The following is a 57,671-nucleotide window of genomic DNA, read 5'->3' on the forward strand; positions in this document are numbered from 1 at the left end:
GCTCTGGGCGGCACGGCGGTGGTGTTCTTCTGCTGTTCAGCCTATGTCTTAACGACACGTAAGGATATGTCCTTCCTGTCTGGCATGATGATGGCAGGATTCGTTGTTCTGGTTGTTGCCGTTATCGCCAATCTGTTCTTGCAGATTCCGGCCCTGCATCTGGCAATCAGTGCCCTGTTTATTCTGTTCTCTGCGGGTGCCATCCTGTGGGAAACCAGCAACATCATCCACGGTGGCGAAACCAACTACATCCGGGCGACAGTTAGCCTGTATGTCGCGATATACAATATCTTCGTTAGCCTGTTGAGCATTCTGGGCATCATGCGTAACGACTAAGTTCCGTCTATCGCCACACTGAGAAAGCTCCATCTGGGGCTTTTTTTTTATTCCGGTGCAAACAGCAAAATTTGTTAAACTGCGGGCTGAGATATCGCAGTCGGAGAGAAGATGTTGGAGTTTGAAGGGCGAACAATCGCAACTGACGCGCAGGGTTACCTGATGGACAGCACCGTATGGAGCGAAGCATTGGCTCCCGTGTTAGCGGAACAGGAAGGCATCGTGTTGACTGAACCGCATTGGGAAGTCGTCCGGTTTGTGCGGAATTTTTATCAGGAGTTCAATACGTCACCCGCGATACGCATGTTGGTTAAGGCGATGGCGCAAAAGTATGGTGAGGAGAAAGGAAATAGCCGCTACCTGTATAAACTGTTCCCGAAAGGGCCAGCCAAGCAGGCAACCAAAATCGCTGGCTTACCCAAACCGGTAAAATGCATCTAGCACGCCCCCGTTTCAGTAGCGGATCGTAAAACCGGCATAGTCCGTCTTACCATGTGGCTCAATAAGCACCTTATCCACTCTGGCGCTTCGTGGGCCTCCTTGCTTCAGCCACTCAATCAACGCGTCTACCGCATGAGGTTCGCCGCTTGCTACCACCTCCACGCTGCCATCATCACAATTGCGTGCATAGCCATTGAGCCCAAGCTGCATAGCCTGATGCTGTGTGCTGCAACGAAATCCAACGCCCTGAACCACGCCATAGACATAGGCGGCCATCGCTATCTTTTCCATCTTCTTCCCCCTTTCCAGCCCTGCGACCACACAACATTTCATTAGCAGACCTGTATCTTCTAAAAATTTACACCATACTGTTAATAATGTGTTCAGCCTGCGATTCATCAACGAACTCATTATTTGAAAAAACGCTATACGCTAAAAGGTGTTATCGGATGCGGTTGCTTTTCCTCCACGCCATCCGCAACGAGTAGAAAGTGTAATCTATTTCCAGGGGGTTATATGATCATCTGTAAATTCGGTCTTGGACAACAGATTCGTCATAGACAACTGGGATTTCCAGGGGTCGTTATTGATATCGATCCCGAATACTCATTAGACACGCCCACCTGGGAAGAAATTAGCGGCAATGACACGCCGCGCGCCGAACCGTGGTACCACGTTGTGATGGAAGATGACGAAGGCCAACCGATTCATACTTATCTGGCAGAAGCGCAGTTGATGAAAGAAGAGCTTTCTGAGGATGAACACCCTTCGCTAAACGAATTAGCCGAGGTCATTCAACGCCGTGCGCCACAGCTGCGCCATTAGTTGTTCACTAAAAGCTGATCCTGACGACCAAAGGTAAGTATTGGCGATGTTGTGATATTCAGCATCGCCGACTATCTGCAACTTATTTCTCTAACCCCAGCCGCGGGATTTCAATTTTCGGACAGCGATCCATGACGACTTTCAGCCCGGCATCGTGAGCCAAAATGGCGGCTTGCTCATTAATGACGCCAATCTGTAGCCATAGAACGGTCGCGCCGATGGCGATGGCCTCTTTGGCAATCTCATAGGCCGCTTCCGGCTGGCGAAAAACATCGACCATATCAACCGGTTTAGGAATGTCCTCTAAGCTGGCATACGCTTTTTGACCTAACAGCGTCTGGCCGGCCAGTTTGGGGCTAACGGGGATAACCTCGTAGCCCTGCTTAAGCAAATACGCCATCACACCATAACTCGGGCGTGACGGATTATCGCTGGCCCCCACTACCGCAATGGTTTTTACCGTTGTCAGTACAGACTCAATCTCTCTGTCATTCATACTATTCAACCTCTCTTGCGTGATTGATTACAGTGTATCTCACATTCTACGAATAGCAGGAAATGGCTTAAAATCGCCTCCATCTGTGCCTTATAGCGCGAAAGATGCCATAACAGCCTGTTTCAAATTGAAACCTTTGACACATTCAGACAATTCCTCAACAATACTCGGATTACGTTCCATCTGGGAAAATTATGAAATTCGGCTTCATCACTGTCTGCCTTTTTATTGCAGGTTTAAGTACCTCTGCAATGGCGGCAACAACGTTGAAATTAGATCAGAAAATCGATCTCCTTATGGTTGACGGGCAAAAGATGTCAGGCTCGTTGCTGAAAGGTGCCGATAGCCTCGAACTTGGCAGTGGGCAACACCAGATTCTGTTCAAAGTTGTCGATACCGTCGATGCCCAGACTGGTGCGCCAGTGACCTATTTCCCTTCAACCTTTATTGCGACCTTTAACACGGAAAAAGTGGCATCGGTGTCATTTAAGCTCCCCCCGCTGCAAACCCTTCAGGATCGCAAGAACTTTACCGACCAGCCTCAATATCAATTACTTGATGAAAAAAATCAGGCAATCCCCGTGCGTACCGATGCGTTTGTGATCGCAGACAATGAGCTACTCGATATAGAGCGAAAAATGTCAGAGTACAACGCGGCGGCAAAAGGGGCTTCGGTTGCGGGCTTTGCGACCGCACTGAATGAATCCGTAAGCTGGTGATTTTACGCGCAGTCACATCTGATTTTTGATACCCGTTCGCCTTTTCCTGCTTTTATCGCTTTGCACTGAAACTACGTTTCCGTAATCTGTCTGTACCCTAGCGTCAGCTTTACTACACCAGATTGAAGGACGTAACCATGGAGTTCACCACCCGTACCATCCCTGCGCAAAAACATATCGCGCTGGTCGCACACGACCACTGTAAACAATCTTTGCTGGATTGGGTTGGTACGAATAAACAACAGCTCACAGAGCACACGCTTTACGCTACCGGAACCACCGGTAACCTGATTCAGTTGAACACGGGTCTGCCTGTAAAAAGCATGCTAAGTGGACCGATGGGGGGTGACCAGCAGGTTGGCGCACTCATTTCCGAAGGGAAAATCGATTTGATGATCTTCTTTTGGGATCCGCTTAATGCCGTGCCACACGATCCCGATGTGAAGGCGCTGCTGAGACTGGCTACGGTTTGGAACATTCCTGTTGCTACTAACCGGGCAACGGCGGATTTCCTGATTAACTCAGCGCTATTTAACGAGCAGGTTCAAATCGCCATTCCTGATTATCAGCGCTACCTGCAAGATCGACTGAAATAATATCAGTACATCATAATGGACCAGCGGCGTACTCACCGTCGACGCTGGTCTCTTCTGTTCTACTTCTCTCTTTTCGTTATCCCGGCTTACGCTGCGTCGGTACACCTAAACGATGAAGATGTTCAATAAACACCGATGGATTCGCCACATCCTGTAGCAACCAGACGCGATGTTTCGCTCTCGTCAACGCCACATAGAGCAAACGCCGCTCTTCCGCATCGGGGAAATCCTCCGGTTCAGGTAACAGCACCGCTTCAATCACGGACTCTCTTGCCGGGGCCGGGAAGCCATCTTTCCCTTCATGCATACCCACGATAATGACATATTCCGCCTGCTGCCCTTTACTGGCATGCACCGTCATGAAATCAATCTGCAAATTCGGCCATTTGGTTGCCGCCTTCTCCAAAATCGCCGGGCGTAAATGGTGATAACGCGCAAGCACAAGAATGCGCTCATCAGCTTTCACAAAGCCGCTCAATTTATCCAGAAGTGGCTCAAGCTGATCCTGAGGCAGAATCGTCACCGCTTTTTTATCCCCCTTGCTCAGGCTATTAAGCGGTTTCTTCAACTGATACGGATTTTGCTGTATGAACGTATTCGCAATTTCACCAATGCGTTCATTAAAGCGATAGGTGGTATCCAGCGCGCACTGCTCACCTACGCCGAAATGCTGTTCAAATGCTGTCGTCAACGCCAGCTCAGCACCGCTAAAACGGTAAATTGCCTGCCAGTCATCCCCGACGGCAAAAAGGCAGGTGCGGCTATTTTGTCGACGCAGTGCTGCAAGTAAGCTCGCACGCTGTGGCGAAATATCCTGAAATTCGTCCACCAGAATGTGCTTCCAAGGGCTGACAAAACGCCCTTTATCCAGCAAGTTCACGGCCTGATGGATGAGGCCGGAGAAGTCGACGGCGTTCTCATCCTTAAGCGCTTTTTTCCAGGCTTTCAACAACGGTGCCATCAGGCGAATACGTTGCTGAAACTCTGTCCGAATGGATTCTGGTGCCTGCTCAACCATTTCACTCTGGCTGCCGCCGTGCATACGCATCAATCCTAACCAGCGCTCAAGTCGCCCGGCCAACCGCCCCGCCAACTTCGGATCGTTCCAGAAATCGCCTTCTGGCACATCCCATTCCAGCTCTTCCGTTAACCAGCGTCGCCACCCGTTAGCCTGCGTTTTTTTCTCGGCACACTGCTGCTGCCAGTGAGAAATCAGCAGTTCGCGACGCTGTTTGGTATCACTTTCAAGTTGGCTTATCATCGGGGCCTTGCGGCTAGCCTGCTGAATAATGTGCAATGCCAGCGCATGGAACGTCTTAGCCTGAATCTCATCCGTATGGAGCCGCTCCCGGATGCGCTCGTTCATCTCTTCTGCCGCTTTACGGCCAAATGCCAGCAGTAAAATCTGATCGGGCGTGGCCTCTTGTCGATGCATTAACCACGCCGCTCGAGCCACCAGCACAGAGGTCTTTCCACTGCCGGCACCCGCCAGTACCAGTACACCTTCTTCGCCATTGATCACCGCTTTACTCTGCGACACATTTAATGGCGAACTCTCCACCGTTTCAAAGAAAGGCTGCTCTGCCGCCAGCGTGCGATCCATCCATGCCTGATTCGCCGCAGTGCGCATCTCATCGCCCTGATCAAGCCAGCGCAAGCAGTGCTGGTAGTTATCACGGCAGTTATCAAAGGTTTCAAGACGAGAAACAGGCAGAGGTAAAGCTCCCAGCGAATCGCGAATGGCATTCTGCAACGTGACCAGAGTCTGACGGCTAAACCATTTATCCTGCTGCGTCAGCGTTTGAATATTGTCCGTTTGGCGCTGCAAAACTTCAGCGCTGATCAGGCTCATCTCCTCGCTCCAGTCGAGCCAGGATTTAAGAAGATGGCGGTAAAAAGCCTGCGTTTCCTGCCACTCTGTTCCGTGCAGGCGCACCACTTTTCCGGCTGGCAATTCAAATTCCAGCTCTCCCCACACCAGCCCTCTTTTACAGTGGATACTCAGCAACTGATTAAAGGGGATCAGATATTGATGTTTATCGCCACTCACTTCGACACCGGCATTCAGTAACCGCACCCGGTTGTAAGGATGCTGGGCCAGATGTTTACCTAACGAGGTAGATTTCAGTTCCATGATGTTCGCGCCATGACTATGTGAGAGGATATTCGTCCATTTCTTGTCGTTTATCTGACTCTAGTTTACCCGTTATCGGACTTCACGCTCTAGCCTTAAAAACAGGTTAGGATATCCTGATGCTTAATGTGATAATTCTTTTACCATCAGCGAGTTTGGGACGTTATCTGGTTACCTTACAAGTGCAGGAGAAACTATGCGTACTGTGTTGAACATCCTTAATTTCGTATTAGGTGGTTTTTTCACCACGTTAGCCTGGCTTCTGGCGACAGTTGTCAGCGTGCTGCTGATTTTTACCTTACCGCTAACGCGTTCATGCTGGGAAATCACCAAGCTGTCGCTCTTACCTTATGGTAATGAAGCTATCCATGTTGATGAGCTACACCCAGATGACAAGAGCGCAATTCTCAGCGCTGGCGGATCGCTGCTGAATATCTTCTGGTTCATTTTCTTTGGCTGGTGGCTTTGCTTGTCGCACATCATTACAGGCATCGCACAGTGCATTACGATCATTGGCATTCCTGTTGGCATCGCCAATTTTAAAATTGCCGCCATCGCGCTGTGGCCAGTAGGACGTCGCGTGGTTTCCGTCGAACTGGCGCAGGCAGCGCGGGAAAACAATGCCCGCCGCCACTTTCGCTAACGGCATCTAAGGATATTACGTTGCTCACCTTCGCCCCGGGAATTCGCCGCTATGTGTATAACAGCAGTTGGCTGTATACCATTCGCATCCTCATTGCACTGAGTGGAGCGGCGGCAGTTCCCTGGTGGCTGGGTCAGCCAACATCGACAATCCCCGTTACGCTTGGCGTCGTCGCGGCCGCCCTCACCGACCTTGATGACCGCCTCACGGGGCGTCTGCGTAATTTGTTCATTACACTGACCTGTTTTTTTATCGCTTCCGTTTCGATCGAGCTGCTATTCCCCCACCCCTGGCTGTTTGGCCTCGGTCTGGCGGTGTCGACCTGCGGTTTTATTCTGCTCGGCGCGTTAGGGCAACGCTATGCAACCATCGCATTCGGCGCACTGCTGATCGCGATTTACACCATGCTGGGCATATCCCTTTACGACAACTGGTATCAGCAGCCCATCATGCTGTTGATCGGGGCTTCCTGGTACAATCTGCTGACGCTATTCGGCCATCTGATCTTCCCCATCCGCCCGTTGCAGGATAACCTCGCGCAGTGTTATCAACAGTTGGCCCGCTATCTAGATGCCAAAGCCAACCTCTTCGATCCTGATATTGAAGAAGAAACCGACAAGCCCTTGATTGACGTCGCGATGGCAAACAGCCAATTGGTTGCGACGCTCAATCAGACCAAGTCATCGCTGTTAACGCGTCTGCGTGGCGATCGCGGCCAGCGTGGAACGCGTCAAACACTGCACTACTATTTCGTCGCGCAGGATATTCACGAACGAGCCAGCTCATCGCATGTTTACTATCCGCAATTGCGTGAGAAACTGCGTTATAGCGACGTCCTATTTCGCTTTCAACGCCTGCTGAGTATGCAGGCCAAAGCCTGTCAGCACTTGTCGCAATCCATTCTGCTGCACCAAAAGTATCAGCATGACAGCCGTATTGAGCGGGCTTTCGTGCATCTCGAATCTGCTATTGCGCGTATCGCGGCTAACAACATGGCAGACGCGGCACAAATCAAAGCGCTCACCTATCTCTTAAATAACTTACGCGCCATTGATGCCCAGTTGGCGACTATCGAATCCGAACAGGCCATTGAGCAAGAAAACAACCCAGAAAACACGCTGGCAGATGACAAAATCACGGGCTGGAGCGACATCAGCTTGCGCATTAGCCGCCACCTGACACCGCAGTCAGCACTGTTTCGTCATGCCATCCGTATGTCCGTGCTGCTCTGTAGCGGCTACGCGTTGATTCAGGTCACGGGATTGCAACATGGTTATTGGATTTTGCTCACTAGCCTGTTTGTTTGTCAGCCCAACTATAACGCCACTCGGCGGCGGCTGACGTTGAGAATCATCGGGACATTGACCGGTATTTTACTCGGCTTGCCTATCCTGTACTTCGTTCCTTCGCTGGAAGGACAGCTAACGCTGATCGTTATTAGTGGCGTACTATTTTTCGCCTTTCGCAACGTGCAGTACGCCCACGCGACCATGTTTATTACGCTGCTTGTCCTGCTCTGTTTCAACCTGTTGGGTGAAGGCTTTGACGTTGCAGTGCCACGCATTATCGATACGCTACTCGGGTGTGCCATAGCATGGGCTGCTGTCAGTTTTATCTGGCCGGACTGGCGTTTTCGCGGTCTGCCAACCGTCATCAATAAGACATTGGACGCCAACTGCCGTTATCTTGATGCGATCATGGTTCAATATTATCAGGGGAAAGATAATAGCCTGCCTTATCGCATTGCCCGCCGCGATGCGCATAACTGCGATGCCGAACTAGCGTCCGTCGTGTCGAATATGTCCTCAGAGCCCCATGCGACCAGAAGTAAGCTGGACAGCGCATTCCGCTTCATGTGCCTGAATCATACGTTACTAAGCTATATTTCGACGCTCGGCGCACATCGCGGGAAAATTACCTCAACGGAAACACTGCAATTGCTGGATGATGCCGTTTGTCATGTTGATGATGCGCTACACTGCAGCGAAGAGGAAAGTTTACGTATCAATCAGGGATTGAAAACCATTACCGCCAGCCTTCAATCCCTTTCACCCGAGTCAGACAGTAAAGAATCATTAATTATTCAGCAAATCGGCCTGCTGATCGGTCTCTTACCTGAACTCGTACAGCTAAAAAATGACATGATGACACAGTAAAAATATGACGTGTCTCTTAGTGCTTTGGCCCTTTGGAGACGGCGTTGTTTTTATACCATTCCAACAGTTCATTGCGGATACCGCGAGGGAGTGCTGCCTGATGTGTGCCACAAATGGCACCAGCAAGCGCCAATAGCACATTCACACTCAGATTAGCCCGAACCTTCCGCAGCTTGAGATAGCTGTTTTTTGCACCGTAATGCTGTAACTCATCGACATTCTTGATTCCCGCTTTCCACAGCAGCCGTTCGATATCATGGTTAAGATTCGGGAGATCCTTTAACCGCCCGTTGGCACTTTTGACTGCTTGATCATACTGCGCACCTCCCAGCGCCAGATGAGCGAAATACAGTAGCTGCTCAGATTCTTGCCATAATGACTCATCGACAAGAAAGTAATTCAAAGGAACAGGCATGCCGCGTTTGGTATAAATCAGATGAGGCATATCACGCTGTTGAAAATATTTTTCATCCTTCTTACTGGCGCGAAGATAAAGCTCCCCTTCCGACACCAGTCCAAAAATCGTTTTATTTGCTGCGATGCTGTAGCCACCAAATTGGGAACGTGAAGTGATGTCCCCCAAAGATGAAAAAGACTGCTGAGATTGCAAAATCCTTTTTTTGCATAATTGCTTCATTGCCATAATCCTTAGTATTGAAATGATCTCTTCCTGAACAATTAAAAATATCTGTAGCAGGAACAAATAATTAACCACAGCCCCGATGCGGCTTCAAACAGTAAATGTGTTTACTGTCTCTTGCATAAGGAATATGCGAAGCGCTTTCAAAAAATCAGGTTGATTTTCACGCACACAGCATATACTGTATGTTCATACAGTAACACTATGGGTAGAACTCATTATGCGTACGCAATCAATCCGCTCTCACAACATCGAGCTATCATCGTTTTCTGCAAATCAACACGCTGCGGAGCCCTCGGTTGCCACAGGTGGAATTATCAGCGAAATCGTGTACAACGCCGATCAGCCCATAGTCACACACCTGTTATTACCGCTCTTACAGCAGCTAGGCACGCAGTCTCGGTGGCTGTTATGGCTTTCCCCTCAGCAAAAATTGAGCCGCCCTTGGGTACAGCAATCTGGGCTCCCGCTGGATAAAATGGTGCAACTCCATCACATCAATCCGCTGTTTACGGTTGATGCCATGGAAAGAGCCTTGCTGACAGGGAATTACAGCGCTGTTTTATGCTGGTTACCGCACGAATTGACGGAAGATGAGAAGGTTCGATTGCGGCACGCCGCACAGGCAGGAAATACGTATGGCTTTATTATGCGGCCAGAAAATGCTGGCGGTGACGCCTATAGACTGTTTCCTAGCCTTAAAATTCATTCGACATTGTATCATTAAGTAAATTAAGAATTTTCTCAGCCCCTTCAGGTTATATGTCTTGTCGATCGCCGCAGAGCGGTATTCTGCGGGCTTTTTGGGTGTATTTAATACAGCTAAAAGGCGTAAGATCTGTCAAAAGCATCTACTATTTGTTAGCAAGTATGTATGAATCGTGCGATTTTCTTATGACGTAAATCACATCATACTTGTAACTTTCTCATCACGTTGTAGACTTTAACTCGCTGGAGTTGCTCTTTTATAACGTCAGTTGACTGACAGTGAGTCATAAATAAGGGCAAAGTCTCCGACCAAAGGATTTTAACCAAAGGTTTATTAGCCCTCCGGGTTAATTGCCGATTTGGATGATAATGAGGCGTAAAATGAAAAAAACAGCTATCGCAGTTGCAGTGGCACTGGCTAGCTTCGCGACCGTCGCGCAAGCAGCTCCTAAAGACAATACCTGGTACACCGGTGGTAAACTGGGTGTGTCTCAATTCCACGATACTGGCTTCTACGGCAATGGTTACAACGGTATCGTTAACAACCCGATCAAAAGCAAGTTAGGTGCTGGTGCATTTGTTGGTTATCAAGCCAACCCGTACCTGGGTTTTGAACTGGGCTACGACTGGCTGGGCCGTATGAAGTATGCAGGTTCTACTTCTAACGCAGCAGACAGCGCGAGCTTCAAAGCACAGGGCATCCAACTGGCTGCTAAACTGAGCTACCCTGTTATGCCTGAGCTAGACGTTTATACTCGTCTGGGCGGTATGGTATGGCGCGCTGACAGCCACGCAGCTATCGGCGGCGGCGACATCAACAACGACGACACTGGCGTTTCCCCGCTGGCTGCAGTTGGTGTTGAATACGCTATCGACAAAAACTGGGCTGCACGTGTTGACTACCAATGGGTAAGCAACATTGGTGATGCTGGTACCGTTGGTGCCCGTCCAGACAACCTGCTGATGAGCGTTGGTCTATCTTACCGTTTCGGCCAGGATGACCGCGTAGCACCAGTTGTTGCTCCGGCTCCGACCCCAGCTCCAGCTCCAGTTGTTGAAACCAAGCGTTTCACACTGAAATCTGACGTCCTGTTCAACTTCAACAAAGCAACGCTGAAAGCAGAAGGCCAGCAATCACTGGATCAACTGTACACTCAGCTGAGCTCTCTGGATCCGAAAGACGGTTCCGTTGTTGTTCTGGGCTTCACTGACCGTTTAGGTTCAGAGCAATACAACCAAGGCCTGTCTGAAAAACGTGCACAGAGCGTAGTTGATTACCTGGTTTCTAAAGGTATCCCTGCGAACAAAGTCTCTGCTCGTGGCCTGGGTAAATCTCAACCAGTTACGGGTTCTACCTGTGACAACGTGAAACCTCGTGCTGCGCTGATCGACTGCCTGGCACCGGATCGTCGCGTAGAGATCGAAGTTAAAGGCATCAAAGACGTTGTAACTCAGCCTCAGGCTTAAGTTATTAACGAAAAAAAACCTCGCTCCGGCGAGGTTTTTTTATGCCGGACATCCTTGTCCGTCACCCTGTGGGCCGTTGCTTTGCAACGTTGAAAACGCTCCCTGCGTTTTTTTATGCGTGTTTGTCAGCGCGATAAATGACAAAAAACCGATCACGTCTCGTCTTTATTCAGAATAGCTTTAAGATCCTGCTTAAGCAGCGACATCTGGCTGGCATATTTTTCTTTGTGCTCAGCGTCTTCGATTAGCTGCACAATCGTTTCTGATAAGGTCACTCCGCGTCTCTGAGCGAGAGCCGCAAGGCGCTGCCAGACCAGATATTCCAGATCGATCGATTTCTTGCGTGTATGCTGGTGCTCTGCATTGAAATGACGTTTACGCCGTGCACGAATCGTTTGCTTCATCCGGTTTTCTAAGGTGGGATTCATGCATTGCGCAATCCACTCCAGCACTTTAACCGGCTGATTTTCCATTTTAAGCAATGCCTGTACCGCGTCATCCGCAGCGCTTTGCTCAAGAAAACGCGTAATTTCTTCTCCCTCCCGATGCTTCTTCACCAGGTATTTCCATTTCCACCCGCACTCAAGATTTTCTAGTTGTTGATATTTCATATTAAATTCTTCAGTGACCGCGTAACGTGACTTTCAGCATAACAGTTTTACCTGATTTTGACCGCTTTCTGGCGGCTTTCTGACAGCTTTTAAGACGATTAACCAAACGCAGTCTAAGCCTCAATATATGAAAGATGACGGAGAGATGACTCTCCTTATGCGAAGTGCGCATTATTCTTGTATAATCACGCTTTTCCTTCAGACGATTACATTGATACTTTGACCAGTAACCGACTCTCATGGCAGCATTTACTGCCTAATAATACGCCTTATCAAACGCTATTCACTCAGGCAGCTCAACTTGCTCCTGCTGAATTCTCCGCTATTCAGTCGCGTCTGGCAGACAGCTTGACGCTCTTTTGCCACCCTCGATCTCCTTCGCGCTTTATGCTGTTGAAAGCGCAAGAGAATGATGAATATATGGCATTGATCGCCCGTGCGCTGAGCGCCATCAGGCCAGACTCCGGGGCGATACATGGCAGTAAATATATCATTGAGGGTCGTCATATTCGGGTCGAACCCGCCACACAGCCTGCGGACAACTTTGCCGCACAGCAGCTCTGTGGCTATCAGGAATGGATTGAATCTGAACAGCTCTTCGGTTGCGTACGCAGTTTTCACGATGAAATCACGCTGCATCCAGGGCTGATTCATCAGGTTAATGGCGGTACGTTGATCCTGTCAGCCAGAGCACTGCTGGCTCAGCCCTTGATGTGGCTGCGTCTGAAGCAGATTATGGCTGAAGGCATCTATCGTTGGCAGTCACCAGACGAGCGCAAGCCGCTTCCTGTTGATGTGCCACCGATGCCGCTTGATATTCGCCTGATTATTCTCGGTGACCGCGAAAGCCTGGCTGATATTCATGATATGGAACCGGAATTAGGCGAACACGCTATTTACGGCGAGTTCGAAGCGCAATTGCAGCTGATTGAAACGGATGATATGGCGCGCTGGTGTACCTACATCAATGCACTGTGCAGCGAAAATCAACTGCCGCTGCTGGACGCAGATGCCTGGCCGGCATTGGTCAACATTGCAGTGCGCTACAGCGGCGATCAAGGCAATTTGCCATTATGTCCGCGCTGGCTAATCGGCCAGTTAAAATATGCGTCGCTGTACGCCAGAGATGGTCAGATCACGGAGCAGGCGCTGGTTGACGCCGTTGCTGCCCGCCAATGGCGTGAAGGCTACCTCCGCGAGCGCATGCAGGATGAAATAGAATTAGGCCAGATCCTGATCGAAACGGAAGGCGAAGTCGTCGGCCAGATTAATGGACTTTCCGTATTGGAATTCCCAGGCTACCCCGTTGCCTTTGGCGAGCCGACGCGTATCAGCTGCGTAGTTCACGCTGGCGACGGTGAATTCACCGACGTTGAGCGCAAAGCCGAACTGGCTGGCAATTTGCACGCCAAGGGTATGATGATCATGCAGGCGTTCCTGATTACGGAATTGGAACTTGATCAACAGCTTCCCTTCTCAGCGTCCATGGTCTTCGAACAATCATACAGCGAAGTTGACGGTGACAGTGCCTCACTGGCAGAGCTATGTGCACTGATTAGCGCCCTCTCCTTGCGGCCGATCAATCAGCAGTTCGCCGTGACCGGTTCCGTCGATCAATTTGGTCATGTGCAGCCGATTGGCGGCGTGAATGAGAAAATCGAAGGTTTCTTTGAGGTCTGCCAGCGTCGTGGATTGACGGGAACGCAGGGCGTGATTTTACCTGCGGCTAATTTACGCCATCTCTGTTTACAGGAAGATGTCGTTGAAGCGGTACGCGAAGGGAAATTCCATTTGTTCCCGGTAGAAACTGCGCCGGAAGCGGTATCATTATTGACCAACTTCGCTTATGACGATGAACAGCAGCCAAACCTGTTGTCCGCCATTCGTGAGCGAATTGGACAGATTTCACCGCAAGAGCGTAGACGTTTCCCTTGGTTTTTCCGTTAAACCAACTGGTTCAACCAGACGCAACAGACTTGCCCAGCATACAGGTGTACGCTAACCTGCGTGCTTCATTAAAACAAGGCTTACAGAGACCATGGTAGATAAACGCGAATCCTATACAAAAGAAGACCTCCTTGCCTCCAGTCGTGGTGAACTGTTCGGCCCGCAAGGCCCTCAGTTGCCTGCCCCTAACATGCTAATGATGGACCGCGTCGTTAAAATGACGGAAGACGGCGGTAAGTATGGCAAAGGCTATGTGGAAGCCGAATTGGATATCACGCCTGACCTGTGGTTCTTCGGTTGCCATTTCATCGGCGATCCGGTGATGCCAGGTTGTCTCGGTCTGGATGCGATGTGGCAATTAGTCGGATTTTATCTGGGCTGGCTGGGCGGCGAAGGCAAAGGCCGCGCGCTCGGCGTAGGTGAAGTTAAATTCACCGGACAAGTGCTGCCGACAGCGAAAAAAGTGACTTATCGCATTCACTTCAAACGCGTGATCAATCGCCGCTTGGTGATGGGTATTGCTGATGGTGAAGTGTGGGTTGACGGTCACCAAATCTATACCGCTGACGAACTGAAAGTGGGTCTGTTCAAAGACACCAGCGCTTTCTAAGTATCAGATAGCACTGCGGGCGAAAACCTTTTCGCCCGCGTTATCCGTTTATTTATCCGATATTATCTCGCCACTGCTTAAATCACTCGCTCTATCATGATGGACTTTTCAGTTCATTGGTGATCGACTGCCGTACATCTTGCGGTATCTTCAATTCAGTCGCTAGCGCATCCAGATAGCTTTTCTCCATGAAGTGATCGACATCAATGACCGCGCAGCTCAGGAAGTAAACCTCAAGCGCCTCTTCCTCATTCTTCACATCTTTCGCCAGCAAAATCGGGTCAAGCGGTTGTTCTATGGCTTCCTGCACCCAGCGATGTGCCTCACTGCCCAGTTGCAGTTGCTGAATATTTTCATCAATACGCTGTTTCTCGGTTGCATCAATATGGCCGTCACTTTTGGCAGCAAAAACCAGAGCCTGAATCAGGCGACGGGCGCGGACATTGTCGGCTGAGGACTGGGTGCCAAACTGCGGATCGTCCTGATGCGTGTCGCGAACGCGTTTTTTGTACTGGTTCCACAACACCACACCCGCCGCTGCACTACCGCCAATGATCAACGCATTTTTACCCAATGAACCCATGATTTTCCGCGTGGATTTATTCGATAACAACACACCCGCCAAACCACCCAGCGCAGCAGGCTTCAGCATGTCGCCCAAATTGCCGTTTTTTCCCCCTTGATGCTGATTCCCCTGCTTGCTAACGGAACCTAATAAGCCCTGAATCTGTTGCAGCCAATTATTCATTTTCATTCCTCAAGGAAAAGTGACATCACTGATGGCGATGTCACTCATAGTAATGGTGCGGAAGGTGTTTGTTTGTCAGATTGTGTATAGCAATGAAAAGTATGGACCGCGCTTTCTCTACGGTCCATTTGGCGATCCATCTTACTATTTAGGAAACATTACGAAGCTGGCTTCAGCGGCGCTTTTCTCACTGGGGTATTGCCGGAAACATAGTAGCGCGCTTTGCTGCGCGGCAGCGGCTGACGCCGGCGGATTCGGTCAGCAATTTTCTCGGCAATCATGATGGTTGTCGCGTTCAGATTACCGGTAATAATTTGCGGCATGATGGAGGCATCTACTACGCGTAGCCCTTCCATACCGTGAACTCGGCCTTGCCCATCAACCACCGCCATCTCATCCTCACCCATCTTACAGGAGCAGGAGGGATGGAATGCCGTCTCGGCGTGATTGCGGATAAACTCGTCCAGTTCTTCATCAGTCTGAACCTCCAGCCCAGGGCTGATCTCTCGTCCACGGTATTTATCCAGCGCAGGCTGCGCCATAATTTCACGCGTAATGCGGATCGCATCGCGAAATTCCTGCCAATCCTGCTCCGTCGACATATAGTTGAACAAGATGCTCGGGTGCTCACGGGCGTCTTTAGATCGCACCTGTACACGCCCCCGGCTAAGTGAGCGCATGGAGCCGACGTGCGCCTGAAATCCGTGCTCTTTCACCGCATTACTGCCGTTGTAATTAATCGCGACGGGCAAGAAGTGGTACTGAATATTCGGCCAGGCGAACTCATCCCGACTACGAATAAAGCCACCTGCTTCGAACTGGTTGCTAGCCCCAACACCAGTGCCGTTGAACAACCATTCCGCGCCGATTTTTGGCTGATTAAACCACTGCAACGCCGGATACAGCGATACTGGCTCTTTGCAGGCATACTGCAAATACATTTCCAGATGGTCCTGCAAGTTCTCACCGACGCCGGGCAAATCGTGCACCACGGGAATATCAAGACGCTGGAGCAAGTCTTTCGGCCCCACGCCAGAACGTTGCAGGATTTGCGGCGAAGCAATGGCGCCTGCACACAGCAGCACCTCACGGCGTGCCTTCGCCGTCTGCGCACTTTCCCCTTTAAAGTAAGCCACGCCAACGGCACGTTTTCCGTCGAAGAGAATTTTGTCGGTTAAGGCATGTGTCACGATGGTCAGATTCTTACGGCCTTTCGCCTGATCCAAATAACCTCTCGCGGTACTGGCGCGACGTCCCTTCGGCGTGACGGTTCTGTCCATCGGCCCAAAGCCTTCCTGCTGATAGCCGTTAAGATCGTCCGTACGCGGATAACCCGCCTGTACGCCCGCTTCAACCATCGCGTGAAACAGTTCGTTGTTTCCCATCTTCGGCGTTGTCACCGAAACAGGACCGCTTGCGCCATGATAGTCATTCGATCCCACATCCCGCGTTTCCGCTTTACGGAAATACGGCAGGCAGTCAAGGTAACTCCAGTCTTCCAGACCCGGCATGGTCGCCCAGTTATCAAAATCCATCGCATTGCCACGGATGTAGCACATGCCGTTAATCAGCGATGAACCACCCAGCCCTTTGCCGCGACCACATTCCATACGGCGATTATTCATGTGAGGTTCTGGGTCGGTTTCATAAGCCCAGTTATAGCGCTTCCCCTGCAATGGGAAAGCCAATGCCGCAGGCATTTGCGTGCGAAAATCCAGCCGATAGTCCGGGCCGCCCGCTTCGAGCAGTAGAACGCTTACGTCGCTTTCTTCTGTTAAACGCGTTGCCAGCACGTTGCCGGCGGAACCAGCGCCGATAATGATGTAATCATATTCCATTAGGCTTTCTCCCCTTCGTTTAAAATACCGAGCGGAATTCACCCAGTTCAACCTGTACCGATTTAATTTGCGTATAGTGTTCCAATGTTGTGATGCCGTTTTCACGTCCGACACCCGAATGTTTGTAGCCGCCCACAGGCATTTCAGCCGGAGACTCACCCCAGGTGTTGATCCAGCAAATCCCCGCGTCGAGCTGATGAATCACCCGGTGTGCCCGATTCAGATCGCAGGTCACGATGCCAGCCGCCAGCCCATACTCACTCTCATTGGCGCGGCGGATAACCTCATCCTCATTTTGATACGTCAGAATGCTCATGACCGGGCCAAAGATTTCTTCTCGCACAATCGTCATATCATCCCGGCAGTCCGTGAACACCGTCGGGGCAACGAACGCGCCTTGCGCATACTTCTCGTCAGTCATCGGTTCGCCGCCCACCAGCACGCGAGCACCTTCGCGTTTTCCGCTTTCGATGTAGCGCAGTACGGATTCTCTGTGCGGGAAGCTGACCAGCGGACCAAAATTCACCTGCTCGTCAGTCGGGTCGCCAATACGAATACGCTGAACGCGCGCCAGAATTTTTTCCTCAAACTGCGCCTGCAATGCCTGCGGAATGAAGACGCGTGTACCGTTGGTGCACACCTGACCTGAGCTGAAGAAATTCGCCATCATGGCGATATCCGCCGCCTTATCCAGATCGGCATCATCAAAAATGATCAGCGGCGATTTTCCGCCCAGTTCCATCGTGACGTCTTTCAGGGTCGAGCCCGCGGCATTGGCCATTACCGTTTTCCCGCTGGCAATCCCACCGGTGAAAGAGACTTTGGCAATACCTGGATGCGTGGTTAGTGCCTGACCAACGGATTTCCCCGTTCCTGTCAGCACGTTGAATACGCCAGCCGGTAGCCCAGCCTCGGTGTAGATTTCCGCCAGTTTTAGCGCGGTGAGTGACGTGACTTCACTGGGTTTGAAGATCATTGCATTGCCTGCCGCCAGCGCAGGGGCGGATTTCCACAATGCGATCTGAATGGGGTAGTTCCAGGCACCGATACCCGCGACCACGCCAAGCGGTTCACGACGAGTGTAGGCGAATGAGGTATCTCGCAGAGGGATCTGCTGACCTTCCAGCATAGGAATCAGCCCCGCGTAGTACTCCAGAACATCCGCACCAGTCACAATATCGACGGTTCGGGTTTCCGAAAGCGGCTTGCCAGTATCGTGCGTTTCAAGCAAGGCGAGCTCATCGTTACGCTCACGCAGAATATCCACGGCGCGACGTAAAATGCGCGAACGCTCCATCGCCGTCATCGCCGCCCATACTTTCTGCCCTGCGGTTGCTGCACTGACCGCACGGTCAACATCAGCGGCAGTGGCAGACTGAATGTGGGCAATGATGTCGCCATTCGCGGGGTTAATCGCCTCAAACGTATCGTCACCCGTGCTATCGACATAAGCGCCGTTGATATAAAGCTGTTGTAAACCGTAGTGAGACATAAATTCTCCTGTCTGATGGCAGCCCGAACGCTCGTCCGGGCAGAAAAGGCAAAAATGATAAGGAAGGGTTACGTGCGGACGAGCTGGTGTTCGATATAGTCGTAGGTAATGCTCAGTGCTTCTTCGCGGTTGAAGGCCTCATGGCTTAGCGCACCACGCAGCCACAGCCCATCGATCAGACCTGCCAGCCCTTTTGCTGCAACACGCGCGCTATCCTTCGGCAAACAGTGGCTGAACTCGACACACAAGTTGGAGTAAAGCCGCCGATCGTTAACCTGCTGTAGCCGATGGAGCATGGGGGAATGTAGGCTACTGGCCCAAAACGCCAGCCAGGTTTTCATCGCTGCGCTATTCGTCTGGCTATCATCAAAATTCCCCTGAACAATCGCCCGTAAACGTGCGCGAGGCGTATTTTCTGTCAAGTTCAGCAACCTTGATTTTACCGCCAGCCCCAGATGACTAATCAGATAGCGCATCGTCGCTTCCAGTAAGCCATTTTTATCGCGGAAGTAATGACTGATGATCCCATTCGACACTCCCGCACGTCGGGCAATCTGTACGATTGAGGCATCATGCATCCCCACATCGTTAATCGCGGCCAACGTCGCTTCGATGAGTTGCTGCCGTCTGATTGGCTGCATTCCGACTTTAGGCACCGCACTTCCTCTTCATTTTTTTCCCTTCATTTTTGCCTGATGAATCACGGTAAACGACGGTGATTCATGCTCCGATTTGTCCTATTAAACTTTTTTTTGATTGAACGTTCAATCAAAAATGAATATCTTTTATTGCCGAAAGGTTAAAAATTCGTATCAATTATCATGAAAAATGGTGTGAGCTCAGACGATAACTCCACCTTAAAAAGAATAATTTCTTTTTTGTTCTGACAACCTTCTTCAACGGAAAGCGTACTCAGCGGATGTCCTGCGCCATATTCTTTATATGCGCTAAGCGCGCTTCGTGGAGAGAGGAATCAGAGTATCTATTCACGTCACGCAAGGGATAACCATGCCAGCATCAGAAACGACCACCCAACAGGATCGCCTGAATCCTGTCGTGTTCTACACATCAGCGGGACTCATCCTGACCTTCTCGCTGATGACCATGTTGTTTAACCAAGAAGCGAATGCCTGGATTACCCACGCGCTTAACTGGGTTTCTGCCACATTTGGTTGGTACTACCTGCTAGCCGCCACGCTCTACATCGTTTTCGTCATCTTCATTGCGTCATCTCGATTTGGATCGATCAAGCTCGGGCCAGAGCAGTCGAAGCCTGAATTTAGCCTGATGAGCTGGGCGGCGATGCTGTTTGCTGCGGGAATTGGCATCGATTTAATGTTCTTTTCCGTCGCGGAACCGATCACGCAATACATGATGCCACCGGAAGGACAGGGCCAGACGATAGAAGCGGCACGGCAGGCCATGGTCTGGACGCTGTTTCACTACGGGTTAACCGGTTGGTCAATGTACGCGCTGATGGGCATTGCTCTGGGCTACTTCAGCTACCGGTATAATTTGCCGCTGACGATTCGCTCTGCCCTGTACCCTATCTTTGGTAAACGAATTAATGGCCCGATTGGCCACAGTGTTGATATCGCTGCTGTACTCGGAACCATCTTCGGTATCGCGACCACACTGGGCATCGGCGTCGTTCAGCTTAACTACGGGCTGAAAGTCCTGTTCCAGATCCCAGAGAATCTCACCGTTCAGGCCTCGCTCATCCTGCTTTCCGTCGTCATGGCGACCGTTTCCGTGACATCCGGAGTCAATCGCGGTATTCGTTTCCTCTCCGAGCTTAACGTCCTGCTCGCACTGGGCTTGATTCTTTTTCTGCTTTTCTGGGGTGATACCGAGTTTCTGCTAAACGCGCTGGTGCTTAACGTCGGGGATTACATCAATCGCTTTACAGGCATGACGCTCAACAGCTTTGCGTTCGATCGCCCGACGGAGTGGATGAATAGCTGGACGCTGTTCTTCTGGGCATGGTGGGTCGCATGGGCACCGTTTGTCGGGCTGTTTCTGGCGCGAATCTCACGCGGCAGAACGATTCGACAGTTCGTCGTCGGCACGTTGATCATTCCGTTTGTCTTTACGCTGCTGTGGCTCTCCATTTTTGGCAACAGCGCGCTTTATCAGGTGCTCCACGGTAATCTGGATTTTGCCAATGAAGTCATGCAGCACCCAGAGCGCGGGTTCTACAGCCTGCTGGCACAGTACCCCGGCTTCAGCCTAAGTGCCTCTGTCGCGACCATCACCGGCTTACTGTTTTATGTCACCTCTGCCGATTCAGGCTCGCTGGTGCTGGGCAACTTTACCTCTCGCCTTGGCGATATCAACAATGATGCGCCAAACTGGCTGCGAATTTTCTGGTCAGTCGCCATTGGCCTACTGACGTTGGGCATGCTAATGACAAACGGTGTGTCAGCCTTACAGAACACCACCGTCATTATGGGATTACCATTTAGCTTTGTGATGTTCTTTATTATGGCGGGATTGTACAAATCACTGCGGGTTGAGGATTACCGTAAAGCCAGCTCCTTACAAACATCAGCACCGATGCCAATCTCCGGCGACGATCGTCTGAACTGGAAGCAACGCATCTCACGCGTCATGAATTTTCCTGGCACAACCCATACGCAAAAAATGCTGGATAACGTTTGTAAAGCTGCCATGGATGACGTCGCGCGCGAACTGCGCCTGCGAGGTGCCAGCGTTGAAGTCAACGACTTGCCGCCTGTCGAAGATGAGCGCTTGAATCATCTCGAACTGTTGGTTGATTTGGGTGATGAACAGAACTTTCTTTACCAAATTTGGCCACAGCGCTACAGCGTCCCGGCGTTTACCTACCGCGCCCGCTCGGGTAAATCAGATTATTATCGCCTTGAAACCTTCCTGTTAGAAGGAAGTCAGGGGAATGACCTGATGGATTACTGCAAAGAACAGGTGATTAACGACATTTTGGATCAGTACGAACGACACCTGAATTTTCTTCATCTTAATCGAGAGGCACCGGGCAATACGCTGACCTTCCCTGACGCATAACCCCCTCCCCTATGGCGCTGAAATACAGCGCCATTTTCAATATGTTATGCTTTTATTCTCCCTTTTTCTTGCATCGTATTTTTCCTGAATCTATGGGCTGTGCCGCATTCTTTGCTTCCACGATTTGCGCTTTATTTTTGAAACGGTATACTGCACACAACAAATTGAAATACAGTTTTAAAAAATGTATTTGTCCGTCACAGAAAAGGAACGAACATGAAAATTGCACTGATTAACGAGAACAGCCAAGCTGCCAAAAACGCAATCATCGCCGAGTCTCTGACCAAAGCGGTTGCACCGTTGGGCCACACTGTACACAACTACGGTCAATACGCCGTTGAAGATACAGCGCAGCTGACCTACATCCAGAACGGTATTCTGGCAGCTATCCTGCTGAACTCTGGCGCGGCTGATTTCGTTGTGACCGGTTGTGGTACTGGCCAGGGCGCAATGCTGGCTTGTAACTCTTTCCCAGGCGTAATCTGCGGTCTGGTTGTTGACCCATCTGATGCTTACCTGTTCTCTCAGATCAACAACGGTAACGCTGTATCCGTTCCTTACGCTAAAGGCTTTGGCTGGGGCGCTGAACTGAACCTGGAAAACCTGTTTACCCAGCTGTTCAAAGAAGAAGGCGGCCGAGGCTATCCGAGCGATCGCGTTGCTCCTCAACAACGTAACAAGAAAATCCTGGATGCTGTAAAAGCAGTGACCTACAACGATCTGATCACCATCCTGAAAGGCCTCGATCAGGATCTGGTTAAAGGTGCGATTGCTGGTCCTAAATTCCAGGAATACTTCTTCGCTAACAGCAAAGACGAAGCACTGACCAGCTACATCAAAACGCTGCTGGCATAATCGTCAATAGCTGAAAAAAACCACAGGCCATTGCGGTCTGTGGTTTTTTTATGCCAATTCCCCATGCAGTTTGTCTACATTTTAACGACGCTGTTACGCAGACTATCCGTTACCGTTCAATGCTTAGCCATACGCACCGTTCGCGCTAAATACTGCTTGACCGAAGCTAAGCGACTCCCTATAGTAGCGCCCCGTTGCCCCTTGTAGGCGACCCCCGGTGAGGTGTCCGAGAGGCTGAAGGAGCACGCCTGGAAAGTGTGTATACGTGAAAACGTATCAAGGGTTCGAATCCCTTCCTCACCGCCATATAAAAGAAAACGCCCCTGATGCAAATCAGGGGCGTTTTTTTATGGTGATATCACAGGAACTTTTATTCCCATGCTACACAGACATCAGCCATAGGCATGGAGCGTACGCTGACACAACGCCGAGCGCACGCAGTCCTCTTTACCGAAAGAGACCACGCCAATCATGTCATCCTCTACAAAACGCTCCAGTGCGTCGCGCAGGCCGGATTTAACCCCAGATGGCAAATCGCACTGCGTGATATCACCATTCACGATAACCGTGACATTTTCGCCCAAACGCGTCAGGAACATTTTCATTTGGTTCACTGTCACGTTTTGCGCTTCATCAAGAATCACAACCGCATTTTCAAATGTCCGTCCGCGCATATACGCAAATGGCGCAATTTCGACTTTGGCGATTTCTGGCCGCAAACAGTACTGCATGAAAGAGGCCCCCAGCCGACGCAAAAGTATGTCGTAAACCGGACGGAAATAAGGCGCAAATTTCGCTGTAATATCTCCGGGTAAAAAGCCAAGATCCTCGTCGGCCTGTAATACTGGCCGCGTAACAATAATACGCTCAACCTCTTTATGGATTAGTGCCTCGGCCGCTTTCGCAGCGCTCAGATACGTTTTACCGCAGCCAGCTTCACCTGTGGCAAAAATCAACTGTTTGTTTTCTATCGCAGACAAGTAATGTTCCTGGGCAACGGTACGAGCTTGAATAACGGAATTATCACGATTTTCACGCGCCATTCCGATTGCTTCAATCCCGCCCATCTGTACCAGAGAAGTGACCGATTCTTCCTCACGCTGACGATGGCTACGCGAGTCACGACGGATAACGCGTTTGGCTTCACGACGAGCTTTGATCACTGCTTTTTGTCTTCCCATAGTGGCACCTTACAGTTTGTTTCACTTACCGCACTGTTCTACAGCGCGTGACGTTTAACTCACTAACGAGGTTAGGCTTCCTTATTAAGCCAATAGCGGACAGAGAATACGCATGATTCATCCACGAACGGAGTGAAAAACGGGCCGAGCATTCATGGATAGAAAAAGAAAATAAACGGAGAGTTTGGGTAAAGAGAGAATGGCGCAGTGTTGAAAATAAGTAGGAGGAACATCCCTCGCATCGGCGAGTCAGCGGCGTAGAATCTTGGCATCGACTACAAAGTCCAGAAAAGGACATTACCATTCGCGTTCCTCACTGTGACAACGACTATTCCACTGAATAATGATTGATCGCATCGTAGAACTACTGCTAACCATTGCCTAAAAATTAGTGCCGAATGATTTCAGTAGTATGACAGTGCAATAATTTGCCTCTGCAATGCAAGCATTTTTTACACTGTCATAACATTTATCTATAGTCAGTATCCCATGGTTTGGCAATGTCAGCCTGAAAACGACGCATGATGCACGTCAGAAATGCCGCTGCCAGTCCAGATATTGATCGTATTTTCGTAAGGCACTACGGTAAATATTTTGCTCAATACCGGGAAGGTAATCACATACGCGCTGCTGCACTCCATCACGGTGCCGAGAAAAGGTTTCTGCAGGATAATTATTGGCGGCCAGCAGCTCATCCAAGCGCCGCAAGCGAATGACATACTCACGCATCGTGCTATGGCGGACTTCAGTCTGCTCAATCAGATACTGTGTGAAAGCTTTAATATCGAAATAGCTAGCAGTGGTATTGCATAATATTTCGCTACAAAAGCGGCAAAGTGGGATTAATTCCTGTTGCAGACCGGACCAGATGTCATCATCGATAAGCCTGTCGATGCTGCCGATCGATTTTTTATTGATAAGCTGATTACGAAATACCAGTGAAACGCGGTCGAGCTCTTTATCACACTGGGAACAGTTGGTTTGTCTGTGTTTGAAGTCTTTCAGATAACGGCTTAGGAGCTGTTTCTTCCGAATTGATGGGTGCATGAATCCATTCCATGACAATATATAACTTCAATGTAAAGCGATAGCATCGTTCATTACGCCAGAGAATCTGGTGTGCTAAAAACAGGTGACATTAATCATCTAAATACTGATGTAAAGGGCGCATCAATATTCAAACATTGCCATGGCCTGCTGCTTCAGTGACCGAAGATATACTTTGATAACAGTATTCCTACGCAGCGCAATTAAACATCGTTCATTAATTTCACGCGCAGGCGCTTTATCGCCTGGCTATGCAACTGGCTGACTCTCGACTCTCCGACTTCAAGAACGGCACCGATCTCTTTCAGGTTCAACTCTTCCTGATAGTAAAGCGTCAACACCAACTTCTCGCGCTCTGGCAGGTTTTCAATCGCATCCATTACACGATGGCGCAAATTGCCTTCCATCAGTTGATGCAATGGGTTCGCATCTTCATTGCCTTCCAGTAACGCTTCTGCGCTGTCACCATGTTCTTCACGCCATTCATCGTAAGAGAAAAGCTGGCTATTGTTCGTATCCAGCAGTATCTGACGATAATCCTCAAGCGTGATATTCAAGGTCTGCGCAACTTCCTGCTCCGTTGGAGTACGACCGAGCTGCTGTTCAGCCTGTTGCATAGCTTGTGCCACTTCCCGCGCATTACGCCGTACACTGCGTGGAGCCCAATCACGACTGCGTAATTCATCCAGCATCGAACCGCGAATTCGTTGGACGGCATAGGTGGTAAACGCCGTACCTTGTAACGAATCATAACGTTCAACTGCGCTTAGCAAGCCGATACCGCCAGCCTGTAGCAGATCGTCAAGCTCGACGCTCGCGGGGAGACGAACCTGTAAACGCAAGGCTTCATGGCGCACTAGTGGAACATAGCGCTTCCAAAGGGAATTTTTATCCATTGTGCCTTCGGCGGTATACAAATCGCTCACAGTGACAAATACCTACGATGATAATGTTATCGACACTATTATGCTTTTAGGTAGGGTAGCCAATCGCCTGAATAGCGTCAAAAAAGGAGGGTTATTCATGCTATGTATGACAGGATTGAGTAAGGAGTCTGCAGAGAGAAACACAAATGGCACGTACAGATGGTGCAATGCGACAGCAAATCTGTGATGTATATCTCTTTCGAAGGGAGATGATTCTAGCGCAGATCTTGAACAGATAAACCCGAATTTTCCCCTCATAGGGTCAACAGTAATGTGAAACGTGTAGCATCGGTAGATGTAAACACTAATGCGTGTCAAAAGCATTACAATCAATAATATAAAAACCTACGGCCACTCTCACTCGCCATTTTATCGCTGTCAACAGAGAACAAGTATCAAATTGTTATCACTGATAAATTAATATAGTATTGAGTAATATCAAGTCATTAAAAATGCGGTGCACAAATGATATCAGTCTGCATGATCGTGAAAAACGAAGCTTTGCACTTAGGCAACGCACTGAAAGAGATTGTAAAATATTTCGACGATATTGTTGTCGTTGACACTGGCTCAACCGATGACTCAAAAGATATTGCCAAAAATTTTACTGACAAAGTTTATGACTTTGAATGGATATCAGATTTCTCCGCTGCGAGAAATTACTCACTACAATTTGCCAAATATGATTGGATTTTAGTTGTTGATGCCGATGAAGTGATTAATCAATTTGATGTAGCACTGCTTTCAGAGCTCATTAGCACACATCCGACACAGGTAGGCACCGTAGAAATTGCTAGCATTACTAATGATGAAAATTCGGAAGAGACAGATTTAATTCAAGAACGTATAAGTCGGCTTTTCAACAAAGAATATTATGAGTTTTTTGGCATTATCCATGAGCAAATTTGCAAGAAAAACACTGGAAAAGCGCCAGATGGACGTTTTGATGCATCACTATCGTTCGTGCATAATGGTTACAAAAAAGAAATCATAGAAAGCAAAAATAAGATCGCTCGCAATATTACATTACTCAAAAATGCCATCGATAAAACAAGTGCAGATGCTTATCTGCATTATCAATTAGGAAAAAGTTACTATCTGGGGAAGGATTATGAGCGAGCGGCACAAAGTTTTGAAACATCACTACATCTACAAAAAGATATGCATCAGGATTACAACGAAGTCCTGATTGAATGTTACGGCTATTGTTTAATTAATACCGCACAATATGAAAAAGCATTAGATATTTTACAATATGAAGATCTCTGTTCTTCCACCGACTTCATGTTTTTAAAAGCATTAATACTTATGAATAATGCTGATTTTCAGAATGCTATCGATACATTTCAGCTCTGCACGAAGATGGGCCCAGGTCGAAAACAAGGTGTTGGAACGTATAAAGCCAATTACAACATAGCAGTTATATTGGAATGTTTTGGCATGAAACCTGAATCTCTCGACTATTACCAACGATGCGGGAATTATAAGTTAGCGCTTGAAGGGATAATGAGGGTTAAATCGTAATTTATTTTAAAAAAGCTAATGGAATATCTCTACATTACTAAGATTGATATTCCATTAGAATGAGCTGAAATTTAAAAATTCATATATTCGTCGTTAAGAAAATTATAGTAGTTTGAGCTAGTCAATGCTTTAGTCAAATCAGTTCGGCTATACTTATCAAAAAATGAATAATTTATTTTGCAGGCAAGCGACAATCCTGAATCTCTCATCATACAATAGTTTTCATCGCCGCTACCAAGTCTAGGCGCTCTGTAATTATTCAGCAACTCTTGACCATTAAGGTTAAATGTTTCATGAACACCAAACGTATTAAGATGTATTGACTCAAACAATAAACTTAAATGTTTATTATTCGGATGGCTAATTGTTGAAAAACAGTCTTGATCCTGAGATAAAGAAGATAAATAGTAATCTGAGTAATCAAAAATCAGCTTTCCTGATTTATACAACCTCTTATATTTATCAGCATCTTCGATCAGTGCAGCATGTTTTTTATCTTGGGACAAACTAACATTATGGTATTGAGTGATGGCATCCTGATAATTAAAACCAGAGAGATACAAATGCAGAAACCGATAGTCTACATAAACCATCAAGTCAGGCAACTCTTTATCAATGTAGGCTAATTGTGGGCTGGATACTCGAGATTCCATAGTCGGAAGCATTTTTATATCAAAGTATCTTTCCAGTGCGGAGGTAGAAAAACGCCCCCATCGTTCTGAGTGATACTGCATAAAAATAACATCGCAAGACTCTAACTCATGGTAGAAATTTATAACATCAACCTTCTCTTTTAATTTATAAATTGGTGTATTAAAAATATAGTTATACTCATGACCACTTATATTTTTATTACCTTTCAGCAACTCACCAATAATTTCGAGCTGACAATTTCCAACTAAGGCGACTCTCATAAATAAAACCTTTCCATTATATATAACTACGTTCTAAGCGCGAAAAAACAAAAATATCGCGCATAGATTCCCAAAAGCTAAAAACCTTATTGAAAAGTAATTTTTCGTGACAACTCTCGGATCAAATCGTGGCCATCCCATACTAAAGAGAAATCCATAGATTTACCCATTGGCACAATCCTATCGACTCCCTTCGGACTCGAAGAAATGAATACGTCAAAGTCTTCTTTATTTAGTCCAAGGTAAGTTACTGTCTGACATTTTTCAGAGCAAATAGATAAGATTTCCCTTATATCCTGAATAGAGTACTCAAGGAAAAAACCACTATTATATTTATAATTTATAATATGAGGGTCCAACTCTTTCAGTTCGACCCTTGTAAGATGATTAGAACGGTTCTTTATGATTTTTACATCAGAACTCGCCGCAATTTGATAGGATTTAGATAATTTACCAACAGATTGTACAGGTGAGAGATGATAATCTCTGATAGATTTACTCTCAACTTTTTCCCAAAAATCAGCCTTTGCTGCTTCAATATTACTTCCGAGCCAAAAGACAAATGCTGGAGACGTACACGCATTTTGGTCAGAAAAGTAAGTATCGTTATAAAAATTCTGAACAATCCTTTCTTTATCATCGGCAGACAAATAAAAATCAGCGTTGATAATTAATATAGAATGCCTGTCAGAAAATGTTATTTCATTTGCTCTTGGTTTCATAGCCGACTGCCGGATATTAGCGATTGTTTGATCGCCCCCCCAGATCACTCGAGCATCGGCTATAGCCGACAAGCTATCAAGAACAGCTCTAACCGTAGGGAATTTCGCCATTAACACATAAGGCTGGATATAAGAAAAATCGCCGGAGACAAGTTCATTTATAGCATCACAGATGACAGAAACCTGGGGAAAGTCTTTAGCTGGCAATCTAATAATATTGGAATTACCCGCTAACAAACCTGCAGCGAAACTAAAAGCAAAATTAACAGGCACATTAGATGGCGTAGAATGAAAAACGACGCCTTTACCGAATCGTTCCAGAATATCATCGTATTTGTTTTTTTCTTTTAACAATGAGACTCTTCGACACCAAAAAGCAAACGTTATCACATCTGAATAATCTTTAGCTTTTTTCATCAGCAGCGTAGACAACGCATTCAAAAAAATAATACTTTTGTCATCAAAAATCCTCATAGCCGGAACATCAGGCATTGCTTTCAGAGTATTTTCATTTCCGACAACATAAGAGATATCGTTAATTTCTTGCTGCATAAGTGTCGCTGCACCCTCTGAGTTCTGCATTTTGAAGTCTGCCATTAATTTTGAAATATTTACCTTTCCGGCCACAAGGACAGTCATCGATACCTAATAAAACCCCCTCATCCTCTGTTAGCAAAGAATGCCCGGGGTATGATTGCGGTAAAATAGATACAACCTGGACAATACCTGTTTCACCGGGGTTGCAAACAGAAAAATCAGATGGGCGACGAATGATCACATCAGAGTAATTACTAGCATGTAAATGTCCATGCTCACACGCCATATAAATGGATCCTGTTTGCTCGACCATACCGTAGTAATCATGGATATCGCTAAGATTAAACTGTGCTTTTAGTATGTTTTTAAACTCTACTTGTGAAACAGCCTCAGAAGCCAGTTTTTTCCACCCTCCTCCATGAATCAAACATCCATTTGATAAATCAAGCTTGTCGCCTGATTTGACAAACTCTTTATAAAAATGCTGCCAAACCATAAATGTAAAACCAAACAGCAGTATTTTCTTTCCTTTATGTTTCTCCAGAAATGCTTTAATCACGGGTAGATTAATGTTCATTTCATCATCTAGAGCATAGGTTCTATCGGTGCCAAAAATAGAAAAACCTAATATACCAGCACCTCTTGCCGAGAACATTGCTCTGTTTTTTACTACGGCTGAACTATCAATAATCAGCATCGGCATACGAGAGCTTTCGGTAAAAGAGGAAACGATCTTCACCAGTACCTTTTGTTGATTACTCGCTGTTGCCTTATCCAGATAAATCCTGGATACAGTTTGCCCCGTTGTCCCTGATGAGGTCATTGTTTTAAACACGTCCTCATCAGATACAGATTTTAACATTAACTCTTTAAAAAGGCTTACAGGTAGAAAGGGAATATCGTAATAGGAGTTGATATTAAGAACATCAAATTTTAACGCGTCTATAATATTTGAATAAGGAGCGCAGTGCCTATAGTGCAGGCGAGTTAACTCTCCTAAACTACGCGTTAAAAAATCATTTTTCTCCTGCTGCCCCATTGAAAACGGGTCTAAATTCAACACACTCTCAAGATTGTTCATTTTTATTTCCCAAGCTCACTATATAATATTTTTCCGGCGTTATTTTTTGGCAAGGAAGAAATGTATTTAACTTTGAAAGCAGAAAAATTTATCTTACTAGTTTTAGCAATAAAATCTCTAACATCCTGAACACTATCATCATTTGTAATATAAATATCCATGGCATCATCAATGCCGCAACAAGCACAGTCGATATGTTTAAAGTTGGATTTTATTAAACGTTCAGTTTCATCAAGATTCACTCTATTTCCGTATATTTTTAAAAATCTCTTTTTTCGCCCAATAATATAAAAGAAACCATCACTATCAAACTTTGCAACATCTCCAGTAAGCAATTTTCCTTTGAAGTCATCGCCTTGGGAAAGATCTTCGCGCGAACTGGCATACCCCAGCGTTACATTATCTCCATGATAGACAAGTTCCCCTGCGGTTTCAGGCGAATTTATTAAGTTACCGTTTTCATCTATTAAAGAAAATTTCCCTCCAGGAATAGCAATACCCATTGAGCCTATTTTCTCTAACGTTTTTTCTGCAGGCAGGTATCCCATTCTTGCTGTTGCTTCTGTTTGCCCATACATTACAAAAAATTTCTTATTATTATCGTGTGCATACTGGGAAATTTTTTCATGCAACTCTATTGATAGCTTTCCACCTGCTTGCGTAAGCGTCTTTAACTGGGGAAGATCTCTTCTCATGAATTTTAATTTATCAAGCATTTCATAAGTGTATGGTACGCCAGAAATAGATGTTACAGCACTTTCTTGTAATAATGCCCAAAATTCCTTTTGCATTAACGTACTATTGGTTAATACAACACTTGCACCAATGCTAAAGTGAGAATTAATTACAGATAGCCCATAGGTATAATTCATTGGTAGCAGAGTAATTGCACGATCGTTTTCTGCTATGCCAAGATATTCAACAATTGCTTTCGCATTAGACTCAATGTTTTTATAACTCTGTCTAACTAATTTCGGGCTTCCCATTGAGCCAGATGTCGTTAGCAATAAAGCCAGATCTCGGTTTAAATCATTATCTTCACTATTATGAATATCTGTCTCTAGCAACGCATATCCATGTCGAACAAATACAGTCCTATATGAGAAGAGCACTTGCTTCTCAATCGGTGCATAAATATATTCGGGTCTATAAATCTCAATAAGATTGCTCAATAACTTTGAATCAATATCTTTATCAAGAAGTAATGGGACAACATCATGCTTTAATGCTGAAATATACCCAACCATTGCCCCCAAGCAATTAGAACATAAACTAAAAATTAAAGTCCGTTTTTTTATTTTCTCACCAAATTCACTACTAAATGAATCCAATTCCTTATAAGAAATTTCGCGACCATCGTCGGTAATGATGGCAGTATTATCAATGTAGTTATTAAAATCAAACAGCATGAATTTTTTCCCCTATAGTAAAACTATCACCATGGCCTGGGAAACATACAATACTTTTATCTAGAGAAAAAAAGAAAGGCAATGCTATATCGTTATAGCTTTTACGATTTCCACCTGGAAATCTGGTAATGACCTGCACATCTTTTAATAGTGAATCACCAGTAAAAGAAACTTTACCATTAATAATAATAGATATACTTCCTGCTGAGTGCCCGGGGATTGACGTCATCCTTATTTCATTACCTTCCCAAAGATAAGTCATTTCATCATCAAAAACGATATCAGCTACACACGAGTAAGATAGAAATTTTTTATTAAATTCTTTGGCAAAATCAGTACCGTTAGCCCTATCCTGCTCCGCAAGAATAAAAGATATCAGAATTGGTCGATTATTTCTTTCATCAAGAATAGATTCTGCACATTTCTTTTGACAGATCAGAGTTGCTTTAAATATGGATTTTAGCCAATTCACGCCGGACGTGTGATCAGGATGCTCATGCGTTAATAAAATAACGATCTCTTTTATATTGTTATTTTTTAACAATATAAAAGCACTTTCAGATTCATGAGGGTCAATAACTAACGCAGAGCATCCCCCTAACATGATATACATATTAGAGTTGATATATGGAAAAATAAAGCGGTTGATAGTGATATCACCCGCTTGATAATTAAGCATTTAACTATAATTCCCCACTAATATCATCTTGGGATATCAGTCGATCTGCCTCAACGTCTCTGCTTAAAACACGTCCAACTAATCTATCCGTTAATTCTGGAGCAAGCCCTGTACCGGGACGCTTAAAATCCATATCCTTGATCGATAATTTGTGCCCTGCAGGTAAATTTCTAGCAAACACTATGCTTCTGCGCATTTTTTTACGCTGTTCATATTCTTCTGCTGATACCATTCTTTCTTTATTACCCATAGCAGAAAAAACATTATGACAGCCATGAACCAAGGCCTTCATTTCCTCTGGTTCAATGGCCATATTGTTGTCCATACCCATCTTACTCTTATCTAGTGTAAGATGTTTTTCAACGGCACAGCTCCCTAACGCAGTAGCGGCGACAGCCATCTCAGTCCCTAAAGAGTGATCTGAAAACCCTACTGGGTAATCGCTAAAAATCTCTCTCAGTCCTACTATGTTATTAAGATTTATCGTCTCTGGCTCAGCAGGATAAATTGAAATACAATGCAATAGGATTATTTTGCGATTACCTTGCTTTTCAATGACAGCAACAGCTTTTTTTATTTCATCAAGCTCGGCCATTCCTGTGGAAAGAATGATAGGTACATTCTTGCTAGCAATATATTCAAGGTAGGGATAGTTGTTAACATCTTGAGAAGCAATTTTAATATATGGGACATTACATTCGCTTACTAAGAAATCCACTTCCCCATGAGAGTAAGGAGTCGAAGAGAATGAGATTCCTATTTCATTGCAATACTTAGACAACTCTAACAGCTCAGTTTCAGGCAATGAGAATTTTGAGATTATCCGTTTTGCAATAGGGTTACTGTCATAGTAATCCTTTGAGTATAATGAATCCGTAGACCAAGATTGAAACTTTACACAATCACATCCAGCTTCTTTTGCTTTAATGATCATTTCTTTTGCGACGTCAATATTTCCGTTATGACTTGAATTCACTTCTGCAATAATATACGGTTTTTTATAAGACCCTATTATTTTACCATCCCGTAATAAAATATCTGCCATCATGTACCTCGATATATTTTACTGATCAATAGGATCAATAATCATTTCTGATAAAAACAGTTCTCGTTCCAGAAAAGGAGATTGATCTTCCAATGGCCTCTGGACAAAGCGTCCTTTCATGTTACGAACATAAGAGGTATTAATATACTCTTGATCTTCAGGGCTCAAAATCTCACAGAGAATAGGACCTTCACAGCTCAAAACTTCCTGAAGTTTTTGATCAACCATATCTGTACTTTCTATGAGTTGATACTGAATATCAAAACAGTTAGCAACTTTTTCAAATTCAGGACAAGATACACCATTATCAGCATCTGTGCCGACAGTTCTCGTTCTAAACAAATCGACTTGCCTTTTTCTAATAACGGCATAACAGTTGTTATTAATTACCAAAATTTTAATAGGTAAATTATTATGTCTAATAGTCTGCAATTCTTGCAAATTCATCATTATGGAGCCATCACCAACAACAGCAACAATTTGTTTCCCTGAACTATAGTATGCTCCAATCGCTGCAGGTAATGCGTATCCCATCGCCCCCTGAGATACAGGATGTAAACACTTTTGCTGTTCTTTAAACGATATGGTTGTTGGCATAATCAACTCTTCTAAACCAGAGTCAGTCACAAAAACCGCATCATTTTCCAAATGTGCAGAGAGAACATCGGCCAAATAATACAAATCAACTTTCCCGTCTAATTTATATTTATCTTCACATTTAGGAAATATGTTTTTGTAGTGCAAACACTTATCAACCCAAGCATTCCAACTTGTATTTATGTCTTTACTGTTGAGTTTATTCAAGAAATCTTTAGCATCCGATAGTATAAGTTTATCTACTGCCAAATTCGCCTTTTTATATTCATTCTCATCAATATCAATAGCAATAATTTTCGCACATCTCGCGAATTTTTCTGGGTTGCTTCCCGTAGTCATCGATGTCATACGAGAGCCAACAATAATTAATAAATCGGCATTCTGCATAGCAAAATTTGCCGCTCTATTTGTAGCCATTGTGCCTACGGCACCGATTGACAGTCTCTTATCAGATTTATATATATCCGTAGCCGAAGCCGAATAAACAACCGGTATTGAATATTTATCAATCACTGTATCTAAAACAGCTTCTGCTCCTGCAGAACGAACACCGCTACCAATTAAGACAATAGGACGTTCAGAGGCAGCTAACGCCTCTAATAGAAATTCCATGTCGCTATCAGAAGCAGATAGCTTATTCTCATTAAACTCGAGTCGCTTTAGTTCATCCTCATCAACCCGCATGTTTTGAATATCGAGAGGAATATCAATCCATACAGGACCTTTCCGACCGGAGCAAGCAAGGTGAAAGGCCTTATCCAGCTCCATCGCGATACTTTCAGGATCTGAAACCATAACCGCATATTTGGTAATAGGCGTAACCAGACTGATGATATCAGCTTCCTGTTGCCCATAAGTTCTTATAGGCAACCCAGTATATGTTACGGTTTCTTTTAATGAATTCTGCCCTGAGATCACAATCATAGGGACGTCATCTTGCCAGGCACAGAGCACAGGAGTAATTGCATTTGTGGAGGCACATCCTGTAGAAACCAGACAGGCACCTATTTTATGATTTACCTGAGAATAAGCCATCGCAGCATATGCACCTGCTTGTTCATGATGAACACAGATGCAGTCTAGCCCTTCCTGCTTGGCGGCAGCGTCAGACAAATAAAGTACCCCTCGGCCTGTTACCATAAAGAGGTGTTCAACCCCTTCTTGGTATAGACGTTTCATAACATAATCTGCGACGCGTATCATAAAGGTTTCCTAAAAAATATTACTTCGGAAGAAATTTACTCAAAGTATCAGGTACAGCAACAACTAAATCAATCTGGCACGCTAATTCATTATTAACAAAACCAGTAGCTTTTCCACTGGCAATACCCCGACGATAGGAGCCTAATTCAGCTATGATATCCAGGCGATTTCCCGGGATAATTTTCTTCTTGAAGTCGGCATTTTTGACAGATAAAAAACCTGTTTTCTTTCCTTTATTCTCAGGGATAGTTAAAAATGTCATTAAAAAAACTTGTGTTAGAGTCTCTATTTGAATGAATCCAGGAACAACAGGCTCATCTTCAAAATGAGCAGGAAAAAACCACTCATTATAAGTAAAGTTTTTGAATCCTTTTGCACTCTTCCCAGGAAGAGCCTCCTCGATTGAGTCTAAAAAAAAGCAAGGATAGCGATTCTGCTGATATTTTTGAATCTCAACAGGAGAGAGGTTTCTTAAAATAGAAGACTCGCTCATTGTTAACCCTCTGAGATTTCAATATTATATTTACCTAATATTTCTATCCCTTTTTTGAATGAACTCAAATCAACAATATCGTCAGTATCCAGCATAATATCAAAGGTGTCCTCTATTGCAGCGACCAATCCCATATGCCCTACAGAGTCCCATGCATCAATAGACTGGTATTTCAGTTCGCTCGCACTTGATGCTTCAATTTCAAATGTTGTAGCAAATGCATTGGTATATTTATCTAAATTAGTCATAGCTTCCTCATAATATTTAAGTTCAAGATTTACTTAATGGATCGATCAAATAGCCCTAAACTGTAAACAGGTGCATTTTGAATAAAAAATTAATGATGTTGGATTAAAATAAAAAACACGTAACACATAGACAGACGAGTAAGTTGTTTTTACAAAAAAACCTTCCCCTCATCATTTCCTTTAGTAACACGCGCAGGATTACCTACTACGACAGAACGTGCTGCAACATCTCTGAATACAGCCGATCCCATAGATATTATAGCATCATCCCCGACAGTCAGTTTTTCTTTAATCGTTGCATGCATACCGACATAGACTCTGTCACCAAAAACAGATGCACCGCCGGGTGCAGAATGAGCAGAGAAAACAGAATGACTGCCAACAATAATATCGTGCCCAAGTAAACTATATGGCTGAACAAGGCAGTTTTTACCAATGTTCACATTACAGTGAATCGAGGAGTACTCACATAAAACACTACCTTCACCTATTATTGCGCTGGGTGAAACCCGTGCAGTTGGATCAATCAGTGTAGCGATTTTCAGCCCATTACTTTTAGCTTTATCAAAGAGTTTCTCACGTAAAGAGGGTTCGCCAATAGCGATAATAATCTCGCAAGTATCCTTATTTTTTATGATGGATTCAAAACTGAGCACTTTGGCACCCAGAATTTCTCCACCATTTTCGTAATCATTAATAAAAACGATGTCTGACCACAAATTTGATACTGTATTTATATTATTCGCCGTATCAAAAAATTCCCTACCTAGGCCACCCGTTCCATAAATAGCTAAAATTTTATTTTTCATAGTAACACTCAAAGCAGAGACCGTCGTATCAAAAACATCCTTTATCTCTACTTAAAAATGGATAAATTTCGGTAATACACCTAATTAGACCAGCAAGCTATTACTATAGACTCAGATCTTGCAAGGACTAATGTACGTATTTTCGGTCCATTGTAGTCGCAGCACGACTCATTCTGCATTGAGTGCTTTGACTTTCGATAATAGTTTGACGAAAAAATATATTACTTCTGGCAATAACTCATCCGAATCGAGTTATAAAACGGCGAAGTATTTTTCTATCAATGGCTATGATTTATATTATTTACTGTATGCAATCACGTATCCAATTAATAATTTACCCATAGAAAATATTATTAAAATCACTATCGGATTTTAATATATAATGTATCTCCTTCGATAAAATGATGTGCCACTCGAGGATTATTTACTAACTCATCGCCAACTTTTTTCGGCCCCTCGCCAAATGCCCAGTCATAATCATCAATAAGCACCCATCCACCGCTCTTAACAAGAGGAAACCAATTATCAACATCTTTTTTAGCTTCCTCATACTTATGATTTCCGTCTATATGCAGGAGCGATATGTTTCCATCTATTTTTATACATCCAAAGTCATTATTACAAATTTTACCACTCTTTGTCGATGCCAGATATTCTGAGACTGCGGCCTCAGAAACAGCTCGAATATAGGTTAAATTTTTCTGTCCAGAGTTATATGTAAGAAAACCAGAGAAAACACTATCCCAGTTAACCTGATCGCGAGACTCATTGACAAGAAGTACTTTATCATCGTTGCCTTGATCACCACTGAGCTCACCTTCCCAAGGGTCTACACATATAACATTACCAATTTCATATTGTTGAGCTAACCAGGATAAAGCAAACCCAGATCGACCTAAAAAGGAACCTATTTCAACGACATCCCCTTTTGGGGTATCCGTAAATATCGAACATAGAGCTCTGAGTTTAACATTATCGCTTTGCCCTGGGATATCGTTATATTTTACATATAAATTTGCATATTCATTTTCTTTCAATGCTGTAATAGAATTACCCTGATTATTCTTAGATATTTCCGCCTTTGTTTCCTTAGCCCATAAGCATGCCTCTTTTACATTATTAAAAACAGAATCTAACGGAGGTAAATCACAAACCGAATAATCGTATGATATTGTTTCTTTTAATTTATTCAAATAATGCCAGACTACATGGTGTGGCGAATAAACATAGTTAATATTATTATTGCGTAGCATATCTTCGAACTCAGACGGAAAAGATTCATCCGTAATGTAAGGAAGATACTGAGTGTTACTATCTATTTTATTTTCTGAGGATGCATGTACGATGTTACCACCAATTGAGCTAGCAAAATTGGAGAACACCTTAGACTCAGGCATATTACTAGGAAAAACTAAAAAATTTAAAGCCATATTTACTCTCCAAATAAAATCAGCCAATGTAAATATTATTTAAAACCAGAATTTTATCTTACTAAAAATAGCAAAAGATGCTTAATATAACTAATTAAGAAATTATACACCCAACTATTTTCAATATATTTTCTTCAGACAAATCAGGATAAATAGGAAGACATAATACATTATCAGCAACATATACTGCATTAGGTAATAAACTTTCTTCAGCTGAGTCTAAACCTCTGTACATAGGGAATGAACTAATTAATGGATAAAAATAACGTCGCGCGAAAACATCCTTCGTCTTTAAATACTCATACAACTCGTCTCTTTTTTTAGGAAAAGATTCAGACAAAAATATAGGAAAATAAGAATAATTCCAAGTTACATCACTCGGAATACTTGTTATCCTAATCCCTGATACGTCTTTTAAAAGCTCAGCGTATAAGTCATAAATTTCTTTCCTTTTTTTCAACGCGACATCTATATGTGCAATTTGTAGCAACCCATATGCAGCCTGTACCTCATTCATCTTACCGTTGATGCCTGGTGCAACAACAGTGACCTCATCAGCAAAACCAAAGTTTTTAAGATAATCGATGCGTTTTTTGGTCTTTTTATCAGAGCATATAATAGCGCCACCCTCGATAGTACTGAAAACTTTCGTCGCATGAAAACTAAGAATAGATAGGTCACCATGATTTAGAATACTATAGTCATCTTTTTTTACGCCAAATGCATGGGCAGCATCATAGATAACCTTCAGTCCGTAGTTATCCGCAATCGTCTGGATACGTTCAATATCGCAAGGAATACCATAACAATGCACCGGCATAATAGCTGAGGTATTAGAAGTAATGGCTTGTTCAATTTTATCAGGATCAAGATTGCACGTCAGAGGATCAATATCTACAAATACGGGTTTTAACCCATTCCACAAAAGCGAGTGTGAGGTAGCAACAAAAGAGTAAGGAGTAGTAATAACCTCACCAGTAATGCGCAACGTCTGCAATGCAGTCAATAGTGCCAACGTGCCATTTGAAAAAAGACTGATGTACTTAACTCCCAAGTATTTTGCCAGTTCTTCTTCAAGCTGTTCGTGTAGAGGTCCACCATTCGTTAATCTTTTGTTCTCCCATATTTTTTCCAAATAAGGAATAAACTCCTCAAGCGGGGGAAGTAGTGGACTGGTAACATATATTTCATTTTTCATAAACAGCCCTTAATATAATAAATCATCGTGGAAGCCAAACTTTCTTTATAATTCCCAGATTTTTTTGATTAAGCATCCAGTTTTCTTGAACTTCGCTTTTCAACACAGCGCCAACCGTTCTGGCCGAATCAACATCATGGATATATTGATTCATTGCAGCTGACCAGTCCTTGTATCTGTTTTTCACAAGATTAGCGGAAAGCCTGCCTTTGTAGCATAAAATATCACTGCATATAACCGGTATTCCACATATACCAAGCTCTAATAAACGAATATTGCTGCGGGTTCGATTAGTATTATTATCAGCCAACGGCGCTATTGCAAAATCAAGATTGAGAGAGGCTAACTGTTGGGGATAATGCGTAAAACCGTGATAGCGGTGATATTCATGAATAAAGGGCTTCAGTTTAGGAGGATAAGCCCCCAAAAACACCCACGTAACGTGGTGAGAAAAATCACGGATGACGTTGGAAACCAGTTCAATATCTTCATCACGCAGATCCTGCGTTATACACCCAACTCGAGGCTTATCGCTTACCCTTCCCGTAAGAGCAAGATCATTCCAGAAATGAGGTAAATATGTAGGTAAAAACTGAATATCGTGATGCACTCTACCATATTGCTCAGCTAATGCTTCAGACCCAACAATCACCCTATCAAAAGAAGCCAAGTTCTCTTTTATTTTATTCAAGTGTTCTTTTTTATTTTTACTATCATCGAGTTTACTTGATTCATAGTGGTTCATATCATAAATAGAAAAACAATCTTTCATCGACTTGAAATTAATTATATCTCCACTTTGAACATGATTCTGAGTGATAATAACGTCAGGCTTTATTTGCAAAAATTCAGATATAACGAGGGAATCTGAAACCACAGCCCCTTCAACCATTCCGTTGTATCTCATTTTATAAAAAGGCTCGTCTAACCGATATATCTCCATCGGATTACAACCGCCAGAATACATCATTACGCGAGGCGGTCGTTGAGGCTCTAGCGATAGCTCGCGCGGCCTGATATATTTTTCTATTCTATAAGCCTTAGTTAATGACAAATTCTTATTATAAGCAGGATCATTAGCAATGACATCTCCCCACTTATGATAGATAATACTCTCTTGTTCTGAGCAAGTTTCGTTCTTCCTATCATTTTTTCCCGGAGATAAATCAGTCGCAACAATAGAATAAGGGGTCCAAACAGAAAGATAACCTGCGTCACGAATTTTTAGACTTAAATCGATATCAGCAAGATATTGCTCAGTCAGTAACTCGTCTACTCCACCGACATCTTGATAAACCGAGCGCCTTACTAGTAAACATAATGAGGGGAGCGCGCTATAATTTTGTTCTATTGCTAAACGATGCATATAACCCGAAGCTGAATAGTGGCTTCCAACAAAAGGACTTTCAGCTACACCATTGAGCCCAAGAATCATTCCTGCTGAATAAACTTTCTCATTAAGATTAATGACTTTACTGCCAACACATCCTACGTCATCACGAAGGCAATGATTGGCTAAATTTTCTAGCCATTCATCATGCGCAGGAAAAACCGCAACATCAAGCAAGAGTAAATACTCACCCGATGCTTGACTAGCTGCGATATTATTGAGTCTTGAGCGGCTTTCCTGATGTGGAAATAGAATGACTTTTATTCTTTTAGGATCAATTTTACTGACTTCTTCTAGCCAATAACGATTCTCTTCAACCTCAGCATAGCAACTTAGAATCAAAATTTCATAATTAGTATATTTAGATTTTTCCAACAATCCCATAACACAGCGTTGCAATATATTGACATCACCGCTATCGATGATAAGAATACTAACTTTAGGTAGATCTTTGGTATGACCATAAACAATCCGACATCCACCTGAGGAATTGTGTAAAATCAAGCTATTCACATAGCCTTTTGTACTTAAATAGTTACTAATCAACTGTTCTGCTTTACTACTATCTAGCTCTTTTTTTGATTCACTGATTAACAAAGGCTCAGAAAAATGGCCGACACTTCCATTCCCTTTTTCTGTAATCACCTTCATCAGAATATCGAAATCAAAAAAATCAGGAGAAATGCCATTATAATAGCTCGTGTCTCTAAATATGCTTTGATGGAAGAAGCAACCAACAAAAAATGCGCTAGGGAAACCAATGAAATAATCAATACTAAAATCAGGTAAAAAGGCTGGTCCTAATTCACCGCTATCATTAATAAATATTTTGTCAGAGTAAATCGCGCTATATTCACTCACTTTATTTAAGTAACATATAGCAGAAAAAATTCCATCTGCGATAAATGTAACGCCAGCCCTCACATACTGGAGCCAGTTAAAACGCTGCTCCATTGATATATTTTTTATAGTAGTGCTTAGCTTTGTTGTTTCGCATAATGAGGTCCAAGACTCAAAATCTTTAGGAAGCGTATATTCTCCATCGGTAAAAACGATACAGTTTAATTTCGAATACATCTCCTTAACGGGAAATAAAGACTCTAATGTAGTTAAAATATCACGCCAAGATTTCGATTGATCATAGATGCAAATATAAATAGCTTGAGGTGATACCAATTCACTAATACTTCTGGAAATAAGGGAAATTCGTTCAGGGGAAAGCTCCCGCCGTTTAACCCATTCCATTATATTTTCTTTATGATTTTTATTATAACAATCTTGTGCTTTATCTTGTGTCATTTCCAGAAAATTGAAAAACTGCTGATTGGATACACTTTCCAATCCTTCATAAAACTCTTTATATTTATAAAGATTTTCCTTTACTCGTTCCAATTCACTCGGGGAATCGTTCCAGGCAACATCAGCATCACCCGCATCTTTAGAGGTATTCTCCGTGATGGCATATTTCTCATACCCTGAAGCAACCCTGGCAACCACGGGACAGCCGCATAACCCAGCTAAAGCGCAGGTACCAGATGCTTCATAAGTATACATAATGCGCCCACGCTTAAGAACTTTAGCAAGTTCATTCAGCGATAGTGGCTGCTCCATCGATAAAATTTTTATATTCTCAGGCAACGTTGAAAAATCGACACAACTGCGTGGCACCCGGTTTAAATACAACAGGTCAAGATCTTTCTCTTTAACATCATCGCAAAACACTGACAAATCATAAGTTGATATCGTTAATAAATTGGCATTAGCTTCATTTTCAGCAAATTCTTGTCGATAAAAGAAAAAGAGATCGTCCTCATCAGCATTAATATTGTTGCCATTCAGAACCCCCTCTTTGTTCAGCATATACCGGACGCAAACAGGTGCTTCCAGAGGGTTACCTGACTCTATTTCAGGGTAAACCGCGATGAATACTTCCCCAGACTCTTTATACTCGTTAAATTTCCCAGATGTTAATTGTGGCGTATTCCATTCTGGGTTAGTTGCTGGAGAAATAACGTATGCTTCGCCACCATTTTGGTTAATAAGATGGCAAAGGCGATGCACCACCTGAATCCCAAGAGAGGCTTCAATATAACCAGGAACAGTAATTACATAAGGATATTTAAATTTTTTATTCATCGTTTATCCTGAAACTCAAACGCCCATATACGCCGTTTACAAAAAATCTATCGCCATTATCTAAAAGAGAGAATGCTACCGCCCTTGGCTCTTCAGCAACCAATGCGCTATCACGTCCTCATGTTGTGTTACTACGTTATCTCGCTATTTTGGCAACCAGGCCTGTAACCAATCCGTCAAGCCATCGCCTTCCAGCATCCAATCTTTATACACGGCATCTCTCAGTTGATCGCCCACTCTTGCTGTCGCATCCATATCAGAGATATGCATACGTATTGCATCCATCCAGTCTTTGAAACGATTATCAACCCGTGTTACGGGCAAACCACAGCGATAAGGCTCGATATCAGTACAAATTACAGGCACCCCACAAGCCCCTAGCTCCATGAGTCGCAGATTACTTTTGCATTCATTGAACAGATTATGTTCTAGCGGTACTAATGCCAAATCGAGATTCAGACTCGCTGTTTTTTGTGGGTAATATTCTATAGGGACGCCTGCATGAAATTCACATTTCACACCTTCAGGTTTCATCCCCATGAAAACCCACTCAACTTCATCTTCAAGCGCTTTCACCACCGAGCGGAGAATAGCCAAATCACCTTTATGGCTACTCCCGCCAGCCCAACCCACCCGAGGTTTACGCCCTTGCTGACGCAGGCTCGTTAACCCTTTCCACCAGGATGCAGGTAGCCGGTTATAAGCAACACGAATATCTGAGTGATAATCTGAATAGGCTTCAGCCAGTGCTGGCGTAGAAACCACAACCCAATCAACAGATTCCAGCGAACGACGGAAATTTTTAATTAGCTGTTGTGAGAATGCTCTTCTATTACCACTGTTGATAGGGATATTAAGAATATAGTCATCAAATTCCGCAACAATAGATGAACGCGTATATTTGCGATACTGTGCCACCATCTCCGGCGTCTGGGCTCCAGCGGCGGATTGAACAATCACAACATCAGGTTCCATATCAACCGCATCGACCAGTTTTGGTACACCATGTTTCAGTCCCCCTTCTATATGCATCTCTCTCTCTAGAGCCTGAAAAGGGAAAATAACACGATAATGACCACATCCATGCCAATCACTGTGACTCCCAATAACCACTGGCAGAGGTCGCCCTGGTAATGCACGTTGGCATCTTGCCATTTCTGGCGTGAGAGAAAACCCTGGAGCATGCTTACCGTAAGCTGGGTGATAACAGGGATCGTTAGCGAGTTGCGGCAACCAGCGATCATAAAGTGAGTCAATATCTGACTTTTGTGGTAAAGGTGGTAACTTGAAGTGCTGTTGCAATAAGCGCGATGCACCACCTAAATGCATCACTTGAGCATCTGGCGTCCACACAACCAAATAGCCCTGTTGTCGAGCTTTAAGCGCAAGATCAATATCGCCAAAATAGGTGGGATATTGCTGCTCATCAAATCCACCAAGCTCAACATAAACGTCACGCCGCATCATCATGCAAGCCGCACTAACCGCACTGACATTATGGGTCATACGGAGACGACTCATATAGCCTTTTGATTCTGCTCCCATCCCCTGAAACGCAATCGCGGCGCTATCATTCATACCTAATACAATACCGCCATGCTGAATGCGTCCATCATCAAACACCAGTTTAGCCCCAACGATACCAACCTCAGGACGTAGTGCATGATTTAATAAAGCATCCAGCCAATCCCCATTGGTAATTTCGGTATCATTATTAAGGAAAAGCAGGACATCGCCTTTCGCTTTTTGAGCAGCAAAATTATTAATGGCGGAAAAATTAAATGGATGTGGCCACGACAGAACCTGAACCTGAGCTAACTCCATTGCAGCAAGTTGTCTCAAATATTGGCAGGCACCCGCCTCTTCTGACTGATTATCTACAATTAATAATTCATAGTTGAGGTATTGCGTACGCTCCATCAGTGTTTCGATACATCGACTGATGACAGGCAGATGATCACGCGTAGGAATAATAATGGAAACAAGCGGCTTACTTGTATGTTGATACTGAATACGGCATATTCCGTCATTGTTGCGTACTGAAACAACCGCTTCAACATGGCAACGAGCAAGATGCCGTTGAATAATATCAGGATAATGCTGTGTCACACCGTCGCTGTTCAACCAATCGAACAATGAGTCTGTGGTATAAACTAGCACTTCGGGAATATGGCCAATTGCCTGCGGCCCTTCTTGTTCTATCAGTTGCCAAATAACATCATGCAGTTCAAGAGATTCACCTATCGAAGGAATAATACCTTGCTGGCGCAAAGTTGATACATCCACAGCCAGATTACGGCCTATGTAGGGGAAACTGCGCAACATATCAATATTACATTCTGGCTTAAGCATTGGGTTTTCTGCTTTACCTTCTTTCAGGATCGCTTCGTCAAAATAGAAGGCTTTCGCAGAAGGAAAACGCAGGCGGTGCTCAGCTAATAATAACGATGCATGCGGAAGTAAACGTTCCCCAGCACGTAAAACAAACAGATAGGATGCTGATGTTTGAACCAGAATGGCATTTAGTTGGCTCTCCTCAGCACAATCGGATGATAACCATGTGACCGTACCGGGAGCACCAGCACAAGCGAAATTATTCGAGGTCAATACATAGACCTCTTTGGCCAAATAAAATTGTTCATGGATGCTAGCCAATGAAGCATTGATGGCATTTTTATCGTTAGATTGCGCCAGTACCACAATACTTATATTACCAACATCTGGATAGGCTTGGATAAACGCTTGTAATAAATCACGACGAGCAGGACTAATCAACCGCTCGCTCAACCACTTATCAACAGAATAAAAAGGCTTCGTTTTATCCTGCAACGTTAAGTTATGAAGAGCAAGCCTTTGCAGTTCCTGATCGGTTATTTTTTTAAGCGTCGGCTCTGGCAAGCTGTCAATCAGTGATGGTAACGTATTTGATAACCGCCAGGATTTATTATAATAATCTGAACGCTTCTGGGTATATTTAGCCGCTTGCTCATAACCCTTATAAATGCTCTCTGCTACTTCCTCGGAAGAAAGAGCCTTCCCTGCCGTTTCATTCCGAAATACATTGCCCTCAACCAATTCATCGGTAATGTATCCAATGAAAAAATTGTCTTGATACAAATAGGCTGGCTTTCCTGCACACAACGCATATTGTGCAATAACCCCACTAGCAACAATAGCATCAAAATCCGTAACGGCATTATTATGAACCCATTGTTCTCGGTTCATGATTTCACAAATTATCGAAAACTTCTCCAATTCACTTATCAATGCCTTGAGCATCGGTGTTGTTTCTTCCACGACAATAAGTATCTTTTTTAGACTATTGTTATTTGCCAGTGAAGTGTGATTAAAATATAAATCAGGAGCAGAAGGAGGGAACACAGATATCAACGAGCTAGTTATCCCGCTCTCATTCAAAAAATCGGCTAATCGAGGCAATGTGACTAACGCTCGATCGCACAAGCGGTTTTCAAGCAAAATATCAGCTGATGCGGACTCTCGACTATCCAAGGACTGGTGGTCGAATATCATATTCGTTGTGACACCACCATTCAGGAACCGGTCTAATATACTTGTACTTAATGAAAAATATTGAATCCAGAATAGATCATAATTTTCATTGAAAACATGATCAGTATCAGCAGTGGCAAAAATGTCTTTACCTGGAAATTTCTTCTCTATCAGATTTTTTATGCGCACATCATACTGATGGCAATAGACATCCACACTCCAACCGTTATCGATGAATCCATCGATCAGGTCCAAAATGGCCAGTGTTTCATCTCTGTAGTCGATAAGTTGAAGTGTGCTGATAAAGACGCGTGGCATAGAAAGGAGCCTTGTAGACAAAACGGATGTATAAATACTTCCATTCTAAAGAGAGAAAATCAAACTAAACGATAAATAAACCAATCAATTACCATGCTATTTAAAGCATTAAAATCAAAACTATCGTTCTTCTCCTAACAAAATGTACTAAGGTCTATTATTTATTGTTCACTTGGTTCTATTGTATGATAAACAACCACTTATAGGCATTTTTTGAAACTATAAATAAGCAAAAAGTTGTTCGAAAGATACAGAATGGAAAAAATTAAGATAGAAGGATCATGGCGATGTTGTTAAAAACAGGCTTAAGATGACATTGAAATACAAACGATTGATATATTTAACCCGGCGCATGGCCGGGTTAAAATTCATACCATATTGCTTACGATTAACGCAACAGAGACAGAACAGTCTGAGGAACCTGGTTCGCCTGAGACAGGACTGATGTACCAGCCTGTTGCAGAATGTTCGCCTTGGTCATATTCGACACTTCCACCGCATAATCCGCATCCTGAATTCGGCCACGGGCGTTGGACAGGTTGTTGATGGTGTTGTTCACGTTGGTGATCGTGGATTCGAAACGGTTCTGGATCGCACCCAGATTACTACGTGCGGTATCTACTGCTTTCAGTGCGGTATCTACAGCATTGACAATCTGCTGTGCCAGACCACCAGAACCACCGATAGCACCAGAACCACTTGCAGCACCGGTACCGCCGCTGATTGCATCTACTGCAGTAGAAACACCAGAAGACAGGCCAGAAGTCGTTGAGGCATTAACCAGCGCGCCAGAATCGATAGTGATAACTTCGTTAGCACCGGTGTTTGCACCAACCTGAATGTTGATACCGCCACTTGCTGTACCGTCCAGCAAGTTCGTGCCGTTGAAAGAGGCTGATTTAGCAACACGGTCGATTTCGTCCAGACGTTGCTTCATTTCAGTGTAGATTGAAGTACGGTCAGTACTGCCGTTAGTGTCACTTGCAGCCTGAACTGCCAACTCACGAACACGCTGCAAGTTGTTGTTGATTTCGTTCAGGTTACCTTCCGCAGTTTGCGTCAGGGAGATACCGTCGTTCGCGTTACGCGCAGCCTGAGTCAGGCCTTTAACCTGTGCAGTCATACGGTTGGCAATCGCCTGACCAGCAGCATCGTCTTTTGCACTATTGATACGCAGACCAGAAGACAGACGCTCAATAGCGGTGCCCAGAGAAGATTGTGATTTGTTCAGGTTGTTCTGGGTAACCAGAGACATGATGTTAGTATTAATCGATGCCATGATAAGCGTTCCTTAATCAGACCAGAAGACAGACGCTCAATAGCGGTGCCCAGAGAAGATTGTGATTTGTTCAGGTTGTTCTGGGTAACCAGAGACATGATGTTAGTATTAATCGATGCCATGATAAGCGTTCCTTAATCAATGAGATGTTAAGTGTCGGGTTCAGCTTATTGGCTCATCCCCGTCCTTACTAATTATCGGAACCTTTTTTAAAATCTTTAATTTTTTGTCTGTGCGTGTTTTTTATTCAAAGTTATCTGGTTCAGAAAGAAAAAACCCAGCACAAGGCTGGGTTTAACATCAAGCTGTGTTGCTTACGATTAACGCAGCAGAGACAGAACGGTCTGAGGAACCTGGTTCGCCTGAGACAGGACTGATGTACCGGCCTGTTGCAGAATGTTCGCCTTGGTCATGTTCGACACTTCCACCGCATAATCCGCGTCCTGAATTCGGCCACGGGCGTTGGACAGGTTGTTGATGGTGTTGTTCACGTTGGTGATCGTGGATTCGAAACGGTTCTGGATCGCACCCAGGTTACTACGTGCGGTATCTACCGCTTTCAATGCAGTATCAACGGCATCAACAATTTTTTGAGCCAAGCCATCATCGCCACCAATGCCGCTTACCGCACCACTTGCAGTTGTTCCGCTAATTGCGGCAACAGCGCTAGATACGCCAGATGACAGACCGCCAGAAGTTTTAGCATTAACCAGCGCGCCAGAGTCGATGGTGATAACTTCGTTAGCACCGGTGTTTGCACCAACCTGAATGTTGATACCGCCGCTTGCCGTGCCGTCCAGCAGGTTCGTGCCGTTGAAAGACGCTGAACCAGCAACACGGTCGATTTCGTCCAGACGTTGCTTCATTTCAGTGTAGATTGAACCACGGTCAGTCTGGCCGTTGGTGTCACTTGCTGCCTGAACCGCCAACTCACGAACACGCTGCAAGTTGTTGTTGATTTCATTCAGGTTACCTTCCGCAGTTTGCGTCAGGGAGATACCGTCGTTCGCGTTACGCGCAGCCTGAGTCAGGCCTTTAACCTGTGCAGTCATACGGTTGGCAATCGCCTGACCAGCAGCATCGTCTTTTGCACTATTGATACGCAGACCAGANAGTTTGCGTCAGGGAGATACCGTCGTTCGCGTTACGCGCAGCCTGAGTCAGGCCTTTAACCTGTGCAGTCATACGGTTGGCAATCGCCTGACCAGCAGCATCGTCTTTTGCACTATTGATACGCAGACCAGAAGACAGACGCTCAATAGCGGTGCCCAGAGAAGATTGTGATTTGTTCAGGTTGTTCTGGGTAACCAGAGACATGATGTTAGTATTAATCGATGCCATGATAAGCGTTCCTTAATCAATGAGATGTTAAGTGTCGGGTTCAGCTCATTGGCTCATCCCCGTCCTTACTAATTATCGGAACCTTTTTTAAAATCTTTAATTTTTTGTCTGTGCGTGTTTTTTATTCAAAGTTATCTGGTTCAGAAAGAAAAAAACCCAGCACAAGGCTGGGTTTAACATCAAACTGTGTTGCTTACGATTAACGCAGCAGAGACAGAACGGTCTGAGGAACCTGGTTCGCCTGAGACAGGACTGATGTACCAGCCTGTTGCAGAATGTTCGCCTTGGTCATGTTCGACACTTCTACCGCATAATCCGCATCCTGAATTCGGCCACGGGCGTTAGACAGGTTGTTGATGGTGTTGTTCACGTTGGTGATCGTGGATTCGAAACGGTTCTGGATCGCACCCAGGTTACTACGCGCGGTATCTACTGCTTTCAGTGCGGTATCAACGGCATCAACGATATTCTGTGCCAGACCACCTGAACCACCTATAGCACCTGTCCCACCACTAATTGCAGTTACAGCGGTCGATACACCAGAAGCCAAGCCTGCACCAGACGTCGTTGTCGCGTTAACCAGCGCACCAGAGTCGATAGTGATAACTTCGTTAGCACCAGTGTTTGCACCAACCTGAATGTTGATACCGCCACTTGCCGTGCCATCCAGCAGGTTCGTGCCGTTGAACGATGCCGCGCCAGCAACACGGTCGATTTCGTCCAGACGTTGCTTCATTTCAGTGTAGATTGAAGTACGGTCAGTACTGCCGTTAGTGTCACTTGCAGCCTGCACCGCCAGCTCACGAACACGCTGTAAGTTGTTGTTGATTTCGTTCAGGTTACCTTCCGCGGTTTGCGTCAGGGAGATACCGTCGTTCGCGTTACGCGCAGCCTGAGTCAGGCCTTTAACCTGTGCAGTCATACGGTTGGCAATCGCCTGACCAGCAGCATCGTCTTTTGCACTATTGATACGCAGACCAGAAGACAGACGCTCAATAGCGGTGCCCAGAGAAGATTGTGATTTGTTCAGGTTGTTCTGGGTAACCAGAGACATGATGTTAGTATTAATCGATGCCATGATAAGCGTTCCTTAATCAATGAGATGTTAAGTGTCGGGTNGTTCAGGTTACCTTCCGCAGTTTGCGTCAGGGAGATACCGTCGTTCGCGTTACGCGCAGCCTGAGTCAGGCCTTTAACCTGTGCAGTCATACGGTTGGCAATCGCCTGACCAGCAGCATCGTCTTTTGCACTATTGATACGCAGACCAGAAGACAGACGCTCAATAGCGGTGCCCAGAGAAGATTGTGATTTGTTCAGGTTGTTCTGGGTGACCAGAGACATGATGTTAGTATTAATCGATGCCATGATAGCGTTCCTTAATCAATAAGATGTAAGTTTCGGGTTAGACCCACGGGGTCATCCCCGTTGTGTTTATTTATCGGAACACTTTTCAAAAGCTTTAATTTTTTACCACACATATCTTTTTTTTGAGCCTGATAGCACAACTAAATCTCTGTCCAGCGACGCTTAAGACAGGATCCATAATACTGGATAGAAATAACTCCCGCTCAAAATGCTAAACTTATTATTCGTACTGCCGATAACTGATACATAGACCATTGGCTCTGGACAGATAAAGGATTCGATCATGGCAAGCGTAACTTCATTAGGTGTGGGTTCAGGTTTAGATTTGGCCGGTTTGTTAACCCAATTGAGAACAGCTGAAAACCAACGTTTGACGCCCATTACAACACAACAAGCCAGTTATAAAGCTCAACTTACTGGTGTCAGTGCGCTTAAAAGTTCACTCGATAAGCTCAATACCGCTACCAATGCCTTAGCCAAATCACAGTCATTCGGCATTGTCGCGGGATCGATAGATGGAATAACCAACACAAAAGTATCCAGCACCAATAAGGTATTTACTGCAACAACAAGCAGCAAAGCTGTCGCTGGCAGTTATAGTATTGAAGTACAACAATTAGCTCAAGCTCACTCCATTACCTCTGGAGTTAAGACAAGTGCAACCACAGCGCTAAGCTCATCAGATAGCAGTCTCACTATAGCCCAGGCCGATGGTAAGTCATTGACGGTTGACATTAAAGGTGGGGAAACTTCGTTAAACGACGTCCGGGATGCGATTAATAAAGCAAACGGCGGCGTAAGCGCGAGTGTAGTCAAAGCCAAAGATAATGAATATTACCTGATGCTAACAGCCAGAAACAGCGGCGAAAAAGGTGAAATGACAATCACTGACAGCGGTAGTGTTCTGGGTTCAACAACCGAAAAGGTTGCCGCACAGAATTCCGTGATCATTGCAAACGGTATTACCATTGAACGCCAAAGCAATACGATTGATGATGCCTTTGAGGGCGTCAACTTAACGCTACAGGCTAAGACAGAAGCAGGTAAACCCGAAACCCTGACGGTTGATCAAGACATCACGGGTATGAAAGATGCGATAAAAGCATGGGTTGATGCATATAACGGCCTGCAAGATACTGTTGCTGCACAAACTAAATACACCGCAGTTGAAGTCGGGGAAAGTCAATCCAGCACAAACGGTGCGTTAATCGGTGACTCAACGGTTCGTGGCATACAGAACAAACTTAAAGCACAGCTCACCACAGTACAAACCGGAGATGGTGAGTTTAATATTCTCGCCGATTTAGGCATCAAACAAAACTTTAAGACCGGTAAACTTGAAATAGACAACACGGCTTTGGAAAAAGCGCTTAAAGAAGAGCCAGGTAAGGTTCAAGCCTTTTTCGTGGGTGATAATGACAAAACTGGTTTTGCGACAGAAACCCGTGTTTATCTGAAAGAACTCCTTGATACCGTCGATGGTACAATCAAAACGAAAGAAGATGGTATTAATAAAACGATCAAAAGCCTGGATACCCAATCTCAGCGAATCAAAGCCGGTATTGAAGATACAATTGCTCGCTACCAGAAACAGTTTACAGATCTTGATAAAGCGATGTCTAACATGAGCTCAACCAGTGCAAGTTTGGCCAGCATGTTCTCCAAGCTCTAAAGTTTGCTGATTAAGTAGATAGGTAACGAGATGTACAATATGAAAGGCAGTCAGGCCTACGCTCAGGTAGGCCTTGAAAGCAGTGTGATGAGCGCAAGCCCTCACCAGCTTATCGTCATGTTGTTTGATGGTGCGCGCAGTGCAATGGTGCGCGCACGCATCCTCATGGAGCAAGGCGATATCCCGGGCAAAGGCATGGCGTTATCTAAAGCGATCAACATTATCAATAACGGACTAAAAGCCGGTTTGGACATGGAAAGAGGGGGAGAACTCGTTGAAAACTTGTCCGCCCTGTACGATTACATGTCTCAGCGTTTGTTGATTGCCAATTTACATAACGATGCAAAAGCAATAGAAGACGTCGAAGCGTTGCTGGAAAACATCGCTGATGCCTGGCGGCAAATCGGTCCTAATTACAAACCAGAGCAGGAAGTACGTTAATGGCCTCCCCCCATCGGCTTCTAAAAGATTACCAACAGCTTTTGTCTCTGAGTCAAAAAATTCTTCATTTGGCTGTCAGTGGCCAGTGGGATACGTTGGTTGAGCAAGAGATTGTTTATGTTCAGTCCGTTGAAGGCTTAGTTAACACGCCAATTCCTGACGAAATTGACAGCGTGATGCGTTTGCATCTGCGACAGATTTTGCAGGAAGTGATGGATAATGAAGCGAAAGTAAAACAACTTCTGCAGAAGCGGATGGACGAGTTAAGTTCGTTAATGGGGCAATCACTGAAGCAAAAGTCAATTAATACGACTTATAGCGAATTTGCGGGCCATCGATTGCTACCTGGTGAACCCGCGCCAGGTGAGCCAAGCTCATAATTTCATACTCGTTATATACGACACTCGCGCTCCTATCTTCACCTGATACGGGCGCGTTTTTTTTATCCACAAACGGTGCTTTTACTCTGCATGCTCAGACTATCTGGCATAACAAAATCAGTGCGCGTTAAGAATTTGAAGATTGGAGTGTTTGAAGACAAGGAGTAAACAGGCGGGTACTGAGCACAAATAAAGATTGTGCGTAATTTCATTGCATTAACAGTGAGATTACGCACAATGGCTTTACTGGTTGCCGATTGATGTCATTGAACGACATCAAACAGACATATTCATCACTTCCTGATACGCAGATACCAGCTTATTACGCACCTGAATGCCCATCTGCATTGAAATGGATGATTTCTGTAAATCCACCATCACATCATTCAATGCTACGCCTGGCACACCCAAGGTAAATTTTTCAGCCTGCGTACGAGCCGTCTGCTGCGTGTCGCTGATCTTATCGATCGCGGCTTTCAGCTCACTGGCAAAACCAGGTTCTACCGATGGTCTGGCTATTGGTGTGTCAGCAGCTTGCAGAGCTTTGACCTGCATTTGCTGTAAAACACCATCTATACCTTGAACTGACATAACACCTCACTACATCATACAGAGTAGACTGCTTATGCATTTTCTATGACAGCATTACCCTACCACACAGCTTTTCAGATAAATCGCACAATTAGCGCGAAAAATGCCACCTTATCGACCCATCGATTTTTCTTTTACGGAAAATAATGACATGCCGATAAATGTAGGCGAAATGTTTTATTGATTGCGCAATCAGGGAGTTCTGTTTTGTCACGTCACAACGTTAAGTATATCGTTCAACAACCAAGCAGAGATAGAGTATGAACGCCTCATTAACCGGCTCCGCTACCGGTAAAAATAGCTTTGGCGAAATACTCAACCGGTTACGCGCCAATCCGAAGATCCCACTATTGATCGCAGCAGCTGCGACCACTGCCATCGTCGTTGCATTGACTCTATGGGCCAAAGGCCCAGATTATCGGGTTCTTTATAGCAACATAAATGACCGAGATGGCGGTGCGATTGTCAGCGAATTAACAAAGCTGAACGTTCCTTATCGTTTTGCGGAGAACGGCGGCGCGATCATGATTCCCGCCGAAAATGTCTATGAGACCCGACTCCGACTTGCTCAATTGGGGCTGCCAAAAGGCGGCGCGGTTGGCTTTGAATTGCTCGATCAAGAAAAATTTGGCATCAGCCAATTCAGTGAGCAGATAAATTACCAGCGTGCGCTGGAAGGTGAGCTGTCCAGAACGATAGAAACGCTCGGCCCTGTCCAGAATGCGCGAGTTCACCTTGCCATACCGAAGCCTTCACTGTTCGTTCGTGAACAAAAAGCCCCCTCTTCTTCTGTCACCCTGACATTACAACCAGGTCGTGCATTAGATGAAGGTCAAATCAATTCCATCGTTTATATGGTTTCCAGCAGCGTTGCTGGCCTGCCACCAGATAATGTTACGGTCGTCGATCAGACCGGACGCCTGTTAACCCAGGCAGGCGGCAGCAGCCGCGATCTGAATGCTGCGCAACTGAAGTACAGCAACGAAGTCGAGGCGATGTACCAACGCCGCATAGAGTCAATCATCGCGCCGATGGTTGGCATGGGTAACGTACATGCTCAGGTTACCGCGCAAATCGATTTCTCTGCTCGCGAACAAACTGACGAGCAGTATCAACCTAACCAACCGCCAGACAAAGCGGCTGTTCGCTCTCAGCAAACCAGCCAGAGTGAGCAAAAAGGCGGCCCGAACGTCGGTGGCGTTCCAGGTGCATTAACCAATCAGCCCGCACCGGCACCTACAGCCCCTATCGCAACACCGCCAAATAATGCCAATGCGAACAATCAGGCTGGCCAGCAGAACCAAAACAATGCGGCAGGTGCGCAAGCTAATGCGGCAAATGCAAATACCGTTATTCAGACATCAAATGTTCGTAATGATGCAACAACCAACTATGAAGTCGACAAAACGATTTTACATACCAAACACAGTTCGGGTGGTGTGAAGCGCTTGTCTGCGGCCGTTATTGTTAACTACCAGCCTCCTGGTGAGGACGGCAAACCGGTTGCACTGACGGAAGAACAGATCAAACAGATTGAAACAGTAGCACGCGAAGCAATGGGCTTCTCCACTGAACGTGGCGATACATTAAATGTCGTGAATACGCCATTTATGGATAGCACTGACGGTTCTGGCGAACTCCCATTCTGGCAAAAACAGGCATTTTTCGATCTCCTGATGGAAGCTGGCCGCTGGCTGCTGGTTCTGATCGTTGCCTGGATTCTGTGGCGTAAACTGGTTCGTCCACAATTGCAGAGAAAAGCACAGCAACAAGAAGCGGCGCTGGCGGCGGCTGCACTATCTCAAGGTACAGACAGCGATGTTATGGTCAACTTGAGTAGCTCGGAAGTTGAACAGCAGCGGAAATCGCAGCAACGCGTCAATGCAGAAATGCAAAGTAACCGCATACGTGAAATGGCAGAGAACGATCCACGCGTTGTCGCTCTGGTAATCCGTCAATGGATGAGTACTGAACTATGACCCTCACAGGAACAGAAAAAAGCGCCATCTTATTGATGACCATTGGTGAAGACCGCGCCGCGGAAGTGTTTACTCATCTTTCGACTAAAGAAGTGCAGCACCTGAGTTCTGCAATGGCGAACATGAGGCAGGTATCACAACAGCAGTTGCTCGAAATTCTGAGAGAATTTGAGGCTGATTCAGAGCAATATGCCGCTCTCAGCGTGAATGCGGGTGACTACCTTCGTTCAGTGCTTGTCAAAGCTCTTGGTGAAGAGCGAGCGTCTAGTCTGCTGGAAGATATTCTGGAGAGCCGCGACTCTACGAGTGGAATGGAAACACTCAACTTTATGGAGCCGCAGATTGCCGCAGACCTTATTCGCGACGAACACCCGCAGATTATCGCAACAATCTTGGTGCACCTGAAGCGTGCTCAGGCTGCCGATATCTTAGCCCTGTTTGACGAACGTCTTCGTCATGACGTTATGCTACGTATCGCGACCTTCGGCGGCGTTCAGCCTTCCGCACTGGCAGAATTGACAGACGTTCTGAATGGCTTGCTGGATGGTCAGAATCTCAAACGCAGCAAAATGGGTGGTGTTCGTACTGCGGCTGAGATTATCAACCTGATGAAAACCCAGCAGGAAGAAGCGGTTATCGATGCTGTACGCGAATTCGATGGCGAACTGGCACAGAAAATCATCGACGAAATGTTCCTGTTCGAAAATCTGGTGGACGTGGACGACCGCAGTATCCAGCGCCTTCTGCAAGAAGTCGAGTCCGAGTCTCTGCTGTTGGCATTGAAAGGCGCCGAAGAGCCTTTACGCGAGAAATTCCTGCGCAATATGTCTCAGCGTGCTGCAGAAATTCTTCGCGACGACCTTTCGACTCGCGGCCCAGTACGTATGTCGCAGGTCGAAAACGAACAGAAAGCCATTCTGCTTATTGTCCGTCGACTGGCAGACAGCGGCGAGATGATTATCGGTGGCGGCGAGGATGCTTATGTCTAACGCTCCCAAAAGCCTGGCCTGGCAGCCTTGGAAGCCTAACGATTTGGCTGAACCCGTTTCAAAGTCCGTTCCAACCTATCAGGTAAGTGATGAACCTGAATTGTCGGACATCGAGAATTTCTCTGAAGAAAACGTCCTTTCTACCGCAGAGGACGAACTCGCCTCTCTGCGTGAAAGCACGATGCAACAGGCACGAGAAACGGGTTTTGCGCAAGGCCACCAACAAGGTTATGACGCCGGTTATCAGGAGGGTTTAGCCAAAGGGCAACAGCAGGGCTTACAAAACGCCTTGCAGCAGCAGCAGCCGATCATCGAACAAATGCAGCAAATGGTCACCGAATTCCAACAGACGCTGGATACACTCGACAGTGTGATCCCCGCTCGTTTGATGCAGTTGGCGTTGACCGCAGCCAAGCAGATTCTGGGGCAACCTCCGGTATGCGACGGTAATGCGCTGCTCGGTCAGATACAGCAATTGATTCAGCAAGAGCCTATGTTTTCAGGTAGAACGCAGTTGCGCGTTCACCCTTCAGATCTGGAACGTGTTGAACAGTTTTTGGGCCCAACACTCAGCTTACATGGTTGGAGATTGCTTGCCGATAGCCAACTTCACCCTGGTGGTTGTAAAGTCAGCGCGGAAGAAGGCGATTTGGATGCCAGTCTGGCAACACGCTGGCACGAACTTTGCCGTTTAGCCGCACCAGGAGAACTATGATGACTTCGCGCCTCGGACGCTGGCTTTCTTCTCTCGATTCATTTGAGAAGCGCATTGATGACACGCCTTCGGTGCGTCGTTACGGCCGCTTAACCCGGGCGACAGGTTTGGTATTGGAAGCGACAGGGTTACATATGCCACTGGGTGCCACCTGCCTCATTGAGCGGCAGAATGGCTCACAGGTTGAAGAAATCGAAAGTGAAGTTGTCGGTTTCAAC

General features: G+C 45.3%; 53 protein-coding genes, 1 tRNA gene and 1 pseudogene (2 of these 55 cut by a window edge). 22 read left to right on the forward strand and 33 right to left on the reverse strand.

Annotation, left to right across the window (positions count from 1 at the left end):
* Window positions 1-336 carry the 3' portion of an FtsH protease modulator YccA gene (gene yccA, locus QWJ20_RS11925; protein ID WP_095994876.1) on the forward strand. Its footprint begins 324 nt before the window's first position, so 336 of the gene's 660 nt are visible here — the last part of the coding sequence; its start codon lies off the left edge, out of view; the stop codon is at window positions 334-336.
* A 111-nt stretch (window positions 337-447) separates the two neighbouring features.
* Window positions 448-777: a sulfurtransferase TusE gene (gene tusE / locus QWJ20_RS11930; RefSeq protein WP_095699895.1), complete on the forward strand. Its 330-nt coding sequence runs from the start codon at window positions 448-450 to the stop codon at window positions 775-777.
* 12 nt (window positions 778-789) lie between these two features.
* Here the strand turns inward: tusE and yccX are convergent, their stop codons facing one another.
* On the reverse strand, window positions 790-1,068 hold the full coding sequence (yccX, locus tag QWJ20_RS11935) for an acylphosphatase (RefSeq protein WP_433992614.1): 279 nt from the start codon (window positions 1,066-1,068) through the stop codon (window positions 790-792).
* Between the two features lie 225 nt (window positions 1,069-1,293).
* Between yccX and hspQ the strand changes: the two genes are divergently transcribed.
* Window positions 1,294-1,602, forward strand: a complete 309-nt coding sequence (gene hspQ, locus QWJ20_RS11940) for a heat shock protein HspQ (RefSeq protein ID WP_095699897.1) — start codon at window positions 1,294-1,296, stop codon at window positions 1,600-1,602.
* Between the two features lie 82 nt (window positions 1,603-1,684).
* Here the strand turns inward: hspQ and QWJ20_RS11945 are convergent, their stop codons facing one another.
* Window positions 1,685-2,098: a CoA-binding protein gene (locus QWJ20_RS11945; RefSeq protein ID WP_127155914.1), complete on the reverse strand. Its 414-nt coding sequence runs from the start codon at window positions 2,096-2,098 to the stop codon at window positions 1,685-1,687.
* Window positions 2,099-2,292: 194 nt separating this feature from the next.
* On the opposite strand from QWJ20_RS11945, the gene QWJ20_RS11950 reads away from it, so the two are divergent.
* Complete coding sequence (locus tag QWJ20_RS11950) at window positions 2,293-2,817, forward strand: DUF2057 family protein (protein ID WP_174869806.1); 525 nt, start codon at window positions 2,293-2,295, stop codon at window positions 2,815-2,817.
* A gap of 137 nt (window positions 2,818-2,954) precedes the next feature.
* Complete coding sequence (locus tag QWJ20_RS11955) at window positions 2,955-3,413, forward strand: methylglyoxal synthase (protein WP_039480219.1); 459 nt, start codon at window positions 2,955-2,957, stop codon at window positions 3,411-3,413.
* A gap of 76 nt (window positions 3,414-3,489) precedes the next feature.
* Here QWJ20_RS11955 and helD read toward each other — a convergent pair whose 3' ends face one another.
* Window positions 3,490-5,547, reverse strand: coding sequence for a DNA helicase IV (helD, locus tag QWJ20_RS11960; RefSeq protein WP_433992615.1), 2,058 nt, complete (start codon window positions 5,545-5,547; stop codon window positions 3,490-3,492).
* Window positions 5,548-5,743: 196 nt separating this feature from the next.
* Between helD and QWJ20_RS11965 the strand changes: the two genes are divergently transcribed.
* Entirely contained in the window at window positions 5,744-6,190 is a 447-nt protein-coding gene (locus QWJ20_RS11965) for a YccF domain-containing protein (protein WP_095699901.1), read from the forward strand.
* A gap of 20 nt (window positions 6,191-6,210) precedes the next feature.
* Window positions 6,211-8,346, forward strand: a complete 2,136-nt coding sequence (yccS, locus tag QWJ20_RS11970) for a YccS family putative transporter (RefSeq protein ID WP_433992616.1) — start codon at window positions 6,211-6,213, stop codon at window positions 8,344-8,346.
* A gap of 16 nt (window positions 8,347-8,362) precedes the next feature.
* On the opposite strand, the gene QWJ20_RS11975 is transcribed toward yccS, so the two are convergent.
* The gene (locus QWJ20_RS11975) at window positions 8,363-8,983 is read right to left on the reverse strand and encodes a TfoX/Sxy family DNA transformation protein (protein ID WP_433992617.1); all 621 of its coding nucleotides are present in this window, start codon (window positions 8,981-8,983) and stop codon (window positions 8,363-8,365) included.
* Window positions 8,984-9,206: 223 nt separating this feature from the next.
* On the opposite strand from QWJ20_RS11975, the gene sulA reads away from it, so the two are divergent.
* Both sulA and ompA read left to right on the forward strand, forming a co-directional pair.
* Window positions 9,207-9,713 carry an SOS-induced cell division inhibitor SulA gene (sulA, locus tag QWJ20_RS11980; RefSeq protein ID WP_433992618.1) on the forward strand — a complete coding sequence of 169 codons (507 nt, stop codon included), beginning with the start codon at window positions 9,207-9,209 and terminating at the stop codon, window positions 9,711-9,713.
* Between the two features lie 362 nt (window positions 9,714-10,075).
* Window positions 10,076-11,161 carry a porin OmpA gene (ompA, locus tag QWJ20_RS11985; RefSeq protein ID WP_109411312.1) on the forward strand — a complete coding sequence of 362 codons (1,086 nt, stop codon included), beginning with the start codon at window positions 10,076-10,078 and terminating at the stop codon, window positions 11,159-11,161.
* A 152-nt stretch (window positions 11,162-11,313) separates the two neighbouring features.
* Here ompA and matP read toward each other — a convergent pair whose 3' ends face one another.
* The gene (gene matP, locus QWJ20_RS11990) at window positions 11,314-11,772 is read right to left on the reverse strand and encodes a macrodomain Ter protein MatP (protein ID WP_039471498.1); all 459 of its coding nucleotides are present in this window, start codon (window positions 11,770-11,772) and stop codon (window positions 11,314-11,316) included.
* 177 nt (window positions 11,773-11,949) lie between these two features.
* Between matP and QWJ20_RS11995 the strand changes: the two genes are divergently transcribed.
* Window positions 11,950-13,719: an AAA family ATPase gene (locus QWJ20_RS11995; protein WP_095699906.1), complete on the forward strand. Its 1,770-nt coding sequence runs from the start codon at window positions 11,950-11,952 to the stop codon at window positions 13,717-13,719.
* Between the two features lie 91 nt (window positions 13,720-13,810).
* Entirely contained in the window at window positions 13,811-14,329 is a 519-nt protein-coding gene (gene fabA, locus QWJ20_RS12000) for a bifunctional 3-hydroxydecanoyl-ACP dehydratase/trans-2-decenoyl-ACP isomerase (protein WP_039480199.1), read from the forward strand.
* 94 nt (window positions 14,330-14,423) lie between these two features.
* On the opposite strand, the gene QWJ20_RS12005 is transcribed toward fabA, so the two are convergent.
* The 4 genes from QWJ20_RS12005 to betI form a co-directional block, all read right to left on the reverse strand.
* Window positions 14,424-15,077 carry a tellurite resistance TerB family protein gene (locus QWJ20_RS12005; RefSeq protein WP_174865329.1) on the reverse strand — a complete coding sequence of 218 codons (654 nt, stop codon included), beginning with the start codon at window positions 15,075-15,077 and terminating at the stop codon, window positions 14,424-14,426.
* Window positions 15,078-15,235: 158 nt separating this feature from the next.
* Window positions 15,236-16,915, reverse strand: coding sequence for a choline dehydrogenase (betA, locus tag QWJ20_RS12010; protein WP_433992619.1), 1,680 nt, complete (start codon window positions 16,913-16,915; stop codon window positions 15,236-15,238).
* 19 nt (window positions 16,916-16,934) lie between these two features.
* Complete coding sequence (gene betB / locus QWJ20_RS12015) at window positions 16,935-18,407, reverse strand: betaine-aldehyde dehydrogenase (protein ID WP_233967179.1); 1,473 nt, start codon at window positions 18,405-18,407, stop codon at window positions 16,935-16,937.
* Between the two features lie 68 nt (window positions 18,408-18,475).
* Window positions 18,476-19,063, reverse strand: coding sequence for a transcriptional regulator BetI (betI, locus tag QWJ20_RS12020; RefSeq protein WP_233967180.1), 588 nt, complete (start codon window positions 19,061-19,063; stop codon window positions 18,476-18,478).
* Window positions 19,064-19,415: 352 nt separating this feature from the next.
* Here betI and QWJ20_RS12025 point away from each other — a divergent pair, with 352 nt between their 5' ends.
* From QWJ20_RS12025 to QWJ20_RS12035, 3 genes are all read left to right on the forward strand, one after another.
* Window positions 19,416-21,449, forward strand: coding sequence for a choline transporter (locus tag QWJ20_RS12025; protein WP_433992620.1), 2,034 nt, complete (start codon window positions 19,416-19,418; stop codon window positions 21,447-21,449).
* 216 nt (window positions 21,450-21,665) lie between these two features.
* Window positions 21,666-22,304, forward strand: coding sequence for an RpiB/LacA/LacB family sugar-phosphate isomerase (locus tag QWJ20_RS12030; protein WP_433992621.1), 639 nt, complete (start codon window positions 21,666-21,668; stop codon window positions 22,302-22,304).
* A gap of 216 nt (window positions 22,305-22,520) precedes the next feature.
* Window positions 22,521-22,610 (forward strand) — tRNA-Ser (locus QWJ20_RS12035).
* Window positions 22,611-22,696: 86 nt separating this feature from the next.
* Here the strand turns inward: QWJ20_RS12035 and phoH are convergent.
* The 3 genes from phoH to QWJ20_RS12050 form a co-directional block, all read right to left on the reverse strand.
* Entirely contained in the window at window positions 22,697-23,485 is a 789-nt protein-coding gene (gene phoH / locus QWJ20_RS12040; RefSeq protein ID WP_095699912.1) for a phosphate starvation-inducible protein PhoH, read from the reverse strand.
* Between the two features lie 531 nt (window positions 23,486-24,016).
* A complete protein-coding gene (gene fliZ, locus QWJ20_RS12045) occupies window positions 24,017-24,532 on the reverse strand; it encodes a flagella biosynthesis regulatory protein FliZ (RefSeq protein ID WP_010306119.1) in 516 nt (171 codons plus the stop codon).
* A 203-nt stretch (window positions 24,533-24,735) separates the two neighbouring features.
* Complete coding sequence (locus tag QWJ20_RS12050; protein ID WP_039485657.1) at window positions 24,736-25,458, reverse strand: RNA polymerase sigma factor FliA; 723 nt, start codon at window positions 25,456-25,458, stop codon at window positions 24,736-24,738.
* A gap of 480 nt (window positions 25,459-25,938) precedes the next feature.
* Here QWJ20_RS12050 and QWJ20_RS12055 point away from each other — a divergent pair, with 480 nt between their 5' ends.
* Complete coding sequence (locus QWJ20_RS12055; protein ID WP_249682284.1) at window positions 25,939-26,982, forward strand: glycosyltransferase family 2 protein; 1,044 nt, start codon at window positions 25,939-25,941, stop codon at window positions 26,980-26,982.
* Between the two features lie 71 nt (window positions 26,983-27,053).
* Here QWJ20_RS12055 and QWJ20_RS12060 read toward each other — a convergent pair whose 3' ends face one another.
* The 20 genes and pseudogenes from QWJ20_RS12060 to QWJ20_RS12155 all read right to left on the reverse strand — a co-directional run bounded on the left by QWJ20_RS12060 (window position 27,054) and on the right by QWJ20_RS12155 (window position 50,686).
* Window positions 27,054-27,896, reverse strand: coding sequence for a WcbI family polysaccharide biosynthesis putative acetyltransferase (locus QWJ20_RS12060; protein ID WP_433992622.1), 843 nt, complete (start codon window positions 27,894-27,896; stop codon window positions 27,054-27,056).
* A gap of 86 nt (window positions 27,897-27,982) precedes the next feature.
* Window positions 27,983-29,170, reverse strand: coding sequence for an acyl-CoA reductase (locus QWJ20_RS12065; protein ID WP_433992623.1), 1,188 nt, complete (start codon window positions 29,168-29,170; stop codon window positions 27,983-27,985).
* Window positions 29,154-30,236 (reverse strand): acyl-protein synthetase, encoded by a 1,083-nt coding sequence (locus tag QWJ20_RS12070; protein ID WP_433992624.1) that lies wholly within the window; start codon window positions 30,234-30,236, stop codon window positions 29,154-29,156. The genes QWJ20_RS12065 and QWJ20_RS12070 overlap by 17 nt, the downstream gene beginning before the upstream one ends.
* Window positions 30,237-30,238: 2 nt before the next feature.
* On the reverse strand, window positions 30,239-31,645 hold the full coding sequence (locus QWJ20_RS12075) for an AMP-binding protein (protein ID WP_433992625.1): 1,407 nt from the start codon (window positions 31,643-31,645) through the stop codon (window positions 30,239-30,241).
* Entirely contained in the window at window positions 31,635-32,324 is a 690-nt protein-coding gene (locus tag QWJ20_RS12080; protein ID WP_433992626.1) for an MBL fold metallo-hydrolase, read from the reverse strand. Before QWJ20_RS12080 ends, QWJ20_RS12075 begins: the two co-directional genes overlap by 11 nt.
* A gap of 4 nt (window positions 32,325-32,328) precedes the next feature.
* Window positions 32,329-33,372, reverse strand: coding sequence for an N-acetylneuraminate synthase family protein (locus QWJ20_RS12085; protein WP_433992627.1), 1,044 nt, complete (start codon window positions 33,370-33,372; stop codon window positions 32,329-32,331).
* 15 nt (window positions 33,373-33,387) lie between these two features.
* Window positions 33,388-35,169 (reverse strand): thiamine pyrophosphate-binding protein, encoded by a 1,782-nt coding sequence (locus QWJ20_RS12090; RefSeq protein ID WP_433992628.1) that lies wholly within the window; start codon window positions 35,167-35,169, stop codon window positions 33,388-33,390.
* A 19-nt stretch (window positions 35,170-35,188) separates the two neighbouring features.
* Entirely contained in the window at window positions 35,189-35,662 is a 474-nt protein-coding gene (locus QWJ20_RS12095) for a 3-hydroxyacyl-ACP dehydratase FabZ family protein (protein WP_433992629.1), read from the reverse strand.
* A 2-nt stretch (window positions 35,663-35,664) separates the two neighbouring features.
* Window positions 35,665-35,910, reverse strand: a complete 246-nt coding sequence (locus QWJ20_RS12100; protein ID WP_130621686.1) for an acyl carrier protein — start codon at window positions 35,908-35,910, stop codon at window positions 35,665-35,667.
* A 149-nt stretch (window positions 35,911-36,059) separates the two neighbouring features.
* A complete protein-coding gene (locus tag QWJ20_RS12105) occupies window positions 36,060-36,719 on the reverse strand; it encodes an acetyltransferase (RefSeq protein ID WP_433992630.1) in 660 nt (219 codons plus the stop codon).
* A gap of 362 nt (window positions 36,720-37,081) precedes the next feature.
* Window positions 37,082-38,149 carry a class I SAM-dependent methyltransferase gene (locus QWJ20_RS12110; RefSeq protein WP_433992631.1) on the reverse strand — a complete coding sequence of 356 codons (1,068 nt, stop codon included), beginning with the start codon at window positions 38,147-38,149 and terminating at the stop codon, window positions 37,082-37,084.
* Window positions 38,150-38,243: 94 nt separating this feature from the next.
* On the reverse strand, window positions 38,244-39,347 hold the full coding sequence (locus tag QWJ20_RS12115; protein WP_433992632.1) for a DegT/DnrJ/EryC1/StrS family aminotransferase: 1,104 nt from the start codon (window positions 39,345-39,347) through the stop codon (window positions 38,244-38,246).
* A gap of 22 nt (window positions 39,348-39,369) precedes the next feature.
* A complete protein-coding gene (locus tag QWJ20_RS12120; protein ID WP_433992633.1) occupies window positions 39,370-42,873 on the reverse strand; it encodes a glycosyltransferase family 2 protein in 3,504 nt (1,167 codons plus the stop codon).
* Between the two features lie 144 nt (window positions 42,874-43,017).
* The gene (locus QWJ20_RS12125) at window positions 43,018-46,701 is read right to left on the reverse strand and encodes a glycosyltransferase (protein ID WP_433992634.1); all 3,684 of its coding nucleotides are present in this window, start codon (window positions 46,699-46,701) and stop codon (window positions 43,018-43,020) included.
* Window positions 46,702-47,089: 388 nt separating this feature from the next.
* The gene (locus QWJ20_RS12130; protein WP_040035978.1) at window positions 47,090-47,980 is read right to left on the reverse strand and encodes a flagellin; all 891 of its coding nucleotides are present in this window, start codon (window positions 47,978-47,980) and stop codon (window positions 47,090-47,092) included.
* The gene (locus tag QWJ20_RS12135) at window positions 47,929-48,102 is read right to left on the reverse strand and encodes a hypothetical protein (protein WP_433992635.1); all 174 of its coding nucleotides are present in this window, start codon (window positions 48,100-48,102) and stop codon (window positions 47,929-47,931) included. The genes QWJ20_RS12130 and QWJ20_RS12135 overlap by 52 nt, the downstream gene beginning before the upstream one ends.
* Before the next feature lie 198 nt (window positions 48,103-48,300).
* On the reverse strand, window positions 48,301-49,086 hold the full coding sequence (locus QWJ20_RS12140; RefSeq protein WP_433992667.1) for a flagellin: 786 nt from the start codon (window positions 49,084-49,086) through the stop codon (window positions 48,301-48,303).
* Window positions 49,087-49,093: 7 nt separating this feature from the next.
* Window positions 49,094-49,321, reverse strand: a pseudogene (locus QWJ20_RS12145) (flagellin FliC); the annotation flags it as partial.
* Between the two features lie 199 nt (window positions 49,322-49,520).
* A complete protein-coding gene (locus QWJ20_RS12150) occupies window positions 49,521-50,399 on the reverse strand; it encodes a flagellin (protein ID WP_433992636.1) in 879 nt (292 codons plus the stop codon).
* Entirely contained in the window at window positions 50,348-50,686 is a 339-nt protein-coding gene (locus QWJ20_RS12155; protein ID WP_433992637.1) for a hypothetical protein, read from the reverse strand. The genes QWJ20_RS12150 and QWJ20_RS12155 overlap by 52 nt, the downstream gene beginning before the upstream one ends.
* Window positions 50,687-50,969: 283 nt before the next feature.
* Between QWJ20_RS12155 and fliD the strand changes: the two genes are divergently transcribed.
* The 3 genes from fliD to fliT are packed head-to-tail and all read left to right on the forward strand — an operon-like array spanning window position 50,970 to window position 53,179.
* Complete coding sequence (gene fliD / locus QWJ20_RS12160) at window positions 50,970-52,358, forward strand: flagellar filament capping protein FliD (RefSeq protein ID WP_433992638.1); 1,389 nt, start codon at window positions 50,970-50,972, stop codon at window positions 52,356-52,358.
* Between the two features lie 30 nt (window positions 52,359-52,388).
* The gene (fliS, locus tag QWJ20_RS12165; RefSeq protein ID WP_039285815.1) at window positions 52,389-52,799 is read left to right on the forward strand and encodes a flagellar export chaperone FliS; all 411 of its coding nucleotides are present in this window, start codon (window positions 52,389-52,391) and stop codon (window positions 52,797-52,799) included.
* Window positions 52,799-53,179, forward strand: a complete 381-nt coding sequence (fliT, locus tag QWJ20_RS12170; RefSeq protein WP_039285813.1) for a flagella biosynthesis regulatory protein FliT — start codon at window positions 52,799-52,801, stop codon at window positions 53,177-53,179. The genes fliS and fliT overlap by 1 nt, the downstream gene beginning before the upstream one ends.
* Window positions 53,180-53,455: 276 nt before the next feature.
* On the opposite strand, the gene fliE is transcribed toward fliT, so the two are convergent.
* Window positions 53,456-53,770 carry a flagellar hook-basal body complex protein FliE gene (gene fliE / locus QWJ20_RS12175; RefSeq protein WP_010279635.1) on the reverse strand — a complete coding sequence of 105 codons (315 nt, stop codon included), beginning with the start codon at window positions 53,768-53,770 and terminating at the stop codon, window positions 53,456-53,458.
* A gap of 260 nt (window positions 53,771-54,030) precedes the next feature.
* Here fliE and fliF point away from each other — a divergent pair, with 260 nt between their 5' ends.
* The 4 genes in view from fliF to fliI are tightly spaced (each overlapping or abutting the next) and all read left to right on the forward strand, a layout consistent with a single transcriptional unit that may run on beyond the window.
* Entirely contained in the window at window positions 54,031-55,749 is a 1,719-nt protein-coding gene (gene fliF / locus QWJ20_RS12180; protein WP_433992639.1) for a flagellar basal-body MS-ring/collar protein FliF, read from the forward strand.
* Complete coding sequence (gene fliG, locus QWJ20_RS12185) at window positions 55,746-56,738, forward strand: flagellar motor switch protein FliG (protein ID WP_039311714.1); 993 nt, start codon at window positions 55,746-55,748, stop codon at window positions 56,736-56,738. Before fliF ends, fliG begins: the two co-directional genes overlap by 4 nt.
* Window positions 56,731-57,453, forward strand: coding sequence for a flagellar assembly protein FliH (gene fliH, locus QWJ20_RS12190; RefSeq protein WP_130638651.1), 723 nt, complete (start codon window positions 56,731-56,733; stop codon window positions 57,451-57,453). Before fliG ends, fliH begins: the two co-directional genes overlap by 8 nt.
* Window positions 57,453-57,671, forward strand: the beginning of a protein-coding gene (gene fliI, locus QWJ20_RS12195) for a flagellar protein export ATPase FliI (protein WP_095994902.1). The gene runs 1,152 nt beyond the window's last position; 219 of the gene's 1,371 nt are visible here — the first part of the coding sequence; it begins with the start codon at window positions 57,453-57,455; its stop codon lies off the right edge, out of view. Before fliH ends, fliI begins: the two co-directional genes overlap by 1 nt.

The sequence above is a fragment of the Pectobacterium sp. S5 genome (genome assembly GCF_051707265.1).
Taxonomy (GTDB): Bacteria; Pseudomonadota; Gammaproteobacteria; order Enterobacterales; family Enterobacteriaceae; genus Pectobacterium; species Pectobacterium polare.

What these genes read in the sequence shown, in the direction of transcription:
- tusE (WP_095699895.1), top strand. Translation starts at nt 448, where the DNA reads ATGTTGGAGTTTGAAGGGCGAACAATCGCAACTGACGCGCAGGGTTAC.
- yccX (WP_433992614.1), bottom strand. Translation starts at nt 1,068, where the DNA reads ATGGAAAAGATAGCGATGGCCGCCTATGTCTATGGCGTGGTTCAGGGC.
- hspQ (WP_095699897.1), top strand. Translation starts at nt 1,294, where the DNA reads ATGATCATCTGTAAATTCGGTCTTGGACAACAGATTCGTCATAGACAA.
- QWJ20_RS11945 (WP_127155914.1), bottom strand. Translation starts at nt 2,098, where the DNA reads ATGAATGACAGAGAGATTGAGTCTGTACTGACAACGGTAAAAACCATT.
- QWJ20_RS11950 (WP_174869806.1), top strand. Translation starts at nt 2,293, where the DNA reads ATGAAATTCGGCTTCATCACTGTCTGCCTTTTTATTGCAGGTTTAAGT.
- QWJ20_RS11955 (WP_039480219.1), top strand. Translation starts at nt 2,955, where the DNA reads ATGGAGTTCACCACCCGTACCATCCCTGCGCAAAAACATATCGCGCTG.
- helD (WP_433992615.1), bottom strand. Translation starts at nt 5,547, where the DNA reads ATGGAACTGAAATCTACCTCGTTAGGTAAACATCTGGCCCAGCATCCT.
- QWJ20_RS11965 (WP_095699901.1), top strand. Translation starts at nt 5,744, where the DNA reads ATGCGTACTGTGTTGAACATCCTTAATTTCGTATTAGGTGGTTTTTTC.
- QWJ20_RS11975 (WP_433992617.1), bottom strand. Translation starts at nt 8,983, where the DNA reads ATGAAGCAATTATGCAAAAAAAGGATTTTGCAATCTCAGCAGTCTTTT.
- sulA (WP_433992618.1), top strand. Translation starts at nt 9,207, where the DNA reads ATGCGTACGCAATCAATCCGCTCTCACAACATCGAGCTATCATCGTTT.
- ompA (WP_109411312.1), top strand. Translation starts at nt 10,076, where the DNA reads ATGAAAAAAACAGCTATCGCAGTTGCAGTGGCACTGGCTAGCTTCGCG.
- matP (WP_039471498.1), bottom strand. Translation starts at nt 11,772, where the DNA reads ATGAAATATCAACAACTAGAAAATCTTGAGTGCGGGTGGAAATGGAAA.
- fabA (WP_039480199.1), top strand. Translation starts at nt 13,811, where the DNA reads ATGGTAGATAAACGCGAATCCTATACAAAAGAAGACCTCCTTGCCTCC.
- QWJ20_RS12005 (WP_174865329.1), bottom strand. Translation starts at nt 15,077, where the DNA reads ATGAATAATTGGCTGCAACAGATTCAGGGCTTATTAGGTTCCGTTAGC.
- betA (WP_433992619.1), bottom strand. Translation starts at nt 16,915, where the DNA reads ATGGAATATGATTACATCATTATCGGCGCTGGTTCCGCCGGCAACGTG.
- betB (WP_233967179.1), bottom strand. Translation starts at nt 18,407, where the DNA reads ATGTCTCACTACGGTTTACAACAGCTTTATATCAACGGCGCTTATGTC.
- QWJ20_RS12025 (WP_433992620.1), top strand. Translation starts at nt 19,416, where the DNA reads ATGCCAGCATCAGAAACGACCACCCAACAGGATCGCCTGAATCCTGTC.
- QWJ20_RS12030 (WP_433992621.1), top strand. Translation starts at nt 21,666, where the DNA reads ATGAAAATTGCACTGATTAACGAGAACAGCCAAGCTGCCAAAAACGCA.
- phoH (WP_095699912.1), bottom strand. Translation starts at nt 23,485, where the DNA reads ATGGGAAGACAAAAAGCAGTGATCAAAGCTCGTCGTGAAGCCAAACGC.
- fliZ (WP_010306119.1), bottom strand. Translation starts at nt 24,532, where the DNA reads ATGCACCCATCAATTCGGAAGAAACAGCTCCTAAGCCGTTATCTGAAA.
- QWJ20_RS12055 (WP_249682284.1), top strand. Translation starts at nt 25,939, where the DNA reads ATGATCGTGAAAAACGAAGCTTTGCACTTAGGCAACGCACTGAAAGAG.
- QWJ20_RS12060 (WP_433992622.1), bottom strand. Translation starts at nt 27,896, where the DNA reads ATGAGAGTCGCCTTAGTTGGAAATTGTCAGCTCGAAATTATTGGTGAG.
- QWJ20_RS12065 (WP_433992623.1), bottom strand. Translation starts at nt 29,170, where the DNA reads ATGCAGCAAGAAATTAACGATATCTCTTATGTTGTCGGAAATGAAAAT.
- QWJ20_RS12070 (WP_433992624.1), bottom strand. Translation starts at nt 30,236, where the DNA reads ATGAACAATCTTGAGAGTGTGTTGAATTTAGACCCGTTTTCAATGGGG.
- QWJ20_RS12075 (WP_433992625.1), bottom strand. Translation starts at nt 31,645, where the DNA reads ATGCTGTTTGATTTTAATAACTACATTGATAATACTGCCATCATTACC.
- QWJ20_RS12080 (WP_433992626.1), bottom strand. Translation starts at nt 32,324, where the DNA reads ATGCTTAATTATCAAGCGGGTGATATCACTATCAACCGCTTTATTTTT.
- QWJ20_RS12085 (WP_433992627.1), bottom strand. Translation starts at nt 33,372, where the DNA reads ATGATGGCAGATATTTTATTACGGGATGGTAAAATAATAGGGTCTTAT.
- QWJ20_RS12090 (WP_433992628.1), bottom strand. Translation starts at nt 35,169, where the DNA reads ATGATACGCGTCGCAGATTATGTTATGAAACGTCTATACCAAGAAGGG.
- QWJ20_RS12095 (WP_433992629.1), bottom strand. Translation starts at nt 35,662, where the DNA reads ATGAGCGAGTCTTCTATTTTAAGAAACCTCTCTCCTGTTGAGATTCAA.
- QWJ20_RS12100 (WP_130621686.1), bottom strand. Translation starts at nt 35,910, where the DNA reads ATGACTAATTTAGATAAATATACCAATGCATTTGCTACAACATTTGAA.
- QWJ20_RS12105 (WP_433992630.1), bottom strand. Translation starts at nt 36,719, where the DNA reads ATGAAAAATAAAATTTTAGCTATTTATGGAACGGGTGGCCTAGGTAGG.
- QWJ20_RS12110 (WP_433992631.1), bottom strand. Translation starts at nt 38,149, where the DNA reads ATGGCTTTAAATTTTTTAGTTTTTCCTAGTAATATGCCTGAGTCTAAG.
- QWJ20_RS12115 (WP_433992632.1), bottom strand. Translation starts at nt 39,347, where the DNA reads ATGAAAAATGAAATATATGTTACCAGTCCACTACTTCCCCCGCTTGAG.
- QWJ20_RS12120 (WP_433992633.1), bottom strand. Translation starts at nt 42,873, where the DNA reads ATGAATAAAAAATTTAAATATCCTTATGTAATTACTGTTCCTGGTTAT.
- QWJ20_RS12125 (WP_433992634.1), bottom strand. Translation starts at nt 46,701, where the DNA reads ATGCCACGCGTCTTTATCAGCACACTTCAACTTATCGACTACAGAGAT.
- QWJ20_RS12130 (WP_040035978.1), bottom strand. Translation starts at nt 47,980, where the DNA reads ATGGCATCGATTAATACTAACATCATGTCTCTGGTTACCCAGAACAAC.
- QWJ20_RS12135 (WP_433992635.1), bottom strand. Translation starts at nt 48,102, where the DNA reads ATGGCATCGATTAATACTAACATCATGTCTCTGGTTACCCAGAACAAC.
- QWJ20_RS12150 (WP_433992636.1), bottom strand. Translation starts at nt 50,399, where the DNA reads ATGGCATCGATTAATACTAACATCATGTCTCTGGTTACCCAGAACAAC.
- fliD (WP_433992638.1), top strand. Translation starts at nt 50,970, where the DNA reads ATGGCAAGCGTAACTTCATTAGGTGTGGGTTCAGGTTTAGATTTGGCC.
- fliS (WP_039285815.1), top strand. Translation starts at nt 52,389, where the DNA reads ATGTACAATATGAAAGGCAGTCAGGCCTACGCTCAGGTAGGCCTTGAA.
- fliT (WP_039285813.1), top strand. Translation starts at nt 52,799, where the DNA reads ATGGCCTCCCCCCATCGGCTTCTAAAAGATTACCAACAGCTTTTGTCT.
- fliE (WP_010279635.1), bottom strand. Translation starts at nt 53,770, where the DNA reads ATGTCAGTTCAAGGTATAGATGGTGTTTTACAGCAAATGCAGGTCAAA.
- fliF (WP_433992639.1), top strand. Translation starts at nt 54,031, where the DNA reads ATGAACGCCTCATTAACCGGCTCCGCTACCGGTAAAAATAGCTTTGGC.
- fliG (WP_039311714.1), top strand. Translation starts at nt 55,746, where the DNA reads ATGACCCTCACAGGAACAGAAAAAAGCGCCATCTTATTGATGACCATT.
- fliH (WP_130638651.1), top strand. Translation starts at nt 56,731, where the DNA reads ATGTCTAACGCTCCCAAAAGCCTGGCCTGGCAGCCTTGGAAGCCTAAC.